Source organism: Tranquillimonas rosea (genome assembly GCF_900111315.1).
Taxonomy (GTDB): Bacteria; Pseudomonadota; Alphaproteobacteria; order Rhodobacterales; family Rhodobacteraceae; genus Tranquillimonas; species Tranquillimonas rosea.
Window position 1 is genome coordinate 1 of record NZ_FOGU01000007.1, and the last position, 56,835, is coordinate 56,835.

A 56,835-nucleotide genomic window follows, 5' to 3' on the forward strand; every position below is an offset into this window, starting at 1 on the left:
TTCCTCGACAATATCTTCATCGAACGGCTCTGGCGCAGCCTCAAATACGAATGCGTCTACCTGCACGCCTGGGAGACAGGATCGCAGGCGCGCGCGGGGCTGCGGACCTGGTTCGACTTCTACAATCACCGGCGGCCTCACGCCGCCCTCCACGGACGGCCGCCGGACATGGTCTACCGCACCGGCACGACGATCATGCAAACCGACCAGGAGACCCGGAGAGTAGCTTAGAAACCGCCAGTTCCTGTCCAAGAAATGGGGAGCACCTCAGACCACCAATGGCACGAACACCTCGCGGCCGCGCCGCTCGCGCTGACGCATGTAGTCCTTCACGATCGTATAGCCGCCGCTGAAGCCGTGCTCGTCGCAGAGCCGCTCAAACACCCGCTTCGCCGTGTGCCGCTGCTTGCGATGGAGCTCGCGGTCGCCGTCCAGCCAGCCGTCGATGATCCCGGTGAAGGCATCGAGCTTCGGCCGCTTAACGGGCGCCGTCCGCCGGTATCCGGGCGGAACAGAGAACGCCATAATCTTGGCGACGCTGTCGCGCGAGATGTTGAAATGCCGCGCCGCCTCTCGCTGGCTCATGCCCTCCGAACAGGCCAGCCGAACCTTCCGATACAAGTCCACGGTGAAAATCCTCCCGCCCTCCCTGACACCAGAAAGGGCAAAGGTGGCCGACTCTTACGCCGCCCGCAGCAGGCTCATCCCGCCGCTACCGTGGCCGACTTTCTCACCGCCGTTCTCAGATCGGACAGGGTTGTTGTCGGGTGCCGATCGACAGGCCGCGCCGCTTCGATGAGATGAGTTCAGCCCGCCAAGTCTGCAAGGTTGGCGTCGAGCAGCGTCTGCTGATCGACCGGAGCGAGCCCCTCATCGAGGATGTCACAGAGAACCTCGAAGACTGCGGCGGCCCGCCCGTCCGACGCTGTCTGCCAGATCCATTCAGATCCGGCCATTGCGATCTCTATGAAGTCGCCGCGCGCCGCCTCGAGGCCCGTCTCTGGCAGATCGAGCGCGATGCGTACATCTCCCAAGTCTTGCCTGGGCAGGTTCCTGTTCTGCGCATAACGCTCGAAGTTGTCGAAAACCTCCTGCTGGATCCTTGTTGAGATCGCGCGGCTCACGATCTCCAAGATCGGGCGCAACAAGCTCTTGGCATCTTCGCTTCCCTCCACGGCATCCAGCGCTCCCAGGAGCTCGGTCTTCCCGCGAAGGCCCTTCGGGACCGTCAGTTCAAGTCTCACTCTAGAGTAAATCTCCCGGTAACAGGTCGCACAGCTCTAACGAAGTGATGATCTATTGTGCCCCGACGCCGTGCCAAGGCGTGTCCGAGAAGCTTCCGGTGTGCTGCTTCCAAAGGTTCGTATCGGCGCCGAACCATCACCTCATTCGACCGGAACCTCACTCGTTGCGTTGATCGATATTGTGCGGACGGTTGGGGGCATATCGGCCCAGGTCGCGGATGGGCGAAGATCTATAACGCGCTTTCTGATCATTGATGGAGTCTAGCGCAGTTGGCATTAGGCCTACCGCGATGGCATTGAAACCGTGTCGCGCCATACGAGATGCGCGTCGAGCTCGACGAGATCGTCCGCCGCGCCATTGCCGTCCAGCCAGGAGACGATCGACTCGGAGATTTCATCGACCGGCTGGGCGAAGGTCGTGAGACGATAGGCGTCCCAGCCTGCCTGTGCGACGTCATCAAATCCTATGACGGACAGGTCTTCCGGGACGCGCCGCCCGAAGCGCTGGCGGGCGACGTCGAGAACGCCGAAGGCCAATAGATCGGTCGTGCAGAAGATTCCGTCGGGAGGTTCACTTCGCGAGAGCAGGGCCGTTCCGAGGTCGAGACCCGCGGCATAGGACGTGACCCCGATCGCTTCCCTGGTCGCGGGCAGCCCGGCATCCTCCGCGGCGTGGGCGAAACCTTCCGCCCGCAGTCGCAAGCTGGTCGTTGCGGATCGTGACGTGGCCACGGCGGGACGGACGCATCCGATCCGACGCAGAGCCTCGAACGCCTGCGCGCCACAGGCGGCATCGTTGAGCCGGATGTGAAGCGCGCCGGGGCGGCCTTCCTCGCGATTGATCAGGACGAGGCGCAAGCCGTTGCGGATGCACAGATCCCCCAAGGCCGGATCGGGCATGCCCGAAAGCACCACCGCGGCATCGGTGCGGTAGGAGATGGCCTGGCGCAGGGCACCCTTGACGCTCTCGTCGGACCGGTCGGTGTTGATCAGCATGGCGACCTTGCCATCGGCCTGCAGCTTCTCGGTCAGGGCGGCCAGCAGGCGGGAGCGAAACGGCGTATCGAGTTCGGCCACGATGAGCGCGACGATTCCGCTTTCGGCCGTGATCAGGCCGCGGGCGAGGTGGTTGACGTGATATCCCAGCCGCTCGGCGGCTGCGAGCACCTTGGCGCGAGTCGTGGGAGAGACGCTGGCGCCCGGCGTGAAGGTGCGCGAGACGGCGGCCCGGGAGACGCCAGCCGCTTCGGCGACATCTTTGGCGCTTACCGCGTTGCGGGGGATGGTCATCTTGGCGCTCCGCCTCCTGGCTCGGTCATCCTATCCATAACGCACAAGGTTGCAATCCTCGCAATGCCTACATGAACCGAGGAGAGAGGCGATTTTCGGCTTTTCTGTTGACAGAAAGCTCTGTCTTGGAAAACTTGTTTGCACAGGTGTGCAATGCCTGAAAATTGCAAGGGAGGAGACACGATGACCAAGACACCCGTCGCGCTTGCGAGCGCCGCCGCAATGCTCGCCGCCGGAGCGGCAGCGGCACAGGAGCTGAACCTGATATGCTCGGCGGATCAGGCGATCTGCGAGCGCCTGGTCCAGGAGTTCGAGGCATCCCATGACATGAACATCAACATGGTGCGCCTGTCCTCGGGAGAGGCGTATGCCAAGGTCCGCGCCGAGGCGCGCAACCCGCAGACCGACGTCTGGTGGGGCGGGACCGGCGATCCGCATCTCCAGGCCGCGGCCGACGATCTTACCGCCGAATACCGCTCGCCGATGCTCGAAGAACTGCAGCCCTGGGCGGTGACCCAGGCCGAGACCTCGGAGTATCGGACCGTCGGCGTGTATTCGGGTGCGCTCGGCTGGGGCTACAATACGGAGATCTTCGAGGAGAAGGGGATCGAGCCTCCGAGATGCTGGGAGGATCTGCTGGATTCGTCCTTGCAGGGTGAGGTCCAGATCGCCGATCCGAACTCTTCCGGGACGGCCTATACGACCCTTGCGACCCTGGTGCAGCTGATGGGAGAGGACGAGGCCTTCGAGTATCTCAAGAAACTCGATGCCAATGTCAGCCAGTACACGAAATCCGGCTCGGCCCCGGTCAAGTCGGCCGCCCGGGGGGAGACCGGTCTGGGGATCGTGTTCATGCATGATGCTGTCGCCCAAGCCGAGGAGGGCTTTCCGATCGAGGTGGTCGCCCCGTGCGAGGGGACCGGCTATGAGATCGGGTCGATGTCGCTGATCGCCGGTGCCCAGAACCCCGATGCCGCCAAGGTGTTCTATGACTGGGTCCTGGGCGCGGATGTGCAATCGGTGATGCCCGAAGCTGGTTCGTACCAGATCCCCTCGAACGCGAATGCCACGGCTCCCGAAGCGGCACCGGATCTCAGTGAGCTCAAGCTCATCGATTACGACTTCGCGGAATTCGGCAGTTCCGAGCGCCGAAGCGCCCTGTTGTCGCGCTGGGACGAGGAAGTGGGCGGCGTCGCCAACAACTGACGCCTGACGACCCCCCGCCCGGAGAGGACCGAGCCATGACCCGAGAGAACCGGCGGCTGGATCTGCTGCTGCTGGCCGCGCTGTTCTGCTGTGCGGCGCTGCCCTGGTATCACATCAGAAGCGGCTTCTATGGCTTCGATTGGCTCTCGGACTGGGCGGGGGAGCCCCTGTTTTGGCCGCTGGTGGCCCAGCTTTCGCCGGCACAATGGTGGCTCTGGCCGTTCGTGCCGCTGGTGATTGCCGTTGGCCTCCTGCGCCATCTCTGCGCGCCAGGGCCGGATCGGGGCGGCCGGCTCATGGCGCTCGGGGCCGCAGGGCTCGTCTGGCTTCTCGTCGAGGGCCTGGCGGTTGGGCTGCGAGGCTGGAACTGGAGCCTTTGGGAAACCCTCTTCGGCCCGGTCGCAGGACAGCCAGCCTTCGGCGCCGGCGCGGTCGGTCTGGCACTGTGCTGCCTGGCGATGATCTCGTTCGGCCTGGCCGAGCGCGGCGCGCTGAAGGGGGATGTGTTCGTCCTCTCGGCCATCACCTTGCTGGTGGGACTGGTCGCGACCTTCGTACTCTATCCCTTGCTGTCGATGTTCACCGGCGCCTTCCAGGATTTCCGCGGAGCGTTCACCACGGAAGGGGTGGCGAAGAACATCGGCGATCCGCAGATCTGGAGCCTTCGGTGCGTCGTCGGAACCGGCGGATGCGGCGTGGCGTGGCGCACCTTCTTCTTGGCATTGTGTACCGCCACGGGGACGACCCTTCTGGGCCTTGCCTTCGCCCTGGTGGCCACCCGCACGCGCATGCCGTTCAAGAAGGGCCTGCGGCTGATGACGGTTCTTCCGATCATCACGCCCCCCTTCGTCATCGGTCTCTCGCTGATCCTGATGTTCGGCCGATCCGGCTTCGTTACCGAGTTCATTGGCGACGTCACCGGATGGGACCCCGGGCGGTGGCTCTACGGGCTGACGGGCATCTGGATCGCGCAGATGCTGAGCTTTACGCCCATCGCCTTTCTCGTGCTCGTCGGCGTGGTCGAGGGCGTGAGCCCCTCGATGGAGGAGGCGAGCCAGACCATGCGTGCGGGACGCTGGCGCACCTTCCGGAAGGTCTCGCTGCCCCTGATGGCCCCGGGCCTCGCCAATGCCTTCCTGATCGGTTTCATCGAGTCCATGGCGGATTTCGGGAACCCTCTCGTGCTCGGCGGCTCGGGTGGCGTGCTCTCGACGGAAATCTTCTTTGCCGTGGTCGGCGCCCAGCACGATCCTGCCCGCGCCGCTGTCCTGGCAACCGTGTTGCTGTGCTTCACGTTATCGGCCTTCCTGGCGCAGCGGCTCTGGCTCGGGCGCCGCAATTTCGCGACCCTCTCGGGCAAGGGCGACGGCGGGCGGCACGCGCTGCTTCCCCGGCGCGTGGCGGCCCCGGTCATCGCCCTTGTCACCGGCTGGTCACTCTTCACGCTTTTCGTCTACGGCATGATCCTGTTCGGGGGCTTCGTGAAGGTGTGGGGGCTCGATCACTCCTTGACACTCGCGCACTATGTCCGGGCCTTCTCTGTTTCGTTCGGCGACGGGCTTGCCTGGACCGGTGTCGCCTGGGACAGCTTCTGGACCACGATGAAGATCGCACTGATCGCCGCGCCGCTGACGGCGGCGGTCGGGCTGCTGACGGCGTGGCTGATCGTTCGTCAACGGTTTCCCGGACGGGGGGTGTTCGAGTTCGCCCTGATGCTGAGCTTCGCGATCCCGGGCACGGTGATCGGCATCAGCTACATCATGGCGTTCAACCTGCCCCCGATCCAGATGACGGGAACGGCGCTGATTCTGATCTTCTGTTTCGTGTTCCGGAACATGCCGGTCGGCGTGCGGGGCGGGGTCGCGGCCATGTCGCAACTTGATGGCTCCCTCGACGAAGCGTCGCTGACATTGGGGGCCTCGAGCCCGCGGACCCTGTTCAAGGTGATCCTGCCGCTCCTGCGGCCGGCGATCCTGGCCGCGCTGGTGTATTCCTTCGTCCGGGCCGTCACATCCATTTCCGCGGTGATCTTCCTGGTCAGCGCCAAGTACAACATGGCCACCGCCTACATCGTGGGGCTGGTGGAGAACGGGGATTACGGCGTCGCGATCGCATATTCCTCGGTCCTCATCGTCGTGATGATCTCTGTTATCGGCGGCTTCCAGCTGCTTGTCGGAGACCGTCGTCTGCGCCGCGGCGAGGGGGATGCGCGACGGGCGGCGGCGCGCAGAATTGAGGAGGTCCCGGCATGAGTTTTTCCCAGCGCGGCGCGGTAGCGTTCCGCGGTATCCGCAAGGCGTTCGGCGCGTTCGTCGCCATTCCCGATCTGAACCTGACCATCGCACCGGGAGAACTGGTGACGCTGCTCGGGCCCTCGGGCTGCGGCAAGACCACCACCTTGAGAATGCTCGCGGGGCTGGAGGCGCCGACGGAGGGCCAGATCCTGATCGGTGGCGAGGATGTGACGCGGCTTCCTGCCAATCGCCGGGACGTCTCGATGGTGTTCCAGTCCTACGCGCTCTTTCCCCACATGAGCGTGGCACAGAACGTGGCCTACGGTCTCGAAGCCGGCGGCATGAAGTCCCGACCGGCCAGAGCCGCGGCCCGGGAAGGTCTGGACCTGGTCGGGCTGAGCGGCATGGCGGACCGGCTTCCCTCGGAACTCTCGGGTGGGCAGCAGCAGCGGGTCGCCGTGGCGCGCGCACTGGTCCTGGAACCGCAGGTGTTGCTGCTCGACGAACCGCTCTCCAACCTCGACGCCCGGCTGCGCCGCCGCGTGCGCACCGAGATCCGCGAGTTGCAGCAACGGCTCGGGTTCACCGCGGTCTATGTCACCCATGACCAGGAAGAGGCCCTGGCGGTCTCCGACAGGATCGTCGTGATGCTCGAGGGGCAAGTGGCCCAGGCGGGCCCCCCGCGGGAGCTTTACGAAGCACCGGCCTCCGAGTTCATCGCCGACTTCATCGGTGAGGCCAATGTCATCGACTGCGAGGTGACCCAGGTGTCGGACGGAACGGCGACCGTTGCGATCGGCGCGGTGCAGCAGACCGTGCCGGCGCGGGAAGCCGTGCCCGGGCCGGCCAAGCTAGCGGTCCGGGCCAACGCGATCCGCCTGCGGCCGGGCAGGGGCGAGCTACCGGGCCGCGTTCTGTCGGCCGCCTATCTCGGCGATCATATGGAATACGAGGTCGAGACGGATCTCGGCCGTTTCTTCGCCATCGTCGCAGAAAGCGACACGCCGATGCCGCAGGGCAGCGACATCGCGGTCGAATTCCGCTCCCGCGGTCTTGCCCTGATCACCTGAAGGACGTCCATGGATCTCATCTCCCGCCTTGCCGTCGCCGAAGATGTCGCCACTCGCGCAGGTGGCCTGGCGCGCCGGTATTTCGAGCATCGCGACACTCTCACGATCGAGGCAAAGCGCACCCTTCAGGACATGGTCAGCGAAGCCGACCGAGAGGTGGAGACACTGATCCGCGAAACCCTGTCGCAGGAGTTTGCCGCAGATGCACAGCTTGGCGAGGAACACGGCTTGCGAGAGGGCACATCCGGACTGACGTGGGTCATCGACCCGATCGACGGCACCGCGCCGTTCCTGGCCGGCTTGCCGGGGTGGTGCGTCTCGATCGCCGTGTGTGACGAAACGGGGCCGATCATCGGGGTGATCCATGCGCCGATGCTGGAGGAGACCTTCGTTTCGGCGCGGGGGCAGGGGGCCTGGCTGAACGGTGAAGCGATCCGGGTGACGGAGCGGTTCGATCTCTCGACCGGTCTGCTGGGGATCGGCGCGAACGATCGGGTGCCGTCCGCCCGCGTGGGCGAGATGCTCGCCGAGCTCATGGCGGCGGGTGCGAGCTGGACGCGGTACGGGTCGGGCGCCCTGATGCTGGCCTGGGTCGCCGCCGGCCGCCTCGTCGGTTACGCCGAACCCAGCATGAGCGCCTGGGATTGCATGGCAGGCTATTGCTTGATCGAGGCGGCCGGGGGGCAGGTCCTACCCTTCCAGAGCCTGACGAAAGCCGGACCTGTGCTCGGGGCGTGCCCGGCGGCCTACGACGACGTCCTGCGGCTTACACGGCTGGATGACGACACGGTTTGGGGAGTTCGCTGAGGCCACAATTCATGACGCTTCGCTATCGGAGGTCGTTGCCGAGCCGGCGGTGGAGCCAGTCGTTTTAGTTTCGGATCAGCAAGATGGAGGATGACATGCTGAAGATAGTTACGACCTTGACCGCGTCCCTTGCGGCAACCGCCCTTTGGGCAGCCGATGGTGTGCAGCCTCTGCCTAAGGCCCATGCGCACAACGATTATGAACACGATCGTCCGCTTCTCGATGCGCTCTCGCACGGCTTCACTGGTGTGGAGGCTGATATCTGGCTCGTCGACGGGGAACTGCTGGTTGCGCATGATGCGAACGAGGTGGAGGCGGGGCGAACCCTCGCGAGTCTTTATCTCGATCCGCTGCGGGCCCGCGCCGAGGAGCATGATGGCATGATCTATGCCAGTGGACAGCAGGACCCGATCACGCTTCTAATCGACATCAAGTCCGATGGCCCAGAGACTTACCAGGTTCTGTCGGACGTGCTCGCCGAGTATTCGGATATCCTGACTGTTTTCGAGGGCGAAGAGGTCGAGCCGGGCGCGGTGACCGCCGTGATATCGGGAAACCGCCCGCGCGACATGATGCAAGAACAAGACGTCCGCTATGCCGGCTATGACGGGCGAATGAGTGATCTGGAAAGTGACACGCCCGCATCCTTCATGCCGCTGCTGAGCGACAACTGGACCAACGTCTTCGACTGGACCGGTGAAGGGGAGATGCCAGAAGAGCAACGTGACAGGCTGACCGAGATCGTCTCCACCGCGCATGACAAGGGATGGGAAATCCGCTTTTGGGCGACGCCTGATGAAGCCGGACCTGCCCGCGAGGCGATCTGGACTGTGCTGGACGAAGCCGGTGTCGATCTCATCAATACGGATGATCTGAGCGGTCTCCAGGATTTCCTCCAAGCCGAATAGTCGCCATGGCTGCCGGCGCGTCCGGCGGCCATTCCAGGCGCACTTGATCGGTCTTTTCGGTGCAGCTCACCGCTGGTGTGTGAACCGGCACGCAACTGCGACCCAGGCGAACCGCGCTCAAGCCATTGAACACAGAGAGCTAATGCCTTCGGGTCACGGTCGACGGCGATCGTGACCCGCTAAGATCCTCAAAGTCTCCAATCAAGCAACGAGTTGAGCTTCGGTCGAACAGGGTAACGGTGTGGGCACGATGACGTAATTGCTGCCGGCGCTTCACATGATCAGCGGCATCGCCACCATAGACGGGATTACACCCCCAATCGAGGATACCGCAAGCAACCAGTATGTCGGACTGGACGTATCGCAGAGGGAGACGTCTGTTTGTGTCGTTGATGAGACCGGTCGTCCCGTCTGGCAGGGTCGCGTGGCATCCGACCCCGGTGCCCTGGCGAAGCTGTTGGACAAGAGAGCACCCGATGCCGAACGCATCGGCTTCGAGACCCGCGCCATGTCCAGTTGGCTATGGCACGAGCTCCGGCGGGTCGGCTTGCCGGTGGTCTGCATCGATGCCCGTCACGCACATGCCGCGCTCTCGGTGCGGATGAACAAGAGCGACGAGAATGACCCGCGCGGGCTGGCTGAACTGGTTCGGATCGGCGGGTATCGCGATGTCGCGGCGAAGAGCGAAGCCAGTCAGCAAGCCCGTTCGCTTCTGATCGCCGGTCGCGTCTGGTACGGTTCCGGGGAGACCACGAAAATCAGGTGCGCGCGATGTTGAAGGAGTACGGCATGATCTTTCCTCGCTCGATCGGGGGGCAGTTCCGGCGCCGGATGTAATAGCTGTCTGGCGAGAGACATATCTTGTGACCGGTGCTACTGCCGCTGCTTTCGGTCCATGCGCATGTCCGTAGCGAGCTGGAGGGACTCGACCGCAGGGTTCGCCAACTCGCCAGGGAAGACGACACCACCCGTCGGCTGATGCGCGTGCCGGGGGTCGGCGCGGTGACGGCGCTCACCTTCCGCCACACGATCGACGACCCCTCTCGCTTCGCCAATGCGGCGACGGTCGGCGCCTATCTCGGCCTGACCCCACGTCGAAAGCAGTCCGGCGTAACCGATACGAACGGCCGAGTGTCGCGATGGGGCGACCGGCTGCTGCGGACCTATCTGTTCGAGGCGGCCAGCGTGCTGCTGCACCGGACAAAGAGATGGTATGCGCTGAAGGCATGGAGTCTTCGCCTTGCCAAGCGCAACGGCATGAAAAAGGCGCAGGTCGCCGTCGCCAGGAAGATGGCCGTGATCCTTCATTGCATCTGGGTCGACGGGACGGTCTTCGAGTGGGGGACCGCGGGACCAGCGTAACTGACACCGGCCCGCCCTGAGATCGCAGGCTGACACCAGACCTGTGATGTCCCGCCGGGACGGTGGTTGCGGTGACCTCGTTGAACCGGCTGCGGGCCCCAAGGCACCCGCGCTCCATACGCTGAAGGCACCCGACCCGAACATCATCATGAGGCCATGAACTCGAAAAGGACCATGACCCCGGCACGGACTGCAAACAGGCTTGACGAGGAGCCGCAATTGAGGGCCGAGTGAAACCTCGTCGGGATAAATCCTTCGTGGTGCCCGTGGCGTGGGCATCCAGCATGCTGGACTCAGTCAGCAGAACAAGGGTTCACACCAGATGCAAAGGCACGAAGAACACCGCAGCATAGGGAGCGGCGCGCATGGTTGAGCGGACTATCCCCCCTCTTGTTGGCTACCGTTGCCAGAAAGGACCGTTCGGGGCAATGTTGTCTAAACGACGGGGAGGAGACCGTGGTGCCGGATACACTCGTTACGGAACGGATCGACAAGGAGGCACTCACTGAATCCGACGCAGCGTTCGAGCTGCTCCGGAGCAAGCTGCCGGAGCCCGACATCCAAGCTCTGGCGCGAGAAGTCATAACACGCATTTCGCAGAGGGCTTCAGGAGCCCTGAAGGGACCGGGAATGCGCTCCCCGATCGCGGTCGACGACCTCTGCCAGGCGCTCATCTCGCCATCGCCCGAAGGGGTATTCGAGGTCATGCGCGATCTGCTCCAATCGGACATGACGGTGGAAGACATCTACGTCGAGCACCTTGTCCCGGCGGCGCGGCGTCTCGGCGAATATTGGGAGGCAGATACGGCGAGCTTCAGCGAGGTCACCATCGGCACCAGTCGCATTTATACTCTGATGCAACGCCTCGTGAAGAGCCGGCAGGCCTACCAGCAATCGTCTGACCGGGCCGCGATCGTGGCGACGCTGGAAGGCGAGCAGCACACGCTCGGCGCCCAGATGGCGGCCGACGTGGCGCGCCTCGAAGGCTGGGACATCCGGCTAAGGATGGATTGCTCGAACGAAGCCCTCATCAAGGAAGCCGTGCAGAGTAGCATCGATGTCTTCGCCATCGCCGCGACCCGCCACGAAAGCTTGGGCGCCGTGGCGCGGCTTGTCACCGGTCTCCGATTGGAGGCGCCTTCCCTTCGCATTCTCGTTTCGGGTCGAATTGCCGACGTGGAGAGAGAAGCCGTTGCCTGGATGATGCCGGACGGTCTGGCATCCACATTGCCTGACGCCATGGGGGAGCTTGAGCGGCTTTACGACATGAATGGCGATGTGCCGTAGTCTCGCGTGTGCGTAGAATGTCCGGTCCAACGAGGCCGCACCGAGGCGTCGGGTGTTTCGTGGAAGGACAAGTTTCCGGGCCGCGAGCGACGTTACGCGCTCCGCGACATGTGCGAAGTGACCGGGTGATCTGGGCGGATTCTGTGGAAGAACACCCCGTCGCAACCGCAGAAATCGGGTGCCTGAAAGACACGCGCGCGACCTTTATGTCAGGCGTTTCGCGGTTTCTGCGGTGCGGGAAGGGTCTTCGCCAGTTTCCGGAGGTTCTGGGCGGTGGCGGCGAGTAGAAATTCGCCGTTCGCGCCGCATGGTCCCCGTAGTCGGAGCCTTTCGAAGCCGAGGATGTGCTTGAGGTGCGCGAACAGCATTTCGACCTTCTTCCGCAGCTTCATCGAAATCACGTATTGGTCCGTCTTTGCTATGTCGCGGGCGACCTACCGCGCATCTTCATGTTCCTCCCGGGTGATCGACCGGAAGTCCATGTTGGGCAGCAACGCGACTTCGAGGGGCAGGCCTGGCAGGTGTGTTTCAGGCACCGGTATGTGGCGACGCCCTTGCCGATCGGCCCGCGGTACGGACCCGAATAGTGCCGGCAGAACTGCTTCACTTCGTGGCCTTCCGGGCAGATGTATCGGTTTTTCCTGGCATCCCACGCGAAGTCCGCCCGGCTCCAGATGCCATCGCTGTGGCCAGACTTGTCGAAGACCGGAATGTGCGGTGCGATCTTGCGCTCGACCAGCCAGCCAAGCATCGGTGCTGTGCCGTAAGCAGTGTTCGATCTTCCGCGCGATGCTCAGGAAAGCGGCTCAGGCACACACAGTCTTAATCGTGATGGTGCATGTCACCACTCGAAACGGATTACATGTGGAAGCCAAGCGATGCGACTCTTCACGAAATCATCGGTCAGCGACGCCGTCCGGGAGGCGCTAGAGGTTCATGCTGCGCTCGAGAAGGTGCAGGCCATGATATCGTTCGACCTGGACGGTACAATTCTTGATGCCAATGAGAACTTCCTTCGCGCGTTCGGCTATACGATCGACGAGATCAGGGGTCAGCACCACCGCGTGTTCGTGGAGCCGGCCCACGCCATCAGCACGGCCTACAAAGACTTCTGGCAGAAGCTCTCCCGTGGCGAATTCGTCAGAGGAGAGTTCGCCCGCATCGGCAAGGACGGGCGCACCGTCTGGATCGAAGCGTCCTACAACCCGGTCATCGACAAGAGCGGAGAGGTCGTGAAGATCATTGAGTTCGCGATCGACGTGACCGCGGCGAAGCTGAGGGCCGCGGAGGCGGCGAGTCAGCTCGAAGCGATCTCGAAGAGCTTGGCCGTCATCGAGTTCGACCTCGATGGCACGATCCTCACCGCGAACGAGAATTTTCTCGATCTGATGGACTACTCCCTCGCGGAGCTCCAAGGGCAGCATCACCGGATGTTCGTTGAACCGTCCGATGCGGCAAGCTCGGACTATGTGACCTTCTGGAGCGACCTCCGCGCAGGCAGGTTCCGTTCCGGTGAGTTCAAGAGGCTGGGCCGGGGCGGCCGCCCGGTCTGGATCCAGGCCAGCTACAATCCGATCCTCGACCCAAGCGGCAGGCCGATCAAGGTGGTCAAGTTCGCCTCTGACATAACAGAGGTCAAATTGAAGGCGGCCGACGCTTCGGGTCAGCTCGAAGCGATCTCGAAGAGCCAAGCGGTCATCGAGTTCGATCTCAACGGTACGATCCGGACCGCGAATGACAACTTCCTGCAGACGCTCGGCTACACACTGGGGGAGATCAAAGGTCAGCATCACAGAATGTTCGTTGAAACCGAGTTCGCGCAGAGCTCCGAGTACAGCGCCTTCTGGCAATCTCTCGGCCGCGGCGAGTTCCAGACGGCCGAATACAAGAGGATCGGCAAGGGCGGACGGGAGGTCTGGATCCAGGCCAGCTACAATCCAATCTTCGATCCGAGCGGCAAGCCCTACAAGGTAGTGAAGTACGCCACTGACATCACGCCGCGAAGGCGTGCGGTCGAGGCCATCTCTGCGGGTCTGGCAAGGCTGTCCCACGGTGACCTGTCGGCGCGCGTGACGGAGTCCGTGGCTGGCGATTTCGAGTCGCTCAGAACCTCGTTCAACGAGACGATGGTCCGGTTGGAAGAGCTGGTGAACGGAATCCTCGAGGCGTCCATCGCAATCGCAGACGAAACCGACGGGATCGCCGCGAGCGCCAAGGATCTCGCTACCCGTGGCGAGACCCAGGCGGGAACGCTTGAGGAAATCTCGGCCGCGATGGAGGAAATCTCCGCAAACGTTAAGAGCACGGCGGCCAATTCCGACACGGCGACGACCGCGGCCAAAACCGCGTTCTCGAACGCAGAAACCGGTTGCGCCGTCGTCAACGACGCGATTGCCGCCATGGGGCGGATCGAGAAGAGTTCTGCCGAGATCAGCAATATCATCGAGGTCATCGACTCGATCGCCTTCCAGACAAACCTGCTCGCCCTGAACGCAGGGGTCGAGGCGGCGCGTGCGGGGGACGCCGGCAAGGGCTTTGCGGTCGTCGCTTCCGAGGTTAGGGCGCTGGCGCAGCGCGCCTCTGGAGCCGCCCGAGAAATCAACGAGCTGATCGAAAAGAGCGGCAAAGAAGTCGGCAACGGCTCGAGCCTCATCAACCAAAGCGGCAAGGCGCTCGGTGAGATCGTGGCCGCGGTCGACTCGGTCGTCGAAAGCATCTCCGACATTTCAACGGCGAGCCGCGAGCAGACGAAAAGCATCGTCGAGGTGACCGAGGCCGTAACCAACATCGATCAGACGACACAGCACACCGCCGCGATCGCCGAGGAAAGCTCTGCCGCCGCGCTCCAGCTGGCGGAGCGGACAGCGAACCTTCGCGATCTCGTGAGCTTCTTTCAAGCAGCAGGAAACGCGCCGCACCCAAAAACGCACAACATTCATCGTCTTCCCGCAAGTAAGGCCACGGTGTTGGCCCCGCCGTCGAGCAGAGCTCCGAAGCGCGTAGTGACGGCGGCCAGCAAGCGCATTGCAGACAGAGAAGCGGAGGCCTGAAGCGAGTTCCGATGTCAATAAGCACCCAATCGGGACCCCCTATCGGCGGCTTTTCGTCCTGCCGCGCCGCGAGGGCCAGCCGTCCGGGATCTACCGGGTCCATCGGCTCTACCGCGAAAAAGGCCTGACACTGCGCCAGCGGAAGGCCCGGCGCGAGGCGGTCGGGACAACGGCCCAAATCCTGGCAGCGATCTCGGACATCGCGATTTCAGGGCGGCGCGTCGCACGGGAACTGACAATTTCGATCGAGGGGCGAGGAAAGCCGGGAAGCATTGTCTCGGACAACGGCGCGGACCTGACCAGTCGCGCGATCCTGCGATGGTGCGCCGAGAAGAAGATCGAATGGCATTACATCGCGCCGGGCAGGCAGATGCAGAACGGCTTCGTAGAAAGCTCCATAGATCGGATGCGCGATAAGACCTTCACCGAGACCATGCTCCGCACCTTGGCACACGCACGAGTCGCGATCGCGGCCTGGGCGGCCGACCATAACACCGAACGCCACATTCAGCCTTGGCTTACCGGACGGGCCAAACATGCGCGAACACTGAACACTGCAATCGCCCACCCCACTACGCGAGACGAAGGCTCAATGGCAGGTCATTCGGGCCACCCTAATCGGGGGCATTCAGCCGATCTACGGCGCAAGGCCTCAAGCTGTGCGCGCAGGCGGCGGAAGGCGCAGGCACTTGCGCCTCCCGCTGGCGTGCAGGCGGTCAGCTCAGGTGGTGCACGCTCTGCAGGCCGTAGACCGGGGTCGGCAGACCCTCCATCCGCGCCTTGAGCTGAAGGGCGAGGTACTGCGAGTAGTGCCGCGATTGGTGCAGGTTGCCGCCGTGGAACCACAGGTTCTCGGCCTGGGTGGGCTTCCACATGTTGCGCTGCTCGCCCTCCCAGGGGCCGGGATCCTTTGTTGTGTCAGAGCCGAGGCCCCAGACCTTGCCCACCTTGTCGGCCATCTCCTGCCCCATGAGGTCCGCCACCCAGCCGTTCATCGAGTTGTAGCCGGTGGCATAGACGATCAGGTCGGCCTCGAGCTTCTCGCCGGTTTCGAGGATGACGCCGTCCTCGACCACCTCGGTCACCTGGCCGCGCTTCAGCTTGACCTCGCCGTCGATGATCAGCTGGCTCGCACCCACGTCGATGTAATAGCCCGAGCCGCGGCGCAGGTACTTCATGAAGAGCCCCGATCCGTCGTCGCCCCAGTCCAGATCGAAACCCGCCTTCTCGAGCCCCTCGTAGAATGCCGCATCCCGTTCCTTCATCTGCTCGTAGAGCGGGATCTGGAACTCGTGCATGATCCGGTAGGGGAGCGAGGCGAAGATCAGGTCGGCCTTCTCGGTGGTCATGCCCGAGCGCACCGCCTCCTCGGAATAGAGCGCGCCCAGCCCGATCTCCATCAGGCTGTCCGAGCGGACGATATGGGTGGACGACCGCTGGACCATCGTGACGTCGGCGTCGTGTTCCCACAGGGCCGCGCAGATGTCGTGGGCAGAGTTGTTCGAGCCGATCACAACGGCCTTCTTGCCGGACCATTGGTCGGGGCCATCATGCTCCGAGGAATGTTGCTGCACGCCCTTGAAGGTTTCCATGCCGGGGAAGTCGGGCATCCGCTTCTTGCCGGACATGCCGGTCGCCATCACCACGTGCCTGGGCGTCAGCACGACTTCTTCGCCGTCGCGGTCGACGACGACGGTCCATTGCTTCGTCTCATCGTCGAACTCGGCGGACTTGGCGGTGGTCCGCGTCCAGTAGTTCAGCTCCATGACCTTGGTGTACATCTCGAGCCAGTCGCCGATCTTGTCCTTCGGCGCGAAGACCGGCCAGTTCTCGGGGAACTTGATATAGGGCAGGTGGTCGTACCAGACCGGGTCGTGCAGACAGAGCGACTTGTAACGCTTGCGCCAGCTGTCGCCGGCCCGGTCGTTCCGCTCGACGATGATCGACGGGACGCCAAGCTGCCGCAGCCGCGCGCCAAGAGCGATGCCGCCCTGGCCGCCGCCGACGATCACGACATAGGGCTGGGTGGTATAGCCAAGCTCCGCCCACTCCCGTTCGCGTTCTTCCTTCCATGTCGGGCGGTCCTTCGCCGCGCCGTGCCGGGCGCCGAGCGGACGGTCGAAGCCGGTGGCCTCTTCGAACCCCTTGAGTTCGGACATGGTGGTCAGCAGCGTCCAGATCCGATCGTCCTTCAGCCGGACCAGGCCATAGCCGCGGGCAACGTCGGTCTCGAACTGGATCCAGGCGGTGGTGACGCCGTCCTCCTCGGTCGGGACCTCGCCGTCGGCGAGCCGCCAGTTCCGCGGCTTGGTGGTGGACAGCTGGTGGTTCAGCATGTCGCCGACCTGCTCCTTGCCCTCGACCGTCTTGAGGTTCCAGGTGAAGGTTACGAGGTCGCGCCAGTAGCAATCTTCCAGAAACATCTCCTTTGCGGCTTCGATGTTCCCGTCCTCCAACGCCTTGCCGAAATCATCGAGAAAGCCCTGGGTGCGGTCCGCCACGGTTGAGTCGAGCATAGGTATCCTCCCTGAATGCCATTCCTCCAGGGTCGAGCGTGGCAGGGAGAGCGGCGACCGGGCTAGCGTTTTCACGTCCAAGGGTGCGGAAAAACGCCCTGCGCCACGCCGGCGTTGCGCGTGCAACGCCCGTGCAACGGATCAGCACTTCGGGCTGAGACCCGCCCGGCGCGCCCGGCGCATCACGGTGGAGCGGTTCACGCCGAGCCGTCGCGCCGCCCGCGCCATGTTCCAGCCGCAGGCATCCAGCATCGCCTCGAGGTCGTCGTTCGGGGTGGGCTCCCTCCCGTCCGGCGTCTCGACGAGATCGGGCAAGTCGATCACCGCGCCTTCGGCCAGGGCGACCGCGGTGGCGAGCGTGCTCTGCAATTCGCGGATGTTTCCCGGCCAGGCCCTCCCAGCGAGTTCGGCCCTCGCGGCCGGAGACAGACGCAGGTCCGTCCCGATCCGCCGCAGGAGCCGGTCGATCAGCCAGTCCACGTCCCGCCGCAAGCGGAGCGGCGGAAGTGTCAGCGTCGCACCCGCCAGGCGGAAATGCAGGTCGGTGCGCAGCTGGGGGCTGTCCGCACTCCGCGTGGAGGCGATCGTGAAGAGATCGTCGCGGGTGTCGAAGGTGGTCAGCAACGCGGCCTGCGCCGTGTCCGACAGATCCTCGATCCCGCGCAGGAACAGCGTTGCCGGTCCCGTCGTGGCGGCAAGCGCCTCGTCCAGCCGCGCCGGGGTGAGCCCCGCGCCCCGCAACGTGACGAAGGCGCGGCTGGCGGGTCCGGCCACGTGAATGGCGCGGGCGAGCCGTTCCTTCCCGGTGCCGGTCTCGCCCCGGATCAGCAGGGGGATGCCCGAGCCTGCAAGCCGTTCCGCCCGCTCGAGGATGCGGTCGAGCGCCGGGTCGCCGCCCGAAAGACCGGCGAAGGCCCCGCCACGCGTCTCGGCCGACCGGCGGACCGGCGCCCGCGGCGTGTTCGGTGCGATTGCGTGGCCGAACATCCGCCGCCCGTCGCGCAGGTGCAGAACCCGGTCCTCCGTCGGCCGGCCGCGCATGAGGTCGGGCAGGTCGTCGAGCGAAAGGTCGAACACGGTGTCGACCCGCTCTCCCAGGAGAGGCGAGTCCGGTCCGAGCGCTTCGGACGCCCCGCGCGTCAGCCCGACGATACACCCGCTCCCGTCGAGCGCCACCGCGGCATCGGGGTCCACCTCGAGGAAGTCGGGGCTCGTCGAGAACCGCAGGACCCAGTCGCGCCGCGTCGTCGCCATGAGGTTCGCCATCTCGACCCGCCGGGCCGAGGCCCGCACCAGCGACATGGCGAGGTTCTGGCTCGGTTTCGGACCGGGAGAGCGGAGGAGCGAGATGTCGAGCACCGCGGTCAATTCGCCGCGGCTGTCATAGATTGGCGCGGCGGTGCAGGACAGCGGCGTATGCGCCAGCCCGAAGTGGTCGCTCTGATGTATGGTGACGGCCTGGCCCGCCACGAGGCAGGACCCGACCGCGCAGGTCCCGGCAAGCTGCTCGGACCAGTCCGAGCCGAGATACAGACCCGCGCGGCGCAGGTCGTCCTCGAACCGCGGGTCACCGAAATAGTCCACGCAGACGCCCTTGGCGTCTGCCAGCATGACGACGTAGCGCTGCCCGGCCACCTGGCGGAAAAGCGCCTGCAACCCCGACCGCGCCGTCGCGATCAGCCGTTCCGACCGTTCGCGATGCTGCCTGAGCTCTGCCTCGGTCACGATATGTGCGGGCTCGTGCCGTGCGGGATCCAGCCCGTAGCTGTCCACGCAGCGCCGCCAGCTTTCGGTCACGACGCTGTCGCGTCCCGTCTCGCCTCCGTTCAGGACAGTCTCGATCTCCCGAACATGATCGCCATCGCCCATGCCGTCCTCCCTCGGCTTGTGCATGGGGGAGCCTAACAGATCTCGGGCCTGTGCGGCAGCCTGACTGCGTCCGGCCCTCGGGATCACCCGCGCAATGCTGCGGGGGCGTCGCGTTGCACGGCTCCCGGAGCCTGACTAGGGTCCGGCCGTGTTCTGAAGAGAGGCCGAAATGACCAGTGACGGGTATGAACGCATTCCGCGCGAGCGCGCGGTCGAGATCGCGGAAACAGCGCTGAGGAAGGCCGGCTTCTCGACCGCCCACCGGCGGGCCATGACGCGGAACATGGTCGAGGCGCAGGCGCAGGAATGTCACTCCCACGGTCTCTACCGGTTGATCGCCTGCAGCACCGTGGCCGAGGCGGGGCTGGTCGACCCGGTCGCCGAACCGAGCCTGAGAGACGAGGGCCCCGGCGTGGTCGGAATAGACGCGCATGGCGGCAATTCGTTGCTGGGGTTCGATCTGGGGGCCGAGAGCCTGGCCGAAAAGGTGCGCACCACCGGCCTTGCGGCGCTGGCAATCCGCAACTGCCACCATTTTTCGGCCCTCTGGTGGGAGGTCGAACAGCTGTCCGAGCGAGGCCTGGTGGCGCTGGCGATGACGCCCACCCATCCCTATGTCGCGCCATTCGGCGGCACCGAGCCGCTGCTCGGGACGAACCCGATCGCGTTTTCCTGGCCGCGTCCCGGCGGCGATCCCTACACGTTCGACTTCGCGACGAGCGCGGTCGCGCGCGGCGAGGTCGAGCTTCGCGCGCGGCGCGGCGAGAGCCTGCCGGAAGGCTGGGCGATCGACGCCGCCGGCGCCCCGACGACGGATGGCAAGAGCGCCCTGTCCGGGGCCCTGCTGCCCTTTGGAGAGCACAAGGGGTCGGCGATCTCGACCATGGTCGAACTGTTGGCCGGGCCACTGATCGGGGATCTGCTGAGCAGCCAGACGGCGGAACCGAACAGCTCGGACGAGAAAGGCATCCTCCACGGCGAACTGGTGGTCGCCATCGACCCCGATCGCTTCGGCGTCTCGTTCGCGACCGCCGAGCGGCTCTTCGAGGGGATCGCGGGGCAGGGCGCACGGCTGCCGTCCGTCCGCCGGCGCGAGGCGCGCGATCGTTCTGACAGGGACGGCCTGCTGATCTCGTCGGACCTGCTGGCCGAGCTTCGCGCGCGGGCGGACATGGGGGGATAGGTTCCTGCAAAAGGATGCGCCGCCGCTTTGCCGAGACGGCATGGCCGCCATCCCGTGCGACTTTCGCCATGGCGTGCGGCGAAGCGCGAGCCTATCTGAAGGTCAATCGTCCGATCACGGCGCCGGCGGCATTGCTGCGGTGCGCACCAAGCCATTGAGATTTCCCATGCCAGATACATTCGGGGCCGCGGCGCCGTCCTCGTCCGCGCCCGTCTCCGAAGCGGCGCCGCAAGAGGACACGGGGCGGCGGGATCGGCTCGTCATCGGGTTGCTCCTGGTGTCGGCCTTTACGGTGATCCTCAACGAGACGATCATGTCGGTGGCGCTGCCGCACCTGATGACCGACCTGAACGTCACGGCCGCCGCCGCGCAATGGCTCACCACCGCGTTCCTGCTGACGATGGCCGTCGTCATTCCCGTCACGGGTTACCTCCTCCGGCGGCTCTCGACCCGGACCGTGTTCCTGATGGCGATGAGCATCTTCAGCCTCGGCACGGTGATCTGCGCCCTGTCGCCCGGCCTCGGCCCGCTGGTCTTCGGCCGGATCGTGCAGGCCTGCGGCACCGCGATCATGATGCCGCTCCTGATGACCACGACGATCAACCTCGTCCCACCGGAACGCCGCGGCCGCACGATGGGTAACATCTCGATCGTGATCTCGGTGGCACCCGCAATCGGACCGACGATCTCGGGCATCATTCTGAGCTACCTCGAGTGGCGCTGGATGTTCTGGCTGGTCCTTCCCATCGGCCTCGGGGCGCTGGCGCTGGGCCATGCGTATCTGCAGAACGTTGGCGAGCCGCGCAGGACGCCGCTCGACATCCCCTCGGTGCCGCTGTCGGCCATCGGGTTCGGCGCGCTCGTCTACGGTCTCTCGACGATCGGTGAGCGCCATGGCGACGTGGAGCCGGCCGTTCCGGTCTGGCTGCCGCTGGTCACCGGCCTTGCCGTGCTCGCGGTCTTCTTCGCCCGGCAGATCAGGCTCGCGCCACAGGGGCGCGCACTTCTCGACCTCAGGACATTCCGTACCCGCGTCTTCGCCGTCTCCGCGGCGATGATGGGGCTGTGCATGATGTCGCTCTTCGGCATGATCGTTCTGCTGCCGATCTACATGCAGAATGTGCTGGGACTCGCGCCGCTGCAATCGGGGCTGCTGCTCCTTCCCGGCGGTGTTGCGATGGGGCTGATGGCGCCGCTGGTCGGCCGTCTCTTCGACCGGTTCGGCGCCCGCAGACTGGTCATTCCGGGCTCCGTCCTGGTGTCGGCGGGCCTGTGGAGCATGACCCTGCTGGGACGGGAGACCGACGTCTGGCAGGTGCTGGCCTCGCACATGATCCTCTCGTTCGGCCTGGCGTTCCTGTTCACGCCGCTGTTCACGTCGAGCCTCGGCTCACTGCCCAAGGACCTCAATCCCTATGGCTCGGCGGTGATCGGAACGATCCAGCAGGTCTGCGGTGCCGCCGGGATCGCGCTCTTCGTCTCGGTGATGTCGCTGCGCACGGCCGCCTCCAGCGCCGCCGGCGCGTCGTCGCCGGACGCCATGGCCGCCGGCGTCACGGCCGGGTTCATCACCGGCGCAGTGGTTTCGCTTTGCCTCATCGCTGCGAGCTTCTTCGTGCGACGTCCGCCGGACATGCGCCCCTAGGTCGTGGCCACGACCGTGGTGCGCGCCGGGCGGGAACGCGCCCGCCGGTTCTACCGTGTCCCGTCGATAACCGAGAACGAGCCGTCCGATTCCAGGATCACCGCCGAGAGCCCCTCGATCCCGCCATGCCCTTCGGTTCGCGCGATCGTCTCCAGCTCGGCTTGCGTGACACGCGCTTTCCGCATGGCGCCGTGCAGCGGCGTGCCGTCACGCAAGAGGAGCGTCGGCTCGGAACGCACGAAGCCGGCGAACCTCTTCGAGCGCACCGACAGGGTCGTGACGAGGTATTGCAACACGATCAGCAGGACGAGCGCCGTCATCCCCTCGGCCAGCGCGATCCCTTCGCTCAGCAGGATCGAAGCCAGGGTCGAGCCGAGCGCCACCGTGACGATGAGGTCGAAGGCGTTGAGCTTGGCCAGCGTCCGTTTCCCCGACACCCGGAGCGACACGACGAGAAACGCATAGGCGATCGTCCCGACGATGAGCGTGCGGGCGATGCCGCTCCAACTCTGAAAGAACATCTCGGCCCAGTTCATGCGCATCTCCCCGGTTGCGGCCCGAGGCCCTCAAGTGGGCGTCGGGCTCCGCGCCCAGCCCCGAAAGGCGGCGATCAGTTCCAGCGAAGACGTTGCGGTTCGGGTGGCGGTGTTCCAGCCGAGGATGCCGGCCTCATGCCGGCTCGGAACGGCGTCCGGCCGGCCGGGGTTTCCCGGGCCTCGGATTTCAAAGGGTTGCCGCGGTCCGCTATAGAGTCACCGAAGGTGCCGATTGTGACGCTTCGACACGTTTTTGCTTATGCAATCCAATGCCTAAGAGCCGGTTCCGGATGCTGCGCCTCAAACCAGCCCGCTGCGGCGTTCGGCTGCCGCGCGGGCGGCGCCGGAGAGCAGCATGACGTCGTTCGGGCCGATCACCAGGCGATAGCCGGCCTTGGCAAGGGCGCCATAGTCGCGCTGTCCCTCGATCGTGCCCAGCGTCAGGCCATGCGCGGCCGCCGTTGCCTCGATGCCGGTAATGGCCTCGACCACCGCGGGATCGTCGAGCCGCTCGAGCCTGTCCATCGACCCGGCAAGATCGTTCGGCCCGATGAAGCCCATGTCGATGCCGGGAATCGCGGCGATCTCGGCGATGTCGGGGATGACGTCGACATGCTCGATCTGCACCGCGACGAACACCTCCTCGTTGGCCTGGGCCGCGTAGTCGGTCCATGCACCATAGCCCGAGGCCCGCACGATCGGCGCGGCATAGCCCCGTCGGCCCATGGGGGCGTAGCGGCAAAAGCCGGCGACCTCGCGTGCCATCTCGGCGGAGTTCACCATCGGGACCAACAGCGACCGCGCCCCGCGGTCGAGCGCACGTTTCAATGTCGCTTCGCGGGCATCAGGCACGCGGATCATCGCTTCGCCGCCCGCGGCCTCGACGGCACGGATCAGGTTCAATCCGTCCTCCAGGCCCACGGCCCCGTGCTCGCAGTCGATGACCAGCACGTCCCAGCCCGAACGCACCATGATCTCGGCGACCTCCGGCGAGCCGAGCTCCAGCCAGGCCGCGGTCACGGTCTCTCCGGCCATCACGCGCCGCCGCAATCCGTTCTTCATGTCGTCCCTCATGTCTTTTCCGTTTCCCTTGATCTCGACCCGCCTCCCGAGATCACCTCGCGGGCCGCCCGGAATAGCAGAAGGCCCCAGACAGCGAGGGTGACGACACCGAGGACGGCGGCGGTGCCCCGATCGAAGAAGCCGGTCAGGTCGCCCTGCGCCTTCATCATCGAGACCATGAAATTGTCTTCGACAACCTCGCCTAGAACCACGCCGAGCACGGCCGGTGCGATCGGGATCCGCGCCAGCGTCATCAGGTAGCCCAGGAGCCCGAGGCCCAGCACGATCCAGACCGCGGTGACGCTGCCCATGATGGCATAGGCGCCGATCATCGACAGGAGCAGCACGCTGGGCATCAGCATCGACCGCGGCACGCGCAGCAGTCGCGAGGCCGCCATGATGGCAAGGCCGCCGCTCACGATCATCACGACGTTCGCTACCAGGAAGGCCCCGAACAGCGTTTCGACCAGCATCGCGTCGGACGAGAAGATGTTCGGACCGGGTGTCAGGCCCTTCATCAGCAGCACGCCTATGGCGATGGCGGTGACGCTGTCGCCTGGGATGCCGAAGACCAGCGCCGGGGTCCACGCGCCTGCGACGGCCGCGTTGTTGGCGGTGCCGCCGTCGACGATCCCCTCGTAATGGCCGCGCCCGAACTTTTCCGGCGTCTTCGACAGGCGCCGCGACACCGCGTAGGCGATCCAGGCCGCGATGTCGGCCCCGGCCCCCGGCAAGGCGCCGATGAACGTGCCCCCGACGCCCGAGCGGAGGATGCCGAGCTTGCGCTGCCGGATCTGGCCCCAGGCGCCGGCCAGGGCGGTCCGGAGCGGTTCGACGGACAACTGGCCCAACCTTGTAGGATCGGACGTCTCTGCGTTGCGCAGGATCTCGGCGATCGCGAAGAGGCCGATCATCGCCGGGATGAAGCTGATCCCGTCATAAAGGTCGTTGATCCCGAACGTGAACCGCGGATGCCCCACCGCCACGTCGATCCCTACGGAGGCGATGGCGAGGCCGATGAAGAGGCTTGCGAAGTTACGCGGGACCGAGGCGCCGCCGACGAACACCGCGCAACTGAGCCCGAGGGTCGCCAGCCAGAATGCTTCGTCGCTGGAGAAGCGCGAGGCGATGCGGGCCAGGAGCGGGGTCGCGCTGGCCAGAAGCAGGACGCCGATGATCCCGCCGATCGAGGCGGCGAAGAGCGAGACGAACAACGTCGTCCGCGGCCGGCCGGCGCGGGCCAGGGCGTGCGCGTCCTCGACATAGGCGGCCGAGGCCGGTGTGCCCGGCATCCGCAAAAGCGCCCCCGAGATGTCGCCGGCAAAGATCGCCGTGGTCGTGGTGGCGACAATGGCCGCGACGGCCTGGACGGGATCCATGAAATACGTGAACGGCACCAACAGCGCCACGGCCATGGTGGCGGTCAGCCCGGGCATCGCCCCGACGAAGGAACCGTAGAGCGTGCAGAGGAGGATGGTGAGAAGAAGCTGCGGCTCGAACACCGCGGCGAGGAGTGTCACGAGTTCCATGGTCTACCACGCCACCGGCAAAAGCAGACCCCAGGGCAGGGGAACCCGCAGGACCGAGTAGAACACCGCGTGCAGGACGACCGGGCCGACCAGCGCCAGAGCCGTTCCGGCCACCATCCCGCCGCCGAATAGTCGCACCGAGCAGAGCAGACTGATCGCCGCGGCGATGTGAAAGCCCAGCGGGTCCAGGGCCAGGGCGAAAAACGCGATGACGGCCAGGATGCCCACCAGCGGCCCCAGCCGTCGCCCTCCGTCTTCGTCGGGTCGGTTCCGCCCCGCGGCCAGGCCCTCGGCCGCGATGCCGAGGCCGCTGGCCACCAGGCCCACGGCGACGATCGTGGGAAAGAGGTCGGGGCCATAGGCCATGCCCCCGACCGTCGGGAAGCCCCGCGCGACGATTGCCATCGCGGCGCCCAGTGCGCAGAGCGCGCTCCCGGTGACGAGATCGCGTGTATCGGCCATCGCGAGACCTCCCTTCGCGTGGCTTATTGCGCCAGGCCCACGGCCTCGATCACTTCACCGAGCGTCTCGTCCTTCTCGGCCATGTACGCGCTCAGCTCGTCGCGGGACATCGACACCACCTCGGCGCCGCGGCTCGCCTTGAACTCGGCCCACTCGTCGGACGCGATGATCTCGTCGATGGCCTGGGCATAGGAACAGGCGACGTTGTCGGGCATGCCGGCCGGACCGGAGGTCGTGATGTAGGCCGCGAGGGTCCAGCCGCTGTCGAGCGTCTCGGCGGTCAGCGGGACGTCGGGGAGCGCCTCCATCGGCTCACTGTGCATGTAGGCCAGCGCACGGGCGTCGCCGGCTTCGACCAGTCCCTTGCCCTCGGACAGGGCCGGGGTCGCGACGTCGACGCCGCCCGCGATCAGTTCCTGCAGGGCCGGGGCCGCGCCCTGCGAGGGGATCCAGCGGATCGCATCCGGTTCGAGCCCCTCGGCATTCAGCATGCCGGCGAGCGCCAGGTGCCAGATGCCGCCCTGCGATGTCCCCGAGGCCGTCAGATCGCCGGGATTCTCCCTGGCATGGTCCAGAAGACCCGAAAGCGAGTCGAACTGGCTGTCGTCGGCCACGAGCACGCTTGCCGGAACGATGTCGACCAGCGCGAGCGGTGTGACGTCCTCGTAGGTCAGGTCCGTCAGGCCAACCCAGTGCATCGTGTTGATCTCGACCGTGACCGAGCCGACCGTGTAGCCGTCCGGGTCCGCGCGGGCGATCGCCGAGTGTCCGGTGACGCCGTTCCCGCCGGTGCGATTGACCACGTTGAACGGCTGGCCCCATTTCTCTTCGAGCATCGAGGCAAGCTTGCGCGAGTTGGCGTCCGTGCCGCCGCCGGCGCCCCAAGGTACGATGTACGTCACGGCGCGATCCGGGGTCCAGTCGCAACTGTCCTGGGCCGCGGCGGCTCCGGCGCCGGCGATCAGGGCCGTGGCGGTCACAAGCGATGTCTTCTTGAGCATTTCGGTCTCCTCCCTCCGAGTGCTGACGGCGGGTGCCGTTAGGTCACGCCCCCCGTCGTGAGCGATCAGATCACGGCGATAACGCTCAAGTCAATCGATTGACAAAAGGCGTGATCGTTCCAATGATCCCGGAATGAGGGCAGACGCGTGAACAGACGGCCGACCTTGAGCGACATCGCGAAGTCCGTCGGCGTCTCGACCTCGGCGGTGTCTCTGGCGCTGCGGGGCCGGGCGCGGGTCTCGACCGAGACGGCGGATCGCATCCGCGCCGAGGCCGCGCGTCTGGGCTATGTGCAGAACAAGGCGGCGGCGGGATTGCGCACCGCGCGCAGCGACGTGGTGGCGGTCTGTCTCAACGATCTCTCGAACCCGGTTTTCAACGAGTTCCTGATCCACATCGAAGAGGCGCTGCGCGGGTCGGGACGGATCGTGTTTCTCGGTGTCGTCCGAGAAGATCGCGAACTCCAGCAGCAATTCCTCCGGGCGGCGATGGAGCAGGGGGTGAGCGGCATGCTTATGTGCCCCGCCCACGGGACCGGGCCCGAGGATCTCGATCCGTTGCTCGCCGGGGGCGGTCAGGCCCCGTTTCCCTGCGTGCTGTTTTCCCGTGGACTTGACGACGTCGCGCTGCCGCAGTTCACCAACGACGACCGTGCCACGGGCCGGATCATGGCCGAGCGTCTGCTGGAGGCCGGCCATCGCGAGATCTGCTGGCTCGGCGGCGGGCAACAGACGAATACCGCCCGTGACCGCTATGCCGGGTTCTGCGAGGCGCTGGAGCAGGCCGGCTGGCCGCACGTCCCGAGGCACGGGCCGACGAGCCGCGCGTTCGGTTTCGAGACGGCGTCGGAGCGTTTGCGCGTCGGCGGGTCCGACGTCGGGTTCGCCTGCTTCAGCGATCTCATCGCCTTCGGCGTGCTCTCGGCCTGCGAGGCGCATGGCGTGCGCCCCGGCCGCGACGTGTCGGTGATCGGGGTGGACGACATGGCAGAGGCCGCGTTCAGCCATCCGCCGCTGACCACCGTAGGGGTCGACAAGGCCTGGATCGGCCACAGCGCGGCACGGCACCTCGTGGAGGGTGCCGAGGGGGCGCCGGTGTCGCAGAAGAGCCCGCCGAGCTACGTCCAGCGCTCGACGGTCCGGTCGGGGCAATAGGCGCGTGCGATGCCGCGTCCCGGTTGCCGGATCGGCGAGGGCAGGACGGTCCCGCGTCTTACGTCTCGGGCTCGTCCCGCTCACCGTGAAGCAGCGCGCAGGTGGTGCGATAGATCCGCTGTTCGTGAATTCCGAAGGCCGCCACGGCCGCGTCCCGGTCGCGGGCCATGAGCGCCGCGTGAATGGACCGGTGATCGGCAAGGCTGGTGGGGATCGCGTCGGGCAGGGCCATGACGCGCCGCCGATGCTCCATCATGTAGGTGTAGAGGTCGGTCACGACGTCGGCCAGAAGAGGGTTTCCGCAGGCCCGGTAGATGGCGATGTGGAACTCACGGTCCGAGATCAGGAAGCGAACCGGATCCCGCAGGCAGCGTTCCTGCGCGTCGAGAAGCCGCGACAGCAGGGCAAGCGTCTCGTCGTCGATGCGCTCGGCCGCGTCTCCGACGACCGCCTGCTCGATCAGCAGACGGGACTGGTGGACCGCGTCGATGCTGTAGCGGTTCACGTCGAGGTGGATCGTCGTGCCGAAGTCGAGTTCCGACAGGTCCGACGACGCCACGCGGGTGCGCGCGCCCTGGGCGACCTCGAGGATGCCGTCCGAGGCGAGCGCACCCACCGCGCCCCGCACCGTCTCGCGGCTGACGGAAAGGGCTGCCGCCAGGTCCCGCTCGCCGGGCAGCTCGTCGCCCTTCTGAAGGACGCCCGAGGCGATCAGCCCGGCGATCTTCTCGGCGATCGCGACCTTCATCGTACGGCGCTGGAGGTCGCGTCCGATGTCGTTCGTCCGGTCCAGCAGAAGGCGGTTGATGTTCTCCACGCGGCCGCTCCGTTGCGTCGTCAGTGGTGGCCCCGGCCTGTGGGCGCCATCGATGCTACTATTTGAACGGCTCTTGGCGGCCGTCAATCTCTGGTGCGCAGCGCAGGCCCGAGACGGGACCCATTCGTGCTTGAAAAGGAAAGTGAATCTGTCACGATGCAACTGGTCCGGTCACCGGTCCAGTCGCTTTTGCGACGGGTCGGGCATCGGGGTCGAGCCGTACGGCGCGGGCGCGGGGGAGGCGCACAACCGCGGCCGGGCGGCCAAGGAAGATAGGGAGGAGAAATGATGAAACGGATGATCGCGCTTGCCCTTGGCAGCGCCGCGATGCTGCTGCCGGCCACCATGGGTGCCGCGCAGGACGCTTCCTACAAGATTCCGACGGTCGTGAAGATCTCGGGCATCCAGTGGTTCAACCGGATGCAGGAAGGCGTCGACCGCTTTGCCGAAGAGACGGGCAACGATGCCTACCAGGTGGGCCCGCCACAGGCCGACGCGCAGCTGCAGGTGCAGCTGATCGAGGACATGATCGCACAGGACGCCGATGCGATAACCGTGGTGCCCTTCGCGCCCGAAGCGGTGGAGCCGGTGCTGCAGCGCGCTCGGGATCAGGGGATCGTCGTCATCACGCACGAGGCTGCCGACATCGAGAACGCCGACTATGACATCGAGGCCTTCTCGAACGCCGCCTACGGCGAGCAGATCATGAAGAACCTGGCGGAGTGCATGGGCGAGAGCGGCGAATATGCCGTGTTCGTGGGGTCGCTCACCTCCAAGAGCCATAACGAGTGGGTCGACGCGGCGGTTGCCTACCAGGAAGAGAACTTCCCCGACATGACGATGGTGGGCGACAAGAACGAGACCTTCGACGATCAGCAGCAGGCCTATCAGAAGACCCAGGAACTGCTGCGCGCCTATCCCGACGTGGCGGGCTTTCAGGGCAGCGCCTCGACGGATGTCGCGGGCGTCGGGCTTGCGGTCGAGGAGCGTGGAATGGAGGACGACACCTGCGTCATGGGCACGTCCCTGCCGTCGATCTCGGAACAGTACCTCGAAACCGGCGCCGTCGACCGGATCTTCTTCTGGGATCCGGCACTGGCGGGCTACGCGATGAACGAGCTTGCCGTTCACATGCTCGACGGGGGCGAGGTGACCGACGGCATGGACCTGAGCCCCGAGGGCTATCAGGACCTCTCGCTGCAGGGGAAGGTACTCTACGGGCAGGCCTGGGTCGAGGTCGACCAGTCGAACATGGCCGACTACCCGTTCTGAGACGGCACGCGGCCGGTGGCGCATCCACCGGCCGCAATCCCCGAACCCAATCCGCAAACCCGCAAGCAGGCCCATGAACGACAGGTCCAGAGAGGCGCACGACGCGCCATCCGTCGTCGCGCTCGATCACATCTCGAAGTCCTTCGCGGGTGTACGCGCTCTCGACGACGTGTCGCTGGCGATCCGTCCCGGTGAGGTCGTCTGCCTCGCCGGAGAGAACGGGTCCGGCAAGTCGACGCTGATCAAGGCGCTGTCGGGCGCTCAGCCGGCGGAGTCCGGCACCGTCTCCTTTCACGGGCAGCCGCAGGCGCAGATCAGCCCGATCGGCGCCGTGCGGGCCGGGGTGCAGGTGATCTACCAGGATTTCTCGCTCTTCCCGAACCTGACCGTCGCCGAGAATATCGCCTTCAACGACCGGCTGGCGCGGGGCACGCGATGGATCGACTGGCGCGAGATGCGGCGCACGGCCGAGGCCGCGCTGGGTCGGATCGGGGTGGACATCCCGCTCGACGCCGTGGTCGAGGACCTGCCGGTCGCCTCTAAACAGCTGGTCGCGATCGCGCGGGCGCTGGTGGACGAGGCCCGCCTTATCGTTATGGACGAGCCCACCGCCGCGCTGACCGAGCGCGAGGTGAAGCACCTTCTCGGCATCATTTCGCGCCTGAAGGAGCGCGGTATCGCGGTGCTGTTCGTCAGTCACAAGCTGGCCGAGGTGTTCTCGGTCTGCGAGCGCGTGGTCGTCCTGCGCAACGGCCGTCTCGTCGCCGAGGGACCGGTGGACGAGTTCGATCCCGCCTCGCTGACCCACCACATGACCGGGCGCGAGATCGACGCCGCGCCGGTGGTCTCGGCCGACGCGCCGCGTGGCAGTGACCTGCTGCAGGTGCGGCACCTGTCGCGGGAAGGGGCGTTCAGCGACGTCTCGCTCGACCTCGCGGCGGGAGAGTCGCTGGGGATCGTGGGCCTTCTCGGCTCGGGGCGCAGCGAGCTGGCCAAGGCGCTGTTCGGCATGGATCCGGCCAGCTCGGGCACGATCCGCATCGAGGGCGAGGAGGCCCGGATCGACTCCATCTCGGACGCGATGGAGCGCGGCATCGCCTATGTCCCCGAGGACCGGCTGACCGAGGGGCTGTTCCTGACGCAATCCATCGGCGCCAACATCGCCGCCGGGTCGTTCCGCCGCCTCGCGGGAACGTTCGGACTGGTGCGCAAGTCCGACATCCGCGACGAGGCGGACGGCTGGGTCGAGCGGCTGTCGATCGCCACGCCCTCGTCCGATCTTCCCGTGTCGTCCCTGTCGGGTGGGAACCAGCAGCGCGTGATGCTGGCGCGCTGGCTGGCCACAACGCCGCGCATCCTGATCCTGAACGGACCGACGGTGGGGGTCGACGTCGGCTCGAAGGCGGACATCCACCGCACCATCGCCGATCTCGCCGCCGAGGGACTGGGCGTCATCGTGATCTCGGACGACCTTCCCGAGGTGCTGGCCTGCTGCAACCGCATCATGGTCATGCGCGACGGGCGCATCGTGGACGAGCGGCGCAACGACGACGTGACCGAGAACGAGCTGTCGCACCTGCTCTCGTCGGACGCGGAGGACGCGTGATGGCCAGGCTGTTCGCGCGCAACGAGACGCTTGTTGCGACCATCCTTCTGCTGTTCATCATCGTCACCAGCATTGTCGATCCGAGTTTCCTGTCGGTGCCGACTCTGTTCGATCTGCTGCGCAACGGGCTTATCATGGCGATCTTCGCGATCGGCGTGCTGCTGGTCCTTATTTCGGGCGGCATCGACGTGTCGTTCACCGCGCTGGCGGCATTCGCGATGTACGCCACGACCAAGACGCTGGTCGAGACGGGGGTCGAAGGGTCGATGGCGCTGGCCCTGGCGATGTCGGGCGGGATCGGGCTGTGCCTGGGGCTGGTCAACGGCTTCTTCGTTGGCACGATGCGGCTGCCGACGCTGATCGTGACGCTGGGCACCCTTTCGGCCTTTCGCGGGGCGCTGCTGACCTTCGTCGGAAGCCAGTTGATCTCGAACGTGCCGGACGGAATGCGCGACTTTTCCCGCACCATGCTTTTGCGCGGCACCAACGCGGACGGGTACTTCTATTCGCTGCCGGCGGCGGTGCTGGTGTTGCTGCTGGTCGTGGTGCTGACGTGGTTCATCCTCTACCGCACGATGCTGGGGCGGAACATCTTCGCCATCGGCGGCAGCCTGGACAGCGCCCGCCGGATCGGCATCCCGGTGACGAAGGTGCAGTACTTTATCTACGCCTATGTCGGCACGATCTCGGGCATCGCCGGGATCGTCCACGCCTCGCTCGCCCGCGTGGCCAACCCGTTCGACATCGTCGGGCTGGAGCTGTCGGTGATCGCGGCGGTGGTGCTGGGCGGGGCCCGGCTGCAGGGCGGGACCGGCACGATCACCGGCACCCTTCTGGGCGTCGCGCTGATCGTGGTCATCAACAACTCGCTGATCACGCTGGGTATCCCCTCGACATGGCAGAACATCGTGATCGGCCTGCTGATCCTTCTCGGGACCGGCGTGCCGGCCTGGCAGGCCCGTCGCTCGGGTCGGACGGAGTGACGACCATGGCAAAGACCTCTCGCATCGTCTCGTCGGATCACCGGCATCTCCTCGGGCTCGCCGCGCTGACGGTGGCGATCTTCGTGGCGATGTCGCTGGCCCGGCCGGGACTGTTCCTGACCGGCGCCAACATGCAGTCGATGGCGTTCCAGTTTCCCGAATACGCGATCCTGGCGCTGGCGATGATGACGGCGATGCTGACGGGCGGGATCGATCTGTCGATCATCGGTACGGCGAACCTGTCCTCCATACTCGCCGCGCTGGCGATGACGGCGCTGTTTCCGACGGGCGGCAATGCCGTGGCGGTGCTGGCGCTGGCGCTGCTCGTGGGGCTGTCGGTCGGCTGCCTGTGCGGCGTGATCAATGGGCTGTTCATAGCGGGCATCGGCCTGCCGCCGATCCTCGCCACCCTGGGCACGGGGATCGTGTATACCGGCATCGGCGTCGTCGTCACCGGGGGCAGCGCGGTGGTCGGGCTGCCGGACAGCTTCGCGGTGCTGGGCAACGCGGCGGTCTGGGCGGTGCCCGTGCCACTTCTGGTGTTCGCCGCGGTGGCGGTGGTCATGGCGTTCGTCCTTAACCGCACCATCTACGGGCACAGTGTCTATTTGTTCGGGACCAACCCGCGGGCCTCGCGCTTCGCCGGGCTCAAGAACGGACGGCTGAACATGACGACGTACATGATCAGCGGCACGCTCGCGGCGCTGGCGGGGCTGATCCTGATCTCGCGCGCGAACTCGGCCAAGGCGGATTATGCCGAAAGCTACCTCCTGATCACCGTCCTGATCGCGGTGCTGGGCGGGACCAACCCCTATGGCGGCGTGGGCCGGGTGCTGGGTGTGGTGCTTGCCGTGCTGTCGCTGCAGTTCCTGTCGAGCGGGCTCAACATGCTGCAGGTTTCGAACTTCGCCAAGGAGTTCGTCTGGGGCCTGACGCTTCTGCTGGCGATGAGCGTGACCCGGATCGAGTGGCGCAGAATGATCGATTTCAGCGGGGTCGGCCGTGGCCGGTCCCCCAACGCAGCTACCGGAGACAAGCCATGAGACGCTTCTTCAACAATCCCGACACCTATGTCACCGACATGCTGGACGGGCTGGTCAAGGCCTATCCCAAGGCCCTCGCCTTTGGCGACGACCCGCACGCAATCGTCCGCGCCGACGCCCCGGTCGAGGGCAAGGTCGCGCTGGCCACCGGCGGCGGATCGGGGCACCTTCCGGTGTTCCTGGGCTATGTGGGCGAGGGCATGCTGGACGGCTGCGCCGTGGGCGACGTGTTCAACTCGCCCACCGCCGAGCAAATGCTGGACGTGACCCGGCGGATCCATGGCGGCAAGGGCGTACTCTACATCTACGGCAATTACGGCGGCGACGTGATGAACTTCGACATGTCGACCGAGATGGCCGAGATGGAGGACATCGAGGTGCGCACGGTGATCGTGGCCGACGACGTCGCCTCGGCCGGCCCGGACGAAGCCGAGCGCCGGCGCGGCGTGGCGGGCATGGTGTTCGCGTTCAAGACCGCCGGGGCGAAGGCCGCGGCGGGCGCCAGCCTCGACGAGGTCGAGGAGATCGCGAAGCGCACCCTCGCCGGCACGCGGTCCATGGGCGTCGCGCTGTCGCCCTGCATCATCCCCTCGGTCGGCAAGCCGGGCTTCGACCTGGCCGAGGGCGAGATGGAGATCGGCATGGGCATCCACGGCGAACCCGGCGCCAAGCGCGAGACACTGCAGAGTGCGGACGAGGTCGCCGAACGGCTGGCCACGGCGGTGCTCGACGACCTGGCGCCGGCCTCGGGCGACCGGGTGGCGGTGATGATGAACGGGCTCGGGGCGACGCCGCCGGAGGACCTGTTCATCCTCTACCGCAAGGTCCACGAGATCGTGGAGGGGCGGGGCCTGAGCGTGCACAAGGCGTATGTCGGCGAATACGCCACCTCGATGGAGATGGCCGGCGCCTCGCTGACGATCTGCCGGCTGGACGACGAACTGGCCGGGCTGCTCGACGCGCCCGCCCGGACCCCGTTCTTCCAGGAGGGTTGAGCCGTGACCGAAAGTTACGACATCGGCGCCGTCCAGGACGCGCTGAGGCGACTGGCCGCCGCCCTGCGGGGCGAGGCCGACCGGCTGACCGAGCTTGACCAGAAGGTCGGCGACGGCGACCTGGGGATCACTGCCAAGAAGGTCGCCGACGCGCTCGACGCCCATGCCGCAGAGGGGGGCGACGACCTGGGCCAGTACATCGCCGCCGCGGGCATGGCTGCCAACCGCGTCGCCTCGTCCACCATGGGCACGCTGCTCGCCACGGCCGCGATGCGTGCCGGCAAGGTGGTCAAGGGCGCCTCTGCGCTGGAGCCGGCGCAGCTCGCCGAGATGCTGCAGGCGGCAGCACAGGGGATGGCTGAACGAGGCAAGGCGAACCGCGGCGACAAGACGATCCTCGACGCGATCTTCCCGGCCGCCGAAGCGCTGCGGGACGCGGTCGATGCGGGCCGGCCGCTGGCGCAGGCGGGGCAGGAGATGGTCGACGCCGCCGCAAAGGGCCGCGACGAGGTCACACCGCTGCGCAGCCGGATCGGACGCGCCGGCTGGGTGGGCGAACGCACCGAGGGGCTGGTCGATCCGGGCTGCGCGCTCTGCGTGGTCGCATTGGCGTCTCTCGCGGGACTGGAGGAATACCGATGAAATACAGAACGCTGGGAGACGCGGGGCTGCGCGTCTCGGAAATCTCGATGGGCACGTTCACCTTCGGGGGGCGCGGCGATTTCGCCATGGTCGGAGAGCAGGGCGTGCCCGAGGCGCGGCGCCTGGTGGATTGCTGCCTGGACCATGGCGTGAACCTGTTCGACTGCGCCAACATGTATTCCACGGGCCTTGCCGAAGAGATCCTCGGAGAGGTCCTGGACGGTCGGCCCGAGCCGCTCGTCACGTCGAAGGTGCGGATGCCGATCGGCGACGGACCGAACGACGCTGGCGCCTCGCGCTATCATATCCTCAGGGAATGCGAGCGCAGCCTCAAGAAGCTGCGGCGCGACCGGATCGACATCTACTATCTGCACGAATGGGATGGCTCGGTTCCGCTGGAAGAGACGTTGTCCGCGCTCGAGACGCTGATCCGCGACGGCAAGGTGCGGCATGTTGGCTGCTCGAACTACTCGGGCTGGCACATGATGAAGGCGCTCGGGATCGCGGATCGGACGGGCCTGCCGCGCTTTGCCACCCAGCAGATCCACTACACGCTCGAAGCGCGGGAGGTCGAGTACGAGTTGCTGCCCGCCGCCGTCGACCAGGGGCTCGGGACGCTGGTATGGAGCCCGCTGGCCGCAGGCCTTCTGTCCGGCAAGCATCGTCGGGGACAGTATCCGGCGGATGGCAGCCGCCAATCGCGCGGCTGGAGCGAGCCGCCGATCCGCGACTGGGAGCGGCTGTGGAATATCGTCGACGTGCTGGTTGACCTGGCGGAGGCGCGCGGCGCGACCCCCGCGCAGATGGCGCTGGCCTGGCTGTTGGACCGGCCGAGCGTCGCGTCCCTCGTCGTGGGCGGCAGCGATACCGCGCAGTTCGAAGAGAATATCGCGTCGGCCGACATCTCGCTGACCGATGCCGAGCGCGCGCGGCTCGACGAGGTCAGCACGATCCCACTGCTCTATCCCTACTGGCACCAGGACCAGTTCGCCCGCGACACGTTCACGTCGGCCGACCGCGCGTTGCTGCCCGAGCGGTTCCGGGGCTAGGGTCGGCCGCGGCGAAGGAGGGCAGGCGATGCCGGGCTGTTACATGGGGATCGACGTCGGCACCGGCAGCGCGCGGGCCGGCGTGTTCGACGCGGGCGGCGCCCTTTTGGGCGTCGCAAAGGCGGACATCGCGGTGCATCGCGGGCCCGACGTCCGGGTCGAGCAATCGTCGGCGGAGATCTGGGGCGCGGTCTGCCGGGCAAGCCGCCAGGCCGTCGCGGCGGCCGGCATCGAGGCCGCCGCGGTGCGCGGTATCGGCTTTGACGCGACCTGTTCGCTCGTGGTCCTGGATGGCGGTGGTCGGTCTCTGCCCGTGGGCTCCAGCGGCGATCCCGACCGCGACGTCATCGTCTGGTTGGATCACCGGGCGCTCGACCAGGCGCGGCGGATCAACGAGACCGGCCACGACGTGCTGCGCTATGTCGGCGGCTCGATCTCGCCCGAGATGCAGACGCCCAAGCTGCTCTGGCTGAAAGAGAACATGCCCGACACGTTCCGCGAGGCCGGGCATTTCCTCGACCTGACCGATTTCCTGACATGGCGCGCCACCGGCAGCATGGCGCGCTCCCTCTGCACGGTGACGTGCAAATGGACCTATCTCGCCCACGAGAAGCGCTGGGACGACAGCTATTTCGATGCGGTTGGCTTGTCAGAGCTGGCGGAGGACGGCCATGCGAGGATCGGCACCGAGATCGTCGAGCCGGGGACGGCGCTCGGCGCCGGGCTGATCGAGGACAGCGCGCGCGAACTGGGGCTGACACCGGGTTGCGCGGTGGCGGCGGGCCTGATCGACGCGCATGCCGGTGGCGTCGGCACCGTCGGCGCCGATGGCGGCGGCGGGGTGGCCGGCAACATGGGTTACGTGTTCGGCACGTCCTCGTGCACGATGACAAGCACGGCCGATCCGGTCTTCGTGCCGGGGGTCTGGGGGCCGTACTATTCGGTCATGGTGCCCGGGACCTGGCTGAACGAGGGCGGGCAATCGGCCGCCGGAGCCGCGATCGACCAGCTCGTCTCGTATCACCCCGCCGCCGCCGAGGCGCGCGCGATGGCCGAGGAGGCGGAGTTATCCGTGGTCGACTGGCTGACGCGCGAGGCCGAGCGGCGGGCCAACTCGCCCGCCGAGGCCGCGCGGCTGGCCTGGGCGCTGCTGGTGGTGCCCGAGTTCCTCGGCAACCGCTCGCCCTTCGCCCGCCCCGAGGCCCGCGCAGTGATCTCCGGCCTCGGGATGGAGCGTGACCTCGACAGCCTGGTCGCGCTCTATGTCGCCGGGCTCTGTGGTCTGGGCTACGGTTTGCGCCAGATACTGAGCGCCCAGGCCGAGCGCGGCGCAGCGGTGGACCGCATTGTCATTAGCGGTGGCGCCGGCCGTGCGCCCCTGATCCGCCAGATCCTCGCGGACGCCACCGGAACCCCGGTCGCCGCGACCGCCAGCGATGAGCCGGTCCTGCTGGGATCGGCCATCCTCGGCGCCGTGGCGACAGGCGCGCATGCCTCCGTCGCCGACGCGATGCCGGCCATGTCGCGGCTGTCCGAGACATATGCACCGACCGGCGGGGCGGTGGCGGAGTGGCACGCGGCCAAGTTCGACCTCTTCGAGCGCTTCCAGGCGCTCTCATGGGACGCGGTGCAGTAACAGATCGCGCCCCGTCCGACGCCGGGGCCTCATTCGCCCAGCACACGCTCCTCGCGGGCGATGCTCCACTCGACAAGGTGGGTCCAGAGCGTCTCGGCAAGGGCCGGGTCCAGGTCGGCCTCGGCGGCGCGGGCCTTCACGCGTTCGAGGACCTGGGTCACCCGGTCTTCCAGCCGTGCAGGAAGGTCCTCCCGGCGTTTGAGAGCCACGGCGCGGTCGATATAGTCGCGGCGTTGGGCGAGCAGGCGGACGAGTTCGTCATCGAGGGTATCTATGGCCTCCCTCAGTTCCGCCATGGACGCACATTCGTTGGCTGGTTTCATATCCACCACTCTCGGCTCCCGCACTTTGTTCCGAAGTCCGCACGATGCCCGCCCTGTTACACCGGAGTGGATCGGATCGCACCCGCGAAGCCATGCTCCGTGAAAACGGCCGCCTTCCGAACAGTGGCCGTCGCGCTGACCCTTAACCCGCGGCCTGTCGGGACGGCCGGATCCGCAGGAACCAGACGAAGACCAGCATCAGCACAAGGAAGGCGAGGCTGGCCGGGCGGGTGACGAAGACGAAGGGGTCGCCCTGAGACACGATCAGCGAGCGGCGCAGGAATTCCTCGAGATAGGGGCCGAGGATGACGCCCATGAGCATCGGAACGATGGGATAGCCGAAGCGGCGCAGTCCGAAGGCGAAGACGCCGATGGCCAGCGCCATCCACATCTGCGTCGACGAGTAGGACGAGGCATAGACGCCGACCATCGAGATCATAGCGATGAAGGCGTAGAGCAGGCCGCGGTTGATGCGGGCGAGCCGCAGGTAGACGGGACCGAAGATCAACACCGAGATCATCACGAGGAACGAGGCGACGAAGAGCGCCGCGAACATCGGTGCCACCACGTCGCCGCTGTCGGCCAGCAGGCCGGGGCCCGGAACGAGCCCGTGCAAAAGGAGCACGCCGAAGATGATCGCCGTCACCGCGTCGCCGGGGATGCCCAGCGTCAGCAGCGGAATGATCGCGCCGCCGCACATCGCGTTGTTCGCGGATTCGGACGCGGCGAGGCCTTCGTGCGAGCCCTCTCCGAATTCCTCCGGCCGCCGGGCGGTCCGCTTGGCCTCGGCATAGGCGATGAATGACGCCATCGAGGCGCCGCCGCCGGGAAGCATTCCGATCAGCACGCCGATGATCGAGCTCTTGATATAGGTCAGCGGGCCGATCTCTCGGATCGTCTTGAGGCTGGGGATGAAGTCGCGGTGCCGCAGGCGCGGCATCTTGGCGACGGATTCGCCCTGGGCGAGCCGCGACGGCAGGCCGGCCTGCACCAGAAGCTCGCACACCGCGAACAGGCCGATGACTGCCGGCAGCAGGCCGATGCCCTGGACCAGGTGCGGGCTGCCGAAATCGAACCGTCCCACCGGCACCATCGGGTCGATCCCTATGGTCGAGATCATCAGCCCAAGCGAGGTCGCGATCATCGCCTTCCAGATCGAGCCTCGGGCAACCACCGTCACGGTCACCAGCGCGAGCAGCACGAGCGAGAACTTGTCGGGGGTGCGGAACAGCAGTGCAAGCTCGCTGATGGGCTCGGCAAGCAGCATGAGGACGAGGGCGCCGATGACGCCGCCTATCGACGAGGCGAACGCGTCCAGCCCCAGCGCTTGTGCACCGTGCCCCTTCTTCATCAGTGCGTGGCCGTCGATGCTGGTGATCGCGCCCGATGGTGCGCCGGGGATGTTTACCGTGATCCCCGTCACCGAGCCCGCATAGATGCCGGCCATGTAGATGCCCATCACCATGACCAGGGCGTTCACGACCTCCATCCCGAAGGTGAAGGGCAGCAACAGCGCGATGGCGAGGGTGGCCGTCAGACCGGGGATCGCTCCGAAGAGCAGCCCCATCAGGAAGCCACCGATCAGGTAGAGGAAGGGTCCGGGCGTGAAGAGCGTGGCGAACCCCGCGGCGAGATCGAGCATGGGGTCAGAAAATCCAGGTGGGAAGGGAAAGGCCGAAGATCCGGACGAAGAACAGCCAGCCGAAGACGGTGATCGCGATCGCGGTTGCCGCGGCAAGGCCGAGCGCACGGAGTGGCCGGCCGGTCTGTTCGTAGTTGAACCACGCCGAGACCAGGAAGGTATAGAGGCCCGCGGCGGCAAAGTAGCCGACGACCCGCAGCCCGGCCGCGAACAGCATGGTCGCGACGATCAACACGACCGGCCCGACGATTCCGACCCAGCCGACGTCCTGGAAGCCGGACGCCTCGTCGCGCGGCGTCTTGCCGGTCAGCTCGCCGATCAGGATCCGTAGAAGCGCGACATACATGATCACGCTCAGGATGATGGGCAGGAACGAGGCGCCGGGTTCGCGCCCGTCCGAGAACGGCAAGCCGAGTTCCGGCAACTGGCTGGCATAGACCGTGGTGAGGACGAGAAGGACCAGTGCGAAGATCGCCTGGCCCCCCAGCCCGAAGAGCTTGGACATACTGGCCCCGTGGGTGTGATGTCGACCCGCCCGGTAAGGGCCGGGCGGGCCGTGTCGATGACGCTTACTTGTCGAGGATGCCTTGCTCGACCAGCTGGTCGATCAGGGCGAAGGCGCTTTCCTGCTGGGATTCGACGTACTCGGTCGTGTCCTCGCCGTTCATCCAGACGGCGCCCATCGCGGTCTCTTCGGCGCGCTCCTGGAATTCGGGCATCTCGAAGACCGCGGCGAAGGCGTCGGTCAGGGTCTGGCGCTGCTCGTCGCTGATGCCCGAGGGCGCGGCGATCAGGCGGAAGCTGCCCCATGTGACGTCATAGCCCAGCTCGGCAAAGGTCGGCGTTTCGGGGAAGAAATCGCTGCGCTCGTCGGACATGACGGCCAGCACGCGCGCCTGATCCTCCTGCACGGCATTGTAGATCGCCGAGGCGCTGAGCGAAGCGGCGTCGGTCTCGCCCGTCAGCAGGCCTTCGCGCTGCGAGCCCGAACCGTCGGGGTAGGGGACGTGGTTGACCTCGATCCCCGTCGCCTCGGCCATGTCGAGCGCGGGAAGGTGCCAGACCCCACCGCTGCCGACATTCGAGATCGACAGCTCGCCGGGGTTTTCCTCGGCTGCGGCGATGAAGTCCTCCAGCGTCTCGTAGGGCGAATCCGCGGCCACGGCCAGAACGGTGGGATGCACCGTGACCGAGCCGAGATAGGTCAGCTGGTCGGTGTCGTAGCCGGGAACAAGCTCGTAATAGGGAACGGTGATGACGCTGTCCCAGGTGAGCGAGCCGATGGTATAGCCGTCGGGGCGCGCATTCATCAGCTGAAGGGTACCGATCCCGCTCTGGGCGCCGCTGACGTTCTGGGTGTTGATGCCCACGCCGAGCTGTTCTTCGGCAAAGTTCATGAAGGTGCGCATCACGGTGTCGGTGCCGCCGCCGGCGCCCCACGGCATGATATGGGTGATGTCGCGCTCGGGATACGCGTCCTGCGCGGCGGCGGGCGCGGCGAGCGGAAGTGCCAGCATCAGAGCGGCGATGGCGGTCTTGGTCGTGCGGGTGTCCATCCGGAGTCCTTTCCCTGTTAGGTTCGGTGCGCCAGTGCAGGCGGTTGTACGGCCCGATGTATAGCAGACGGGCGGTGCGCCTTCTTCGTGATGCTGGCGGGTGGGGTCGATCGAGTGGGGCGCATCACGACACTCTCCGTCGTTGTCTCGGACTATGCCCGAAGTCCGGTCGCCCGTCTCGGGGCAGGGCGCGGCGCTGTCGCCTGATCGGCCCGGCCGCCTTGGGAGCGTCATGCACCCTCGCTCGCATCAATGGCTCAAGCTGTATTCAGCATTGTAGTCAAAGTCAATATACAAGCCATCCTACAGCCTTGAACACATCCCGATTGCGTTTTTGCAACCTTTGGGTATTTTTGGGCGGCCCCGTACCGGACGGGTCGATCGGGCAAGGTGACTGGTAGTTCATGGAAGCCAATGACGGTGCCGTCGAGCGCACTTACAGAGCGCTCAAGGAGATGGCCGGCACGTTCGTGTTCAAGCCGAACGAACGCCTCAACGAAAGCGCGCTTTCGGTCAGCCTCGAAGTTAGCCGAACGCCATTGCGTGAGGCGCTCAATCGCCTTTCGGCCGAAGGCTTCCTGACCTTTCGGCGCGGGCAGGGCTTCTTCTGCCGCTCGCTCAACCCGACCGAGATCATGTCGCTCTACGAGGCGCGCGTGGGGATCGAGAGCGAGGCGGTGCGGCTTGCCGCGCGCCGGGCCGAGCCGGAAGAGCTGGCCGAGCTCGAACGCTTCCTGCACGAGTCCGACACCGCGTACAGCCCCGGCGCCGCGCCGGGCGAACTGGTGCGGCTGGACGAGGAGTTCCACTTTCGCCTGGCCCGGCTGTCGCGCAATGCCGAACTGGTCCGGATGCTCGAGAATGTCGCCGGCCGGATCCGGTATATCCGGCTGATCGACCTTCAAGCATTGAGCGAACGCGACGGGCCGCAGGCGATCACGATCACGCCGCACAGCCGTATCCTCGCCGCGGTGAAGGCCGGCGACGAGGAAGAGGCGGCGCGCGAGATGCGCGAGCACATCACCCGCCGGCTCGAAGAGGTCACGTCGCATGTGCGCGAGGCGTTCTCGCGGATCTACGCGCCCTGATACCGGAGCGCCGGAGCGTTCCATCTGCGAGGCATGTCAGCCCGCCCGGCAGATGAGGGTAAGATCGAGAGACGGCACCTCCAGCTCCGCCTCGGAGGGGCCGAGCGGGCGCCAGTTCGCCCCCGGCGTCTGATCCGCGCGCCGGGCGATCTCGTCCACCTGGGAAAAGCGCAGCGTCAGTTCGGCAAAGCGCTCCACCGGGCCCGGCCGCAGGCGCAGGGCAAAGCTCTGGCCGTCAATTCGGCGTTCGTCCCCGAGCTTGCGGACGGCCGCCCCCGTGATCGCGGCGAACTGCGCGGCGGTGGCCTGAGGATCGCGGCTTTCGATCACGATGTCGGTCAGCTCTTCGAAACCGTTGGGATGGGACATCCAGTCGTCGCGCCAGACCAGCTCGGGCGTCAGGTGCCGGCAGAAATAGACGCGGCCGCCCGGAAAAGCCGTCGGGGGAAGCCGGACGGTCGAAAAACGGGCCTCGTGGCTCTGTCCATCTATCTCAACCGGGCGTGAGAACGCCATCGGTTCCAGCGGCGCGAGCCCGGCGTCGTCAAGGTGCCGGTACGTCTCCGGCGCGTCCGAGGTGCGGAACACCAGGCCGTTCAGCCCCCGCGGCGAGTCCAGCACTTCCTGACGCTGGCGCCCGGTCGCGGGCACCCCCACGAGTTCCAGATACGCCAGCGGCGTCACCATCAGGTGATTGATGGAGCCGAGCGAGTGATGCCCCCGTGGGGTCAGGTGAAAGCCGAGATCCGCGAACAGCGTCGACGCGGCATCCATGTCGCGGAGCGTGTTGATGACCACATGATCGAGTTCCAAGAGAGTGGATTCCTCTGTTTTCGGTCGCGCCCTTCTTCGGGTTGGCCCGCGCGCAGCTCGGCGCGCCCGTCAGTAGAAGTAGGGCAGGTTCTTTTCCCTGGCGGCCTTCACCCATGGCGGCACGAAGGGGATGATCTTGTCCTGGGAGGGGACCATGATCTCGATGAAGTTCGCGCCCTCGTTGCCGATGGCGGCGCGCAGGGCGGGCTCGATCTCGCTTTCCGTGGTGATCCGGTCCGTCGTAAAGCCGAACCCTTCGGCGACCTTGAGATAGTCCACCGCGCCGAAATCCGTGGTCCATGGCGCGTCCACGTCGTCGAGCAGGATCGCCTCGCCGCGGATCCAGCCATAGGTGTCGTTGCGGGTTAGGATCACGGTGATGTTCTTGCCGCTGCGCTTGATCGTCTCGAAATCGCCCAGCACGAAGGCCAGCGAACCGTCGCCAGTGAAAGAGATGATCGGCCCGTCCGAGGCGAAGGATGCGCCGATCCCGGCGGGCACCGAATAGCCCAGGGCACCCATCGAGTAGTTCGTGATATAGCGCCGCCCGGCTTCCCTGACGGACAGCAGCGCGGAGGGATAGATCGCGCTGACGCCCGGCTCGGACGTGACGATGGCGTCGGGCGGCAGGATCTCGTCGAGCACCTGCGACAGCTTCACCGGCGACACCGTGCCCTCGGGCATCGGGATGTTGGCGTTGAACACGGCGTCCAGCGCGGTGCGCTTCATCTCGGAAAGATCGACCGCGGGACGCTCGGGCAGGGACGTCTCGGAGCGGAGCAGTTCCACCATGTATTCGAGTGTCGCCCGCGCGTCGCCCACAAGGCCGACTTCGACGGGGAAGTTGTTGCCCACATGGGCTTCGGCGATGTCGAGGTGCAGGAACGTCTTGCTCTCGGGCGGGCCGTAGAGCTTCCAGTGGTCGGTGCCGCTGGAATCGGTGTTGCTGCCCACGAAGAAGATCGTGTCGGCATTCCGGACGTACTCGTTCGAGTATTCCATGCCACCGCGCGCGCCGATCACGCGCAGCGCCAGTGGATGCGTCTCGGGGATCGTGCCCTTGCCGGGCGTGGTGGTCGCCACCGGGATCTGCAGCATCTCGGCCAGTTCCTGGATCACCGACGAGGCGCGAGAGATCAGCGCGCCCTGGCCGCACACGATCACGGGACGTTCGGCCTCCATCAGACGCGCAAGCGCCGTCCGGACCTTGCCATGATCGGCGACGGGGCGGTGGGCCGGATAGACCTGATAGTCGGGGTCGGCGTAGAGGTCCGCGATCTCGGCCTCGTCCTGGAAGATGTTGATCGGCACCCGGATATGCACCGGCGCGGGGCGGCCCGACGTCGCCACCCGAAACGCGCGGCGCATCAGGAACGGGATCTCCTTCACGTTGGTGATGTGAAAGGATTCCTTGCTGATGCTCGCATAGAGCGCGGTCTGGTCCACGCCGGTCAGGCCGTGCTTCTTGTCCTGGTTAATCGGGATGTCCGAGCTGAAGTAGATGAGCGGCACCGAACTCAGATAGGCCTCGGTCATGCCGGGCGTGCAATGGGTGACCCCCGGACTCGGCGCCTCGAGCACGCCGGGCCGGCCGGTGACCTTGGCATAGGCCTCCGCCGCGTAGGAGGCGGTGCGCTCGTCGCGGGTCAGGACGTATTCGATGTCCGAATGCTCCTGCCATTCCTTGTACCAGCCGATCGTCGTCTCGCCGGGAAGACCGAAGACATGCGTCACCCCATGCAGTTCGAGCATCTTCAGGATGGTCTGGGCGCCGTTCATTCTTGCAGTCACCGCTGTCTCCGCTTCTACATGCAAGTTGGTATGCCACGCTGTATGCAGTACGGACTCATAGCGGCTTTGGGAGGCAGATCAATTCTTTTCTGAGGTCGCGGCATGGCCCGCCGGGCGTCAGGCCACCGCGCTGAAACGGGCGGTGGTGGCGTCGACGTGGTACCGTGCCGCCCAGTCCCGGCTGTCGCGGGCGAGGCGGCAGATGTCGTCGACGATTGCCTCGGCGTCCGCATCGTCCTGCAGGTAGGACAGGCTGAACCGCACCCAGCCCGGCTTCTCGATCTCCCGTCCCGCGGCCAGTCGATCCATCAGCGCCGCCGACGCGCGCTCGTCGATCCCCAGAAGCGCATGGGCGTAGGGGCCGGCGCAGGCGCAGCCGCCGCGAACCTGGATGCCGTGCACGTCCGACAGCATCCGCGTGAAGAGCTGGTGGTGAACGGGCTGCCCCGCCGCATCGGTGACCTGGAACGAGAAGATGGAAAGCGCGTCTGCCTGCCGCAGCCCGAGCAGCTGGATGTTCGGCTCGGCCTCCAGCCGCTGTAGCGCGCGCTCCCGCAATGTGCGCTCGCGCGCAGCGATCCGATCGGTGCCGACGGCCTCCTTGACCAGCAGGGCGAGCGCGGCGCGGATGTCGCCCACGACGTTCGGCGTTCCGCCCTCTTCACGCGCCGCGATGTTGTCGGCGTAGACTTCGCCCCAGGGCGAGACGAAGCTGACGGTGCCACCACCCGGCGCGGTCGGTGTGGCGCGGCGCACCAGCGTTTCGCGGACGATCATCACGCCCGAGGCGGCGGGACCGCCGGGAAACTTGTGGGGCGAGAACACGATCGCATCCTTCGCCGCGTCCGAGCCCGAGGCCATCGACATCGGCAGGTAGGGGGCCGCGGCCGCGTAGTCCCAGATTGCGAGCGCGCCGTGCCGCTTGAGCAGGCGTGTCACGTCGTCGGTGTCCGTCATCAGCCCCGTCACGTTCGAGGCGGCCGAGAAGCTGCCGACGACAAGGTCCGCGTCCTCGGACGCCGTCAATGCGTCTTCGAGCGCCCGCATGTCGGGACCGCCGGTCGTCCCCTCGGCGATCGTGACGACCTCGGCGCCGCTGTCGCGCCAGGGCAGGATGTTCGAGTGGTGCTCGTAGGGGCCGAGCAGGACGACGATGCGCTCTCCGCCGGCCACGCGCCGCTCGATGTCGAGCAGCCGGACGATCCGTGTCAGGCCGGCCGTGGCGCCGGAGCCGCCGAAGACGACGTGGCAATCCTCGGTCGCTTCGACGATCCGCGCTACGGTCGCGCGGGCCTCGTCGCGCAGGCGGCTCGCGCGTTGGCCGCAGGCCGAGGCTTCGGTATGTGCATTGGCGTAGAACGGCAGCACCGCGTCGATCACGAACTCCTCGACCTGCCGCAGCGCCCGGCCAGAGGCGACATGGTCCGCATAGCGCAGGCGCCGCATGCCGAACGGCGTCTCGAACGCCATCCCATCCCCGATCAGTCCGGCCCGCAGGCGTCCGATCAGGTCGGGGCCCGAAAGCCCTTGGGCGAAATCCGAAAGGGTCTGCATGCTGCTGCTCCTGTTTCGTTAACGCTCGCAACCTGCGACACAGAGCGTGACGAAATCAGCGACGAATTACTGTCGTTTCCGTCCCGTGTTGATGATATTGATCGATATATGACCGTAGAGATCGATCACGTGGACCGCCTCCTGCTGCGCGAGCTTCAGGCTGACGCATCCCTCAGCCAGCGCGAACTGGCCGAGCGGGTCGGCCTGTCGCAGAACACCTGCTGGCGGCGGCTGAAGCGGCTGGAGGAAAGCGGCGTGATCCGGGGCAGGCGGGTCGAGGTCGATCGCCGCGCGGTCGGGCAAGGGCTCGTCGTGTTCACGATGCTGCGGACACGGCGCCATTCCCGCGACTGGCTTCAGACCTTTCGCCGGCACGTCTCGGCGCTGCCCGAGGTCGTCGACTTCTACCGGATCGGCGGCGACTACGACTACATGCTGAAGATCATCACCGAGGACATGGCGAGTTTCGACCGCGTCTACCAGCGCCTGATCGACACGATCGAGCTGGAGTCCGTCACCTCCTACTTCGCCATGGAAGCGATCCTCGAAAACCGCCCGTTGGAGGTCTAGTCAGAGCCGCTGCGCTTCGGTCCTTCGCCTTGCCGTTCCACCTCTCGCAACGCGCCCTTCAGCGCGGCCGCAATGACCCGCTCCCGCAGGCCTTCCGCCCGATCGAGGCCCATCCGCCGCAGGCAGTCATCGGCCGTCGCGCCACCGCGCCGGCCTTTCAAGGCGAGGCGAAGCATGGCGCGCCGCGATCCCTGCGCTTGGCCCAGGACCGAGAGGGCGGGAAGAAGGCGGCGTTCGGTGGCGTCGAACGCGCTGCCGAAGGGAAAATCTGGCAGGGCGTCTTCGCGGAACGGAGCCAGCCATTCTGTGACGGTGCCGGGCAGGTTCCGCCCGTGCGCCGGGGGCAGTTCGTAGTCCGGCGCGATCTTTCCCGCGGATTTCGCCTTGTCGAGAAGCTCGGCCTGAAAGCGGCTGTCGGCGATCTGGATCATCGCCGCGATCGCCTCGGCGTCCGTGCGGCCGCGCAGGTCCGCGATGCCGTACTCGGTCACGACGATGTCGCGGAGGGGACGGGGCAGGGTCTCGTTCTCGCGGCTCCAGACGATGTTGCTCTCGACCGAGCCGGCCTTCTGGCGGGTCGCGGGAAGCACGATGACGGATCGTCCGCCGTCCAGCGCGAACGCCTGCGAGACGAAATCGTGCTGACCGCCGACGCCGCTGACGACCTGGCCGTCCTCGCGCGCATCCGAAACCACGGCCCCCAGTAGCGTCGCCTTCATCGCGGCGTTCACGAACCGTGCATCGCGTCGCGCCGCTCTCTTGGCCGTCTCGTCGCCGTAGAGCTGGTTGGTGAAGCTCACCGGTTTCATTGCGATCTTGGCGCGGCGGTCGGGCGGCATTTCGCGCAGGCGGGCATAGAACTCGCGGCTTTCGACGAAGAAGCCGGCGTGGATTGCGGCGCCGTCCACCTCGCGCTTGATCACGCCGGCGTCGAAGAGCTGCAACAGCCCGTCGACCAGCATCTCCGTGACCGAGTACAGCCCTTCGGAGAACGGGCCGGACTCGTCGAACCCGTCGTCGGGAAAGGGACAGGCCGCGCGGATCGGAGCGATCCGGCCGTCGTGGCGCAGCAACAGGGCGTGGGCGACGGCATCGCCGATCTCGCCGATGCCGATCTGCAACGTGCCGCCGTCCGGGATCAGGCGCGAGACGTGCAGCGCGATCGCGTGCTCGGTATCTCCGACGGGACGTTTCAGCGCCGAGAACAGCTCGAACGGCTCCGGCGGCTCCAGCAGCATGTCGGCCTCCGCCAGCGGGATGGCCGCGTCGCCCCCCAGAAACGGCAGCTCGGGGTTCAGCTCGCAGCAGAACAGGAACTCGACGTCGCCCGCTCTGCGGCGCGAGAGCACGTCGACGCTGATGTCGGTGTTGCACGACAGGCTGAGCCGATCCCCGTCCGAGGCGACGAGTTGCATCACCAGGTTCGGCTCGTGCGCCAGGAGAAGCTCGAGTGCGTCGACGTAGTTGACGGAGATGTAGTTTCGCTGTGCCTGATCGACGCCCAGCCAGCGCCCGGCCATGAAGAAGAACTCTCGCACCTCGATGTTCGCGGGCAGGGTCCCGTCGCGGAGCATCCGCGCATACTCGATCTGCGGATAGGCTCCGAAGAGCCGGTCCATCGCGGGCCCGAGAAAGCGCTGCTCCATGTCCGAGGAGGGGGCGGGGCGTTCCAGCGTGAGCGCGGTGAAGATCGACAGGCGGATCGACGGGTCCGCGACGGCGCGACGGGTCAGGGCGTTGAGCAGCGTGACCGGTTTCCCCAGGCCCAGCGGCAGACCGAGGCGCACGTCCTTCCCGAGGCGGTCGATGATCTTGGCCGCCATCGTGTCAGCGTCGGCGTGACGCCCTTCCCGTTCAGTCAATGCTCGACCAGCCATCGTCTGGAGCGAAGCGGTTTCCGTGCGCCTCGGCGAGCGCTTCGAGGCGCGCTTTGACCTCGCCCGTGCCGCGCGTGCGGGCATAGTGCATCGGGCCGCCGCGGAACGGGGCGAAACCGGTGGCGAAGATCATCGCGCCGTCGACTTGATCCTCGTCCGTCGCGACATCCCTGCGCAGACACTCCACGCAGGCATCGAGAATGGGCAGGATCAGCCTGTCCGTCAGGTCCGCCGGACCCTCGGGAGCGTCACCGGGCTCGGGCGTGCCCTGGCTCCAGTCGTAGAAACCCTTGCCGGCCTTGCGGCCGGTCTCGCCCTTGTCGACCTTTTCGCGCAGCCAGCCGGGGATCTCGGCCATCGGCTTGTCGAGGTTCGCCCGCAGGCTCTCGGCGACGTGAAGGCAGATGTCGAGCCCGATCTGGTCGGCCAGCGTCACCGGCCCCATCGGCATCCCGAACCGGATCGCGGCGCCGTCGACCGTCTCCTTGTCGACGCCTTCGTCGACCAGCATCATCGCCTCCATCAGGTACGGCGTCAGGGCCCGGTTCACGAGGAAGCCGGGATAGTCGCGGACCCGCGCCGGAAGCTTGCCGAGCGTCCCGCAGAACGCGGCGAGGCGATCGGTCACGTCAGCGTCTGTGCGATCGTGGCTGACCACTTCGACGAGCTGCATCTTCGGCACCGGGTTGAAGAAGTGCAGCCCGGCGAAGCGCTGCGGGCTGGGCAGCGCGTCTGCGAGAGAGGCGAGGCCCAGGCTCGACGTGTTGCTGGCCAGGATCGCGTTGGGCTTCATCCGCGCCACCAGATCGGCATGGATCTTCGCCTTCAGGTCCGGATCCTCGGGGCCGGCCTCGATCACGAGGTCGGCGCGCGGGACGCCGTAGCCCCTAGGGTCGGGCATCAGCCGATCCAGCGCGTCCCGCGTCTGGGCTGGGCTCAGATGCGCGCCCTCGCAAGTCCTGCGCGAGGACTTCACCGCGGCGCCGAGCGCGGACGCGTCGACGTCCCCGAGGGTGACGTGGTGCCCCTTGATCGCCGCCCAGGCGGCGATGTCGCGTCCCATCGGCCCGGCGCCGGTCACGTGGACACGGGAGATGCCGCTGTCGCCGCGCCCCGCCGCCTTGAGGGACTGGTTCAGAAAGAAGACCCGGATCAGGTTCTGTGCGGTGTCCCCTTCGAGGAGCCGCGCGAACGAGGCGATCTCGGCCTTCTGCATCGCATTGGGGTCGTCGCCGTATTCCTCCCACAGGTCGATCAGTGCATGGGGCGCCGGAAAGTGATCCTGCGGCGCCTGTTTCGCGGTCTTGCTCCGCATCTGCCGGGCAGCCAGCTGGCGCCCCTGTTTGAGGTTCATCGCGCGGGCCTTCCAGCCGGTCGCGCGGTCCGGCGCGTCGCCTTGCGCGAAAGTCTCGACAGCGGCGGCGACGTGGCGCTCTTCGGTGACGACATCCACGATGCCCAGCTTTCGGGCCTTGCCCGCATGCGCCGTCTTGCCCGTCAGCATCAGCGACATCGCCTCTGTCGGGTCGATCAGGCCGGTCAGGCGGAAGGTTCCGCCGAGCCCCGGATGCAGGCCCAGCCGGACCTCGGGAAAGCCGACGGCCCCGCCGGTGATCAGGATGCGCCGGTCGCAGGCCAGCGCCAGCTCGAACCCGCCGCCAAGCGCCTGTCCGTGGATGACAGCGACGGTCGGGCAGGGCAGGCGTTCGATCCGGTCGAGGACGTCGTGCCCCTGTCGCAGCAATTCCTCCGCGCCCCCGGCTTCGAGGTCCGAGAAGCCGCCGATATCGGCACCCGCCGCGAAGCCCGAGGATTTGGTCGACCGGATGACGACGGCGCGGGGGCGCTTCGTCTCGATCCGTTCGACGTGGTCGGCGAGTTCGCGCAGCACGTCTTCCGAGATCGTGTTCGTGCCGGACCCGGCCTTGTCGAGCCCGAGCCACGTGATCCCCGCCGCGTCCGTCGCGACGCGCCAGTTGCCCGTGGGCTCGACACCGTCGAGCGGTCCGAGCTCCAGTCGGGTCTCGCCGAGATAGCTCAGAACGGGTCCGGTCATGTCACCGCCTCCAACAGCATTGCTCCACCCTGGCCGCCGCCGATGCATTCCGTCGCGATGCCGCGCCTGCCTCCGGTGCGTCTGAGGGCGTTCGCCAGGTGCAGGACGATGCGATTGCCGCTCGTCCCCACCGGATGCCCGAGCGAGATCGCGCCGCCGTCGATGTTCAGGCGGTCGCGGTCGATCCGGCCGAAAGCACCGTCAAGGTCGAGGATCTCGCGGCAGAAATCCGCATCTTCCCACGCGGCGAGGCAGGCCAACACCTGCGCCGCGAAGGCCTCGTTGATCTCCCACAGGTCGACGTCGTCGGCGCTCAGGCCGTGCCGCCTGGCGATCGGTGTCGACGACATTACGGGTCCCAGGCCCATGATGGCCGGATCCAGCGCGGCCCATTCGCTGTCGACGATCCGCGCAAGTGGCGTCAGCCCGTGCCGCTCGACCGCCGCCTCGGAGGCGAGGATCGTCCACGACGCGCCGTCGGTGATCTGCGAGGCGTTGCCGGGCGTCACCTTGCCGTAGGGCTTTTCGAAGGCGGGCTTGAGTTTGGCGAGGGAGGCAAGGTCGCTGTCGGGACGGACCCCGTCGTCGGTTTCGTGCGTGTGGCCGTCATCGTCGAAGGCCGGCTCGACCTCACCGTCGAGCCAGCCCTCGGATTGTGCCTTGGCAAGCCGGTGGTGGCTTTCCATCGCGTAGGTATCGGCGGTCGTCCGGTCGATCCCGAAACGATGCGCCAGGATTTCGGCGGTCTGGCCCATGTTGAGCTCGGTGATCGGGTCGGTCAGGCCGCGCTCCAGCCCAATCACCGGTTTCAGGAAATCTGGCCTGAGCCCGGTCATCTGGCGGGCCATGTCGACGGGGCCCTTGGCCCGGCCCATCCCGGCATACCATTCCACCGCCTCTTCGCGCAGGACCAGCGGCGTGTGGCTCAGCGCCTCGGCGCCGCCGGCCAGGATCATGTCGTGGCTTCCGTCACGGATGTAGCGATAGGCCGTGTCGATCGACTGCATCCCCGAGCCGCAGTTGATCTGGGTGGTGAAGGAGACCGTCTGCGCGCCGAGCCCGAGGCGCAGGGCGGCGACGCGCGCCGGGTTCATCTCGTCCGCGATGACGTTCACGCAGCCGAGGATTACCAGGTCGAGCGCCTCGCGCGGGAACGGCTGGCGCGTCAGCAGCGGCCGGCCGCATTGCACGGACAGGTCCACGGGCGTGAACGGGCCCGGCGCGCCGCGCGCCTTGATGAACGGCGTCCGGGCGCCATCGACGAGATAGACGGGAAATCCGGTCATTCTGCGGCCTCCTGCGAGGGTGTGTCGGGCATCCGGTACTCGGGAAAGAAGCGGGCCAGCTCTTCGGGTGCGAAGTCGTCCACCGCGACGACCCGCGCCACCGCGGCCGACATCTCGTCCAGCCGGTCCTTCTCGTCCTGCGAGATCGTGCCATCGGCCAGGGCCTCATCGGGCGACTTGCCGGCCTCGCGCAGCCGCTTGCGCAGAGGTTCTGCGGTGCTGACCTTGGCAAAGGCATCGTTGAGATCGGCGACGCCGTCGCGCTGGCAGCCGCCGAACATCCGCCCCGTCAGCCTGTTGCGCGTCTCTGACGGCTCCAGCAGCAGTGCGGCGCAGGCGGAGGTAAGGCGGTCGTCCGGCCCGCGAGACGCCCGCGGCCGGATCGCGGCGCGCAAAAGCCAAGCGGCCCAGCGGGCGGGCAGGTTCGCCAGCACCTCGTCGAGGTTGCGACGGACCCGCGCCAGCCCGTCCTGTGCCGTGTACTCGAGCAACGGCAGATCGGCCTCCGGCCGGCCGTCGTCGTCCCACCGTTTCAGCGCGGCGCTGATGAAGTAGAGGTCGGACAGCACGTCGCCCATCCGGGCCGAGATCATCTCGCGCCGCTTCAACCCGCCGCCGAGCGTGAGGAACGCCATGTCCGCCGTCAGCGCATAGGCCGCAGACCAGCGCGACACCTGCCGGTAGATCCAGCGGGCACGTCCCGCGTCGGGCGCAGGGGCGAAGTGGCCGCCCGTCCAGGCGCGACCCACGGCCCGGCCCGCGGTGCGCAGCGTGTGCCCCACATGGGCCCAGAAATGGCGGTGGAACGCGTCGAGCGAGGCCTCGTCGTCTGGTTCTTCCAGCGCCCGCATCTCGTCCAGCAGGTAGGGATGGGCCCGGATCGCACCCTGGCCGAAGACGATAAGGCTGCGCGTGACGATGTTCGCGCCTTCCACCGTGATCCCGATGGGCACCGCCCGGTAGAGCGGCGAGAGATAGTTCGAGGGGCCGTCGATCACCGCCTTGCCGGAATGGATGTCCATCGCCGCCGTCGCGGCGTCGCGCATCCGTGTCGTGCCGTGCAGCTTCATGATCGCCGAAATGACCGCGAGCGCACGTCCCTCATCGAGCCCCGCGCAGGTCAGGCGGCGGGCGGAGTCGAGCGCATAGGCGCTGGCCGCGAGGGGGCCGAGCTTTTCCTGGATGCCCTCGAACTTGCCGATGGGCAGGCCGAACTGCTCGCGCACGCGGGAATAGGCCCCCGATCCGTGCGCGGCGAGCGCCACAGCGGCCGCCGAAAGGGACGGCAGCGAGATGCCGCGTCCGGCGGCGAGGGCACCCATCAGCATCGCCCAGCCGCGACCGGCCATGTCCTGACCGCCGATGATGTGATCGAGGGGGATGAAGACATCATGCCCCTCGGTCGGGCCGTTCTGGAACATCGTTCCCGCCGGGATGTGCCGCCGGCCGGTCACGACGCCGGGAAGGTCGGTCGGGACCAGCGCGCAGGTGATGCCGATGTCCTCGTCGCCGCCGAGCAGGCCGTCGGGGTCGCGCAGCTTGAAGGCAAGTCCCAGCACCGTGCAGACCGGCGACAACGTGATGTAGCGCTTGGCCCAGTTCAGCCGGATTCCCAGCACCTCTTCGCCGTCCCACATGCCGCGGCAGACGATCCCCTCGTCGGTCATCGCCGACGCGTCGGAGCCCGCCTTTTCGCTGGTCAGACCGAAGGCGGGTAGCTCGCTTCCGTCCGCGAGACGCGGCAGCCAGTGTCGTTGCTGATCCTCGGTGCCGAATTGCAGCAGCAGCTCGCCGGGTCCCAGAGAGTTCGGGACCATCACCGTCACCGCGAGGGTCAGCGACCGGGTCGACAGATAGCGGACCACCTCGGAATGGGCGAAGGCGGAAAAGCCGAGCCCGCCATGCTCTTCGGGAATGATCATTCCGAAGAAGCGCTGCTCGCGCAGGAAAGTCCAGACCTCGGGCGGCAGGTCGGCCTCTTCGTGGTTGATGCGCCAATCGTCGATCATCTCGCAGAGTGCGGTGCACGGCCCCTCGAGAAAGGCGGTCTCTGCCTCCGTCAGCTCTGGCCGCGCGACGGCGGCAAGCTTCGACCAGTCGGGGTCGCCCGAGAACAACTCGGCTTCCCACCAGACCTCGCCGGCAGACAGCGCCTCGGCCTCGGTGTCCGACAGGCGCGGCAGCGCCGTCCTCGCCCAGCGGTGAATCGGGCGCGTGACGTGGTTCCGGATCAATCCGCTCATGCGACCATCCCTCCTCGGTCACTGCAGCATGGGGGAAACGTCCGAAGCCGCGCGAAGGTCCCCATGCCCGTCGATTGAAGCGCCGGTGTCGCGGAACGGTGCCCGAGCGCGGCCGGAGTACCGGCCCCGTGTCGCCGGACGGACAGGCGGATCACGTTCGCTGCCATCCAAACCTCCGTGCTTGCCGGCGACGGCCGTTCGTGAAGCGGCGCGTGCGGCTATTCCGGCGTGATCACCGGGCCGTCATGTCCCACCCGGAAATTGCCGTTCGTCATCAGGGGGAAGACCTCGGTCTCGTCCGCGAGGTAGTAGAGGTAGCCGGTCGACCTGTCGCCGCTCGGGCCGCCGAACGCCGCCTCGGCGCGATCGTCGTGCACGACGCGCCTCGGGATCCGTTTCGAGTAGACCTCGTAGCGGTGGCCGGTCTCGTCACGACAGATGATAGGGCCTCTTTCCGGTCCGGTTTCGGTCTGCATGTCTTTCTCCACTCCGTTTTCGCGGCGAAGTCACGCGAGCGGGGTAATGTTCCCGCCTTTCGGGCCGGTCGGGCCCGTCGGCGGTCAGATGCGGAAAGGCCGGCGAATTCGGGCCGACGGGCGTTTCCCGTGAGATGCGATCGGGGGAACAGCGCTCGGACGGGGTGTGTTGAGACTGCGAATATCCGGCACGCCGAAAAGGGCCCGGATGACAACTCATCGAATGGAGGCTCGAATGGCTCAGTGCGATCACTGCGGCAACGATTATGCCAACCCGATGACGATCGAGAAGAACGGTCAGACCTTCGTTTTCGACAGTTTCGAATGTGCGATCATGAAGCTCGCGCCCACCTGCAGGCAATGCGGCGTTCGGGTGGTCGGTCATGGCCTGGAAGAAGGCGATGACGTCTATTGCTGCGCCCATTGCGCGAAAAAGGCCGGCGCGGACGCCCGCGCCTGATCGCCACCTGTTCCTGACCTGTCGGGGGAGACATGACCAGACGAGTTAAACCGGTCGTCTGTCTTGTCGGCAGCGACACGTTCAACCTTCACCTGGTTCAAGAGATCGCCGAGGCGGCGGACTGGGACATCGTTCCGGTCCTGTCGTCCGACGATGTCCAGCCGAGCCAGGGCAAGATCGACTTCGACGATCTCCTGCGCCGTGCCGAGGGAGTGATCTCTGACCTCGCACAGGGGCCCGATGCCATCATCGGCCACCTGGACTTTCCGGTCACGGCACTGGTCAGCCTGCTCAACCGCAAGTTCGGGCTTCCGGGCGCCTCGCCCGAGGCCGTCGCGCGGTGCGAGCACAAGTACTGGATGCGGCAGGAACAGGCCGCGGAATTTCCTGACACCACGCCGCGCACGGTGCCGCTGAACCCCTTTGCCCCCGAGGCCGCGCATCGCGACGCGCCGGAGTATCCGTTCTGGATGAAGCCGGTGAAGGCGCATTCGTCGAAGCTGGGGCATCTGGTCCGGGACGATGCCGACTTCGATGCCGGCCTGCACGCCTGCCGCAACCATATTCATCAGCACGGCGAGCCGTTCAACGTGTTCCTGGGGCATCTCGACAAGGAATGCGGCCAGCCCGCAGAGATCGACGGCAACTTCGCCCTTGCTGAAGAGCTGATCTCGGCCCCGCGCCTGTTCACGCTGGAAGGGTTCGTCAGAAAGGGGCGGCCCGTCATCTACGGCGCCATCGAGTCGCGTCGTGGCGGGCCGTCCGGGACCAGCCTGTCGAGCTATCACTATCCCGCCGCCATCCCGAAGTCGGTCATCGACACCGCGACCGCGACGGTGGGACGGCTGCTCAAGCGGTTCGGCTTCGACGACGCGCCCTTCAACGTCGAGTTCTTCTGGAATGACGAGACCGACGAGTTGCATCTGTTGGAGATCAACCCGCGGTTCTCGAAATCGCACTCGCCGCTCTTCCGGATCGTGGACGGCGCATCGCACCACAAGCAGGCGATCCAGCTGGCGCTCGGGCAGAAACCGGAGTTGCCGTCCGGGCAGGGCGCCCAGCCGATGGCGGCGAAGTACATGATCCGTTCGACCGAGGCGGACGGCCTCGTCCGGCGGGTTCCGACGGACGACGAGATCTCTGCCCTCAAGAAGTTGATCCCCGATCTCGAGGTGCAGGTCCTGGTCGGACAAAACGAGCGCCTGTCCAGCCTGCCGGATCAGGATAGCTATACCTACGAGTTGGCCGACCTGTTCATCGGCGGCGCCGGTCACGAGGTCATCGAGGACGCGTATCGTCGCTGCCTCGACAGTATGGATTTCCACATAAAGCCATTGCCGGAGGGGTATCCGTGAAGACCGTCCACGACTTCCCGCACGACATTATAGAAGAAGAGAACGTCTCGATCCCGGTGACCGAGGGGCTGCACCTGTCCGCTCGCATCTGGCGGCCCAAGGACGGCCGGCCCGTGCCGGCGATCCTCGAATACATTCCCTATCGCAAGCGGTTCGGCACCTCGGTGCGGGACGAGCACACGCACAAGTACCTCGCGGGCCACGGCTATGCCTGCATCCGCCTCGACATCCGCGGCAGTGGCGAAAGCGAGGGCGTTCTGACCGACGAGTACCTGCAGAGCGAGCT

General features: G+C 66.6%; 48 protein-coding genes and 3 pseudogenes (1 of these 51 only partly in view). 27 read left to right on the forward strand and 24 right to left on the reverse strand.

Going from position 1 to position 56,835, the window contains the following annotated elements:
* A partial coding sequence (locus BMZ25_RS12605; protein WP_235859827.1) for an integrase core domain-containing protein occupies positions 1-231 on the forward strand: 231 nt, incomplete at its 5' end.
* Between the two features lie 45 nt (positions 232-276).
* On the opposite strand, the pseudogene BMZ25_RS12610 reads toward BMZ25_RS12605, so the two are convergent.
* The 3 genes and pseudogenes from BMZ25_RS12610 to BMZ25_RS12620 all read right to left on the reverse strand — a co-directional run.
* A pseudogene (locus tag BMZ25_RS12610) lies at positions 277-627 on the reverse strand (helix-turn-helix domain-containing protein); the annotation flags it as partial.
* Positions 628-806: 179 nt separating this feature from the next.
* Positions 807-1,244 carry a hypothetical protein gene (locus BMZ25_RS12615; RefSeq protein ID WP_092694147.1) on the reverse strand — a complete coding sequence of 146 codons (438 nt, stop codon included), beginning with the start codon at positions 1,242-1,244 and terminating at the stop codon, positions 807-809.
* Positions 1,245-1,526: 282 nt separating this feature from the next.
* The gene (locus tag BMZ25_RS12620) at positions 1,527-2,534 is read right to left on the reverse strand and encodes a LacI family DNA-binding transcriptional regulator (RefSeq protein WP_092694149.1); all 1,008 of its coding nucleotides are present in this window, start codon (positions 2,532-2,534) and stop codon (positions 1,527-1,529) included.
* A gap of 183 nt (positions 2,535-2,717) precedes the next feature.
* Between BMZ25_RS12620 and BMZ25_RS12625 the strand changes: the two genes are divergently transcribed.
* From BMZ25_RS12625 to BMZ25_RS12655, 8 genes are all read left to right on the forward strand, one after another.
* Positions 2,718-3,740, forward strand: coding sequence for an ABC transporter substrate-binding protein (locus BMZ25_RS12625; RefSeq protein WP_092694151.1), 1,023 nt, complete (start codon positions 2,718-2,720; stop codon positions 3,738-3,740).
* A gap of 35 nt (positions 3,741-3,775) precedes the next feature.
* Entirely contained in the window at positions 3,776-5,992 is a 2,217-nt protein-coding gene (locus BMZ25_RS12630; RefSeq protein WP_177190460.1) for an ABC transporter permease, read from the forward strand.
* Positions 5,989-7,044, forward strand: a complete 1,056-nt coding sequence (locus tag BMZ25_RS12635; protein ID WP_092694153.1) for an ABC transporter ATP-binding protein — start codon at positions 5,989-5,991, stop codon at positions 7,042-7,044. The genes BMZ25_RS12630 and BMZ25_RS12635 overlap by 4 nt, the downstream gene beginning before the upstream one ends.
* A 9-nt stretch (positions 7,045-7,053) precedes the next feature.
* Positions 7,054-7,851, forward strand: coding sequence for an inositol monophosphatase family protein (locus BMZ25_RS12640; RefSeq protein WP_092694155.1), 798 nt, complete (start codon positions 7,054-7,056; stop codon positions 7,849-7,851).
* Positions 7,852-7,946: 95 nt separating this feature from the next.
* Entirely contained in the window at positions 7,947-8,759 is an 813-nt protein-coding gene (locus BMZ25_RS12645; protein WP_218142536.1) for a phosphatidylinositol-specific phospholipase C/glycerophosphodiester phosphodiesterase family protein, read from the forward strand.
* 277 nt (positions 8,760-9,036) lie between these two features.
* A complete protein-coding gene (locus tag BMZ25_RS21060; RefSeq protein ID WP_218142537.1) occupies positions 9,037-9,537 on the forward strand; it encodes an IS110 family transposase in 501 nt (166 codons plus the stop codon).
* A gap of 92 nt (positions 9,538-9,629) precedes the next feature.
* Complete coding sequence (locus BMZ25_RS21065) at positions 9,630-10,121, forward strand: transposase (protein WP_218142538.1); 492 nt, start codon at positions 9,630-9,632, stop codon at positions 10,119-10,121.
* A gap of 459 nt (positions 10,122-10,580) precedes the next feature.
* Positions 10,581-11,408, forward strand: a complete 828-nt coding sequence (locus BMZ25_RS12655; RefSeq protein ID WP_092694158.1) for a cobalamin B12-binding domain-containing protein — start codon at positions 10,581-10,583, stop codon at positions 11,406-11,408.
* Positions 11,409-11,617: 209 nt separating this feature from the next.
* Here BMZ25_RS12655 and BMZ25_RS12660 read toward each other — a convergent pair.
* Positions 11,618-12,186, reverse strand: a pseudogene (locus BMZ25_RS12660) (transposase); the annotation flags it as partial.
* A gap of 100 nt (positions 12,187-12,286) precedes the next feature.
* Here BMZ25_RS12660 and BMZ25_RS12665 point away from each other — a divergent pair.
* On the forward strand, positions 12,287-14,458 hold the full coding sequence (locus tag BMZ25_RS12665; protein ID WP_092694160.1) for a methyl-accepting chemotaxis protein: 2,172 nt from the start codon (positions 12,287-12,289) through the stop codon (positions 14,456-14,458).
* A 40-nt stretch (positions 14,459-14,498) separates the two neighbouring features.
* Positions 14,499-15,242 (forward strand): annotated as a pseudogene (locus BMZ25_RS21395) (integrase core domain-containing protein); the annotation flags it as partial.
* Here BMZ25_RS21395 and BMZ25_RS12675 read toward each other — a convergent pair.
* Both BMZ25_RS12675 and BMZ25_RS12680 read right to left on the reverse strand, forming a co-directional pair.
* The gene (locus BMZ25_RS12675) at positions 15,175-16,974 is read right to left on the reverse strand and encodes a flavin-containing monooxygenase (protein ID WP_092694162.1); all 1,800 of its coding nucleotides are present in this window, start codon (positions 16,972-16,974) and stop codon (positions 15,175-15,177) included. The pseudogene BMZ25_RS21395 and the gene BMZ25_RS12675 sit on opposite strands and share 68 nt — an antisense overlap.
* A gap of 141 nt (positions 16,975-17,115) precedes the next feature.
* Positions 17,116-18,843 (reverse strand): sigma-54-dependent Fis family transcriptional regulator, encoded by a 1,728-nt coding sequence (locus BMZ25_RS12680; RefSeq protein ID WP_092694164.1) that lies wholly within the window; start codon positions 18,841-18,843, stop codon positions 17,116-17,118.
* 169 nt (positions 18,844-19,012) lie between these two features.
* Here BMZ25_RS12680 and BMZ25_RS12685 point away from each other — a divergent pair, with 169 nt between their 5' ends.
* Entirely contained in the window at positions 19,013-20,026 is a 1,014-nt protein-coding gene (locus tag BMZ25_RS12685) for an Ldh family oxidoreductase (protein ID WP_092694166.1), read from the forward strand.
* Between the two features lie 166 nt (positions 20,027-20,192).
* The gene (locus BMZ25_RS12690) at positions 20,193-21,671 is read left to right on the forward strand and encodes an MDR family MFS transporter (protein WP_092694168.1); all 1,479 of its coding nucleotides are present in this window, start codon (positions 20,193-20,195) and stop codon (positions 21,669-21,671) included.
* A gap of 50 nt (positions 21,672-21,721) precedes the next feature.
* Here BMZ25_RS12690 and BMZ25_RS12695 read toward each other — a convergent pair whose 3' ends face one another.
* The 5 genes from BMZ25_RS12695 to BMZ25_RS12715 form a co-directional block, all read right to left on the reverse strand.
* Positions 21,722-22,207 carry a DUF421 domain-containing protein gene (locus BMZ25_RS12695; protein ID WP_092694170.1) on the reverse strand — a complete coding sequence of 162 codons (486 nt, stop codon included), beginning with the start codon at positions 22,205-22,207 and terminating at the stop codon, positions 21,722-21,724.
* A 300-nt stretch (positions 22,208-22,507) separates the two neighbouring features.
* Entirely contained in the window at positions 22,508-23,281 is a 774-nt protein-coding gene (locus BMZ25_RS12700) for an HpcH/HpaI aldolase family protein (protein ID WP_218142539.1), read from the reverse strand.
* The gene (locus tag BMZ25_RS12705) at positions 23,278-24,798 is read right to left on the reverse strand and encodes a tripartite tricarboxylate transporter permease (RefSeq protein ID WP_092694171.1); all 1,521 of its coding nucleotides are present in this window, start codon (positions 24,796-24,798) and stop codon (positions 23,278-23,280) included. Before BMZ25_RS12705 ends, BMZ25_RS12700 begins: the two co-directional genes overlap by 4 nt.
* Before the next feature lie 3 nt (positions 24,799-24,801).
* On the reverse strand, positions 24,802-25,260 hold the full coding sequence (locus tag BMZ25_RS12710) for a tripartite tricarboxylate transporter TctB family protein (RefSeq protein ID WP_092694173.1): 459 nt from the start codon (positions 25,258-25,260) through the stop codon (positions 24,802-24,804).
* A 23-nt stretch (positions 25,261-25,283) separates the two neighbouring features.
* On the reverse strand, positions 25,284-26,261 hold the full coding sequence (locus BMZ25_RS12715) for a tripartite tricarboxylate transporter substrate binding protein (RefSeq protein WP_092694175.1): 978 nt from the start codon (positions 26,259-26,261) through the stop codon (positions 25,284-25,286).
* A gap of 165 nt (positions 26,262-26,426) precedes the next feature.
* Here BMZ25_RS12715 and BMZ25_RS12720 point away from each other — a divergent pair, with 165 nt between their 5' ends.
* Complete coding sequence (locus tag BMZ25_RS12720) at positions 26,427-27,416, forward strand: LacI family DNA-binding transcriptional regulator (protein WP_177190461.1); 990 nt, start codon at positions 26,427-26,429, stop codon at positions 27,414-27,416.
* Between the two features lie 58 nt (positions 27,417-27,474).
* Here BMZ25_RS12720 and BMZ25_RS12725 read toward each other — a convergent pair whose 3' ends face one another.
* On the reverse strand, positions 27,475-28,233 hold the full coding sequence (locus BMZ25_RS12725) for a FadR/GntR family transcriptional regulator (protein ID WP_218142540.1): 759 nt from the start codon (positions 28,231-28,233) through the stop codon (positions 27,475-27,477).
* Positions 28,234-28,521: 288 nt separating this feature from the next.
* Here BMZ25_RS12725 and BMZ25_RS12730 point away from each other — a divergent pair, with 288 nt between their 5' ends.
* The 8 genes from BMZ25_RS12730 (at position 28,522) to BMZ25_RS12765 (ending at position 37,459) form a co-directional block, all read left to right on the forward strand.
* Positions 28,522-29,505, forward strand: coding sequence for an autoinducer 2 ABC transporter substrate-binding protein (locus BMZ25_RS12730; RefSeq protein WP_092694506.1), 984 nt, complete (start codon positions 28,522-28,524; stop codon positions 29,503-29,505).
* 73 nt (positions 29,506-29,578) lie between these two features.
* A complete protein-coding gene (locus BMZ25_RS12735) occupies positions 29,579-31,111 on the forward strand; it encodes a sugar ABC transporter ATP-binding protein (RefSeq protein ID WP_092694179.1) in 1,533 nt (510 codons plus the stop codon).
* Positions 31,111-32,094, forward strand: a complete 984-nt coding sequence (locus BMZ25_RS12740; RefSeq protein ID WP_092694182.1) for an ABC transporter permease — start codon at positions 31,111-31,113, stop codon at positions 32,092-32,094. The genes BMZ25_RS12735 and BMZ25_RS12740 overlap by 1 nt, the downstream gene beginning before the upstream one ends.
* Positions 32,095-32,099: 5 nt before the next feature.
* Positions 32,100-33,137, forward strand: a complete 1,038-nt coding sequence (locus BMZ25_RS12745) for an ABC transporter permease (protein WP_092694183.1) — start codon at positions 32,100-32,102, stop codon at positions 33,135-33,137.
* Positions 33,134-34,132 carry a dihydroxyacetone kinase subunit DhaK gene (locus tag BMZ25_RS12750; protein ID WP_092694185.1) on the forward strand — a complete coding sequence of 333 codons (999 nt, stop codon included), beginning with the start codon at positions 33,134-33,136 and terminating at the stop codon, positions 34,130-34,132. Before BMZ25_RS12745 ends, BMZ25_RS12750 begins: the two co-directional genes overlap by 4 nt.
* Positions 34,133-34,135: 3 nt before the next feature.
* Complete coding sequence (locus BMZ25_RS12755) at positions 34,136-34,774, forward strand: DAK2 domain-containing protein (RefSeq protein ID WP_092694187.1); 639 nt, start codon at positions 34,136-34,138, stop codon at positions 34,772-34,774.
* On the forward strand, positions 34,771-35,823 hold the full coding sequence (locus tag BMZ25_RS12760) for an aldo/keto reductase (protein ID WP_092694189.1): 1,053 nt from the start codon (positions 34,771-34,773) through the stop codon (positions 35,821-35,823). The genes BMZ25_RS12755 and BMZ25_RS12760 overlap by 4 nt, the downstream gene beginning before the upstream one ends.
* 28 nt (positions 35,824-35,851) lie before the next feature.
* On the forward strand, positions 35,852-37,459 hold the full coding sequence (locus tag BMZ25_RS12765) for an FGGY-family carbohydrate kinase (protein WP_092694191.1): 1,608 nt from the start codon (positions 35,852-35,854) through the stop codon (positions 37,457-37,459).
* 29 nt (positions 37,460-37,488) lie between these two features.
* Here BMZ25_RS12765 and BMZ25_RS12770 read toward each other — a convergent pair whose 3' ends face one another.
* The 4 genes from BMZ25_RS12770 to BMZ25_RS12785 form a co-directional block, all read right to left on the reverse strand.
* Positions 37,489-37,755, reverse strand: coding sequence for a chorismate mutase (locus BMZ25_RS12770; RefSeq protein WP_408033439.1), 267 nt, complete (start codon positions 37,753-37,755; stop codon positions 37,489-37,491).
* A 169-nt stretch (positions 37,756-37,924) separates the two neighbouring features.
* A complete protein-coding gene (locus BMZ25_RS12775) occupies positions 37,925-39,424 on the reverse strand; it encodes a tripartite tricarboxylate transporter permease (protein ID WP_092694195.1) in 1,500 nt (499 codons plus the stop codon).
* A 4-nt stretch (positions 39,425-39,428) separates the two neighbouring features.
* Positions 39,429-39,929: a tripartite tricarboxylate transporter TctB family protein gene (locus tag BMZ25_RS12780; RefSeq protein WP_092694197.1), complete on the reverse strand. Its 501-nt coding sequence runs from the start codon at positions 39,927-39,929 to the stop codon at positions 39,429-39,431.
* Between the two features lie 64 nt (positions 39,930-39,993).
* Positions 39,994-40,980, reverse strand: coding sequence for a tripartite tricarboxylate transporter substrate binding protein (locus BMZ25_RS12785; RefSeq protein ID WP_092694199.1), 987 nt, complete (start codon positions 40,978-40,980; stop codon positions 39,994-39,996).
* 404 nt (positions 40,981-41,384) lie between these two features.
* On the opposite strand from BMZ25_RS12785, the gene BMZ25_RS12790 reads away from it, so the two are divergent.
* A complete protein-coding gene (locus BMZ25_RS12790; RefSeq protein WP_092694201.1) occupies positions 41,385-42,068 on the forward strand; it encodes a GntR family transcriptional regulator in 684 nt (227 codons plus the stop codon).
* Between the two features lie 36 nt (positions 42,069-42,104).
* Here the strand turns inward: BMZ25_RS12790 and BMZ25_RS12795 are convergent, their stop codons facing one another.
* The 3 genes from BMZ25_RS12795 to BMZ25_RS12805 form a co-directional block, all read right to left on the reverse strand.
* Entirely contained in the window at positions 42,105-42,881 is a 777-nt protein-coding gene (locus BMZ25_RS12795; RefSeq protein ID WP_218142541.1) for a VOC family protein, read from the reverse strand.
* A gap of 69 nt (positions 42,882-42,950) precedes the next feature.
* Positions 42,951-44,672 carry a thiamine pyrophosphate-binding protein gene (locus BMZ25_RS12800; RefSeq protein ID WP_143071531.1) on the reverse strand — a complete coding sequence of 574 codons (1,722 nt, stop codon included), beginning with the start codon at positions 44,670-44,672 and terminating at the stop codon, positions 42,951-42,953.
* Positions 44,673-44,789: 117 nt separating this feature from the next.
* The gene (locus tag BMZ25_RS12805) at positions 44,790-46,226 is read right to left on the reverse strand and encodes an aminotransferase class V-fold PLP-dependent enzyme (RefSeq protein WP_092694205.1); all 1,437 of its coding nucleotides are present in this window, start codon (positions 46,224-46,226) and stop codon (positions 44,790-44,792) included.
* A gap of 108 nt (positions 46,227-46,334) precedes the next feature.
* Here BMZ25_RS12805 and BMZ25_RS12810 point away from each other — a divergent pair, with 108 nt between their 5' ends.
* Positions 46,335-46,796 (forward strand): Lrp/AsnC family transcriptional regulator, encoded by a 462-nt coding sequence (locus BMZ25_RS12810; RefSeq protein ID WP_092694207.1) that lies wholly within the window; start codon positions 46,335-46,337, stop codon positions 46,794-46,796.
* Here the strand turns inward: BMZ25_RS12810 and BMZ25_RS12815 are convergent.
* The 5 genes from BMZ25_RS12815 to BMZ25_RS12835 all read right to left on the reverse strand — a co-directional run bounded on the left by BMZ25_RS12815 (position 46,793) and on the right by BMZ25_RS12835 (position 54,734).
* Positions 46,793-48,619, reverse strand: coding sequence for an acetyl-CoA hydrolase/transferase C-terminal domain-containing protein (locus BMZ25_RS12815; RefSeq protein ID WP_235859866.1), 1,827 nt, complete (start codon positions 48,617-48,619; stop codon positions 46,793-46,795). The genes BMZ25_RS12810 and BMZ25_RS12815 overlap by 4 nt on opposite strands.
* Before the next feature lie 31 nt (positions 48,620-48,650).
* Positions 48,651-50,729 (reverse strand): 3-hydroxyacyl-CoA dehydrogenase NAD-binding domain-containing protein, encoded by a 2,079-nt coding sequence (locus BMZ25_RS12820; protein ID WP_092694211.1) that lies wholly within the window; start codon positions 50,727-50,729, stop codon positions 48,651-48,653.
* The gene (locus BMZ25_RS12825; RefSeq protein WP_092694213.1) at positions 50,726-52,015 is read right to left on the reverse strand and encodes an acetyl-CoA C-acetyltransferase; all 1,290 of its coding nucleotides are present in this window, start codon (positions 52,013-52,015) and stop codon (positions 50,726-50,728) included. Before BMZ25_RS12825 ends, BMZ25_RS12820 begins: the two co-directional genes overlap by 4 nt.
* Positions 52,012-54,258, reverse strand: coding sequence for an acyl-CoA dehydrogenase (locus BMZ25_RS12830; protein WP_092694215.1), 2,247 nt, complete (start codon positions 54,256-54,258; stop codon positions 52,012-52,014). The genes BMZ25_RS12825 and BMZ25_RS12830 overlap by 4 nt, the downstream gene beginning before the upstream one ends.
* Before the next feature lie 218 nt (positions 54,259-54,476).
* A complete protein-coding gene (locus tag BMZ25_RS12835) occupies positions 54,477-54,734 on the reverse strand; it encodes a hypothetical protein (protein WP_092694217.1) in 258 nt (85 codons plus the stop codon).
* 277 nt (positions 54,735-55,011) lie between these two features.
* Here BMZ25_RS12835 and BMZ25_RS12840 point away from each other — a divergent pair, with 277 nt between their 5' ends.
* The 3 genes in view from BMZ25_RS12840 to BMZ25_RS12850 are tightly spaced (at most 32 nt apart) and all read left to right on the forward strand, a layout consistent with a single transcriptional unit that may run on beyond the window.
* Positions 55,012-55,194, forward strand: a complete 183-nt coding sequence (locus BMZ25_RS12840; RefSeq protein ID WP_218142542.1) for a hypothetical protein — start codon at positions 55,012-55,014, stop codon at positions 55,192-55,194.
* A gap of 32 nt (positions 55,195-55,226) precedes the next feature.
* A complete protein-coding gene (locus BMZ25_RS12845) occupies positions 55,227-56,549 on the forward strand; it encodes an ATP-grasp domain-containing protein (RefSeq protein ID WP_092694221.1) in 1,323 nt (440 codons plus the stop codon).
* Positions 56,546-56,835, forward strand: partial view of a CocE/NonD family hydrolase gene (locus BMZ25_RS12850; protein ID WP_092694223.1) — the beginning only. Its footprint extends 1,726 nt past the window's final position; 290 of the gene's 2,016 nt are visible here — the first part of the coding sequence; the start codon lies at positions 56,546-56,548; its stop codon lies off the right edge, out of view. Before BMZ25_RS12845 ends, BMZ25_RS12850 begins: the two co-directional genes overlap by 4 nt.

What these genes read in the sequence shown, in the direction of transcription:
- BMZ25_RS12715 (WP_092694175.1), bottom strand. Translation starts at nt 26,261, where the DNA reads ATGCTCAAGAAGACATCGCTTGTGACCGCCACGGCCCTGATCGCCGGC.
- BMZ25_RS12770 (WP_408033439.1), bottom strand. Translation starts at nt 37,755, where the DNA reads ATGGCGGAACTGAGGGAGGCCATAGATACCCTCGATGACGAACTCGTC.
- BMZ25_RS12765 (WP_092694191.1), top strand. Translation starts at nt 35,852, where the DNA reads ATGCCGGGCTGTTACATGGGGATCGACGTCGGCACCGGCAGCGCGCGG.
- BMZ25_RS12815 (WP_235859866.1), bottom strand. Translation starts at nt 48,619, where the DNA reads ATGGCGGCCAAGATCATCGACCGCCTCGGGAAGGACGTGCGCCTCGGT.
- BMZ25_RS12840 (WP_218142542.1), top strand. Translation starts at nt 55,012, where the DNA reads ATGACGATCGAGAAGAACGGTCAGACCTTCGTTTTCGACAGTTTCGAA.
- BMZ25_RS12820 (WP_092694211.1), bottom strand. Translation starts at nt 50,729, where the DNA reads ATGACCGGACCCGTTCTGAGCTATCTCGGCGAGACCCGACTGGAGCTC.
- BMZ25_RS12675 (WP_092694162.1), bottom strand. Translation starts at nt 16,974, where the DNA reads ATGCTCGACTCAACCGTGGCGGACCGCACCCAGGGCTTTCTCGATGAT.
- BMZ25_RS12775 (WP_092694195.1), bottom strand. Translation starts at nt 39,424, where the DNA reads ATGCTCGATCTCGCCGCGGGGTTCGCCACGCTCTTCACGCCCGGACCC.
- BMZ25_RS12825 (WP_092694213.1), bottom strand. Translation starts at nt 52,015, where the DNA reads ATGACCGGATTTCCCGTCTATCTCGTCGATGGCGCCCGGACGCCGTTC.
- BMZ25_RS12695 (WP_092694170.1), bottom strand. Translation starts at nt 22,207, where the DNA reads ATGAACTGGGCCGAGATGTTCTTTCAGAGTTGGAGCGGCATCGCCCGC.
- BMZ25_RS12790 (WP_092694201.1), top strand. Translation starts at nt 41,385, where the DNA reads ATGGAAGCCAATGACGGTGCCGTCGAGCGCACTTACAGAGCGCTCAAG.
- BMZ25_RS12810 (WP_092694207.1), top strand. Translation starts at nt 46,335, where the DNA reads ATGACCGTAGAGATCGATCACGTGGACCGCCTCCTGCTGCGCGAGCTT.
- BMZ25_RS12740 (WP_092694182.1), top strand. Translation starts at nt 31,111, where the DNA reads ATGGCCAGGCTGTTCGCGCGCAACGAGACGCTTGTTGCGACCATCCTT.
- BMZ25_RS12665 (WP_092694160.1), top strand. Translation starts at nt 12,287, where the DNA reads ATGCGACTCTTCACGAAATCATCGGTCAGCGACGCCGTCCGGGAGGCG.
- BMZ25_RS12710 (WP_092694173.1), bottom strand. Translation starts at nt 25,260, where the DNA reads ATGGCCGATACACGCGATCTCGTCACCGGGAGCGCGCTCTGCGCACTG.
- BMZ25_RS12760 (WP_092694189.1), top strand. Translation starts at nt 34,771, where the DNA reads ATGAAATACAGAACGCTGGGAGACGCGGGGCTGCGCGTCTCGGAAATC.
- BMZ25_RS12635 (WP_092694153.1), top strand. Translation starts at nt 5,989, where the DNA reads ATGAGTTTTTCCCAGCGCGGCGCGGTAGCGTTCCGCGGTATCCGCAAG.
- BMZ25_RS12705 (WP_092694171.1), bottom strand. Translation starts at nt 24,798, where the DNA reads ATGGAACTCGTGACACTCCTCGCCGCGGTGTTCGAGCCGCAGCTTCTT.
- BMZ25_RS12630 (WP_177190460.1), top strand. Translation starts at nt 3,776, where the DNA reads ATGACCCGAGAGAACCGGCGGCTGGATCTGCTGCTGCTGGCCGCGCTG.
- BMZ25_RS12745 (WP_092694183.1), top strand. Translation starts at nt 32,100, where the DNA reads ATGGCAAAGACCTCTCGCATCGTCTCGTCGGATCACCGGCATCTCCTC.
- BMZ25_RS12830 (WP_092694215.1), bottom strand. Translation starts at nt 54,258, where the DNA reads ATGAGCGGATTGATCCGGAACCACGTCACGCGCCCGATTCACCGCTGG.
- BMZ25_RS12685 (WP_092694166.1), top strand. Translation starts at nt 19,013, where the DNA reads ATGACCAGTGACGGGTATGAACGCATTCCGCGCGAGCGCGCGGTCGAG.
- BMZ25_RS12835 (WP_092694217.1), bottom strand. Translation starts at nt 54,734, where the DNA reads ATGCAGACCGAAACCGGACCGGAAAGAGGCCCTATCATCTGTCGTGAC.
- BMZ25_RS12750 (WP_092694185.1), top strand. Translation starts at nt 33,134, where the DNA reads ATGAGACGCTTCTTCAACAATCCCGACACCTATGTCACCGACATGCTG.
- BMZ25_RS21060 (WP_218142537.1), top strand. Translation starts at nt 9,037, where the DNA reads ATGATCAGCGGCATCGCCACCATAGACGGGATTACACCCCCAATCGAG.
- BMZ25_RS12640 (WP_092694155.1), top strand. Translation starts at nt 7,054, where the DNA reads ATGGATCTCATCTCCCGCCTTGCCGTCGCCGAAGATGTCGCCACTCGC.
- BMZ25_RS12735 (WP_092694179.1), top strand. Translation starts at nt 29,579, where the DNA reads ATGAACGACAGGTCCAGAGAGGCGCACGACGCGCCATCCGTCGTCGCG.
- BMZ25_RS12845 (WP_092694221.1), top strand. Translation starts at nt 55,227, where the DNA reads ATGACCAGACGAGTTAAACCGGTCGTCTGTCTTGTCGGCAGCGACACG.
- BMZ25_RS12785 (WP_092694199.1), bottom strand. Translation starts at nt 40,980, where the DNA reads ATGGACACCCGCACGACCAAGACCGCCATCGCCGCTCTGATGCTGGCA.
- BMZ25_RS12780 (WP_092694197.1), bottom strand. Translation starts at nt 39,929, where the DNA reads ATGTCCAAGCTCTTCGGGCTGGGGGGCCAGGCGATCTTCGCACTGGTC.
- BMZ25_RS12690 (WP_092694168.1), top strand. Translation starts at nt 20,193, where the DNA reads ATGCCAGATACATTCGGGGCCGCGGCGCCGTCCTCGTCCGCGCCCGTC.
- BMZ25_RS12730 (WP_092694506.1), top strand. Translation starts at nt 28,522, where the DNA reads ATGAAACGGATGATCGCGCTTGCCCTTGGCAGCGCCGCGATGCTGCTG.
- BMZ25_RS12805 (WP_092694205.1), bottom strand. Translation starts at nt 46,226, where the DNA reads ATGCAGACCCTTTCGGATTTCGCCCAAGGGCTTTCGGGCCCCGACCTG.
- BMZ25_RS12620 (WP_092694149.1), bottom strand. Translation starts at nt 2,534, where the DNA reads ATGACCATCCCCCGCAACGCGGTAAGCGCCAAAGATGTCGCCGAAGCG.
- BMZ25_RS12645 (WP_218142536.1), top strand. Translation starts at nt 7,947, where the DNA reads ATGCTGAAGATAGTTACGACCTTGACCGCGTCCCTTGCGGCAACCGCC.
- BMZ25_RS12625 (WP_092694151.1), top strand. Translation starts at nt 2,718, where the DNA reads ATGACCAAGACACCCGTCGCGCTTGCGAGCGCCGCCGCAATGCTCGCC.
- BMZ25_RS12680 (WP_092694164.1), bottom strand. Translation starts at nt 18,843, where the DNA reads ATGGGCGATGGCGATCATGTTCGGGAGATCGAGACTGTCCTGAACGGA.
- BMZ25_RS12700 (WP_218142539.1), bottom strand. Translation starts at nt 23,281, where the DNA reads ATGAGGGACGACATGAAGAACGGATTGCGGCGGCGCGTGATGGCCGGA.